The sequence below is a fragment of the Aquabacterium soli genome, assembly GCF_003933735.1.
Taxonomy (GTDB): Bacteria; Pseudomonadota; Gammaproteobacteria; order Burkholderiales; family Burkholderiaceae_C; genus Aquabacterium; species Aquabacterium soli.
The window spans coordinates 57672-105623 of record NZ_RSED01000019.1; the positions used below are offsets into that span (position 1 = coordinate 57672).

Consider the following 47952-nt stretch of genomic DNA (forward strand, 5'->3'; position numbering starts at 1 on the left):
CACCCTCCCTAGCCACCTCCTGAAGGAACCAACATGACTCGTGAAGTCGTCTTCGTGGGCGCCGCCCGTACCGCCATCGGCACATTTGGCGGCTCGCTCAAGGACGTCCCGCCCGCCGATCTGGGCGCATTGGTGATCAAGACCGCCCTGGAGCGCGCTGGCGTGCAGCCCAAGGACGTGGGCCATGTGGTGCTGGGCAACGTGATCCCCACCGTGCCGCAGGATGCTTACATCAGCCGCGTGGCGGCCCTGAACGCCGGCGTGCCGCAAGAAACTCCCGCCTTCAACGTGAACCGCCTGTGCGGCTCGGGCCTGCAGGCCGTGGTGTCGGCCGCCCAGTCCATCCTGCTGGGTGACTGCGACGTGGCCATCGGCGCCGGTGCCGAATCCATGAGCCGTGGCGCCTACCTGGTCACCAGCAACCGCTGGGGCGCGCGCATGGGTGACGTCAAGATGCTGGACTTCATGCTCGGCGCCCTGCACGACCCGCGCAAGCACATCCACATGGGCATCACCGCCGAGAACGTGGCCGCCCGCTACGACATCACGCGCGAACAGCAGGATGCCTACGCCGCGCAGAGCCAGCAGCGCGCCGCCGCCGCCATCGAAGCCGGCTACTTCAAGGAACAGATCGTCCCGGTTGAACTGCAGACCCGCAAGGGCACCACGCTGTTCGACACCGACGAGCACGTGAAGGGCGACACCACCGCCGAAGTGCTGGCCAAGATGAAGCCGGCCTTCAAGAAAGAAGAAGGCACCGTGACCGCCGGCAACGCGTCGGGTCTGAACGACGGCGCCGCCGCCGTGGTGATGGCCAGCGCCGACAAGGCCAAGGAACTGGGCCTCAAGCCGCTGGCCCGCCTCGTGTCCTATGGCCACGCCGGTGTCGAGCCCGAGTACATGGGCATCGGCCCCGTGCCTGCATCGAAGGCCGCCCTGGCCAAGGCCGGCCTGACCGTGGCCGATCTGGACGTGATCGAGTCCAACGAAGCCTTTGCGGCCCAGGCCTGCGCCGTGTCCAAGGAAATGGGCTTCCCCAACGAGAAGACCAACCCCAACGGTTCGGGCATCTCGCTGGGCCACCCGGTGGGCGCCACCGGCGCCATCCTCGTGACCAAGGCGCTGTACGAGCTGCAACGCGTGAACGGCCGCTATGCACTGATCACGATGTGCATTGGCGGCGGTCAGGGCATTGCGATGGTCATCGAACGCATCTGACCATTCCGCCTCCCTCCGGCTCGAAGGAGCCGACCGAGAAGCCCGGCTGAGGTCGGGCTTCTTGCTTTCTGCACCGAACTTATGCGATCAACTCGTAACGATATACAACATAGAAGGAATTAAGGAATAGCCCGGAGTTCTAGCTGACATGTGATGGCTAATATGCAATAGCTGTAAAAAGCAAAACAGCATTGGGCACAGCATTGCCCTGCAACATCAATCTTCACACCGGGAAAAAACATGCGTTATTCAAGCAGGCTTCTCACAGCCATCGGCAGCCTCGTCACCATCGCTCTTTCCAGCACCCAGGTCCATGCGTCCACCTTCGTTGCGGTGAACACCACGGCACCCAACGGCATCGTGTTCACAGGAGGAGACTTCACGCTGAACACCTCTGCAGGGCTGCTTGACTTCCTCAACGTCCAGAAGGTGTCTGTTCAAGGCGTTGATCCCTCTGTAGTGACCGAAGCGCTGACCCCACATCCTGGCGGCATCACGCGCACCGCACTTTCCTTGACCAGCGTCGTGGACGGCGTCTGGGTTGACAGTTCCAGCGGCGCCATCACTGGCCTGTCATCCATCGGGGGCGTGACGTGGAATGCGCCCTTTCAGAACAACCTGTCTCACGGCGGCGTACTGTCCATCACCAATCTGCAGATCGACTTCCAGAGCCAACGCGTGTATGCGTCGCTCACCGGTGATTTCCGAGGTGTGGGCACGGCCGAGGGACATGCACCTTATGACAGCGAAGTCACGACCACGCTCAACAACTTCCACCTCTGGAGTTTTGGAAGCGTTCAAGGCAATCTGGCTGGCGGCATCGTGCCCGCACCGCTGAGCGGCCCTTACGTCAGCGGCATCCCGCCCTTCAGCCTCGGCGGCCTGACGATCACACAGCAAGGCTACGAGCATGTGGTCAGCGCGTTGAGGCTGTATGGCGCCGGAACATCGACGCTGCAGGCTGTCACCAACTACGGCAGCATCACCACGGCAGTGCCAGAGCCCGCCTCCATGTCCTTGCTGCTCTCGGGCCTGCTTGGTGTCGCATTCGCCACTGCGCGAACTCGTCAAAGTCGTGCGCGCCGCCCTGAAAAGGGCTGACAGACCCGTATTGCATCCAAGGCATGCCAGCGTATTTACCCTTATTACCCCCTCAATCGCACGTTTAAAAATGCATTGGTTCCCGTTACATAAGTAACGGCGGTAATTAAGGGTCAACAGCAGGTAGTCAGCCTCAAAACGCACCTTTAGGATGCGTCAGCCCTGTCGTCAAAGATTGGGTATTCGTGAAGGAGTACGCGGACGCCTTCACAAATCAAAGCAGGAAATCCATAAAAGGTCCGCTGTTAGAGATAGTGGAGAAGACATGCAATACACACTGAAGACCCTGGCCGCCGCCGCAGCCCTGACCATCGCCACCGCTGCCAGCGCTCAAACCACCACTCCGGTGGGCGGTTCGCTGACCCTGAACGGTCAAGCGTACCAACTGGACGGCGGCACGGGCACCCTGTCGTTCTCGTCCAGCCTGATCACCGCCCTGAACGTGGGCAAGATCGCTGTGACCAAGGTCGGCGACGCCACCGTCACGGAAACGCTGACGCCTCGTCCTCCCTTCGGCAGCACCCGTACCGGTGTCAGCGCCGCTGCTCCGATCACCGCCGTGACAACCGGCGCCACTGGCGAAGTGCTGTCGGTGGACACCACCGGTGGCGCTCTCCAGACCGCCAACATCCTGGAAGGCGTTTCCCTGGGCGGCACGCTGTCCGTGGCGAACCTGTCCGTGGATCTGACCAACAAGAAGATCTTCGCGTCCATCACGGGTGACTTCCGCGGCGTCGCCACCGGCGAAGCTGCTCCTTATGGCAGCGAAGTGCTGACCACCAAGGACAACTTCCACCTGTGGAACTTCGCCAGCATCAGCGGCCCCACCACCCTGAACGGCGCTGGCACCTATGCCAACACCATCAGCGGCCTGACCATCACGGCTGACGGCTTCAAGCACTTCGTCAGCGCTCTGCGCCTGGTGGATCTGGGTGTGTCGACGCTCCAAGGCGTGACCGACTACGGCACGATCAGCTCCACGATCAACGTGTCGGCTGTGCCTGAGCCTTCGACCTACGCCATGGCCATCGCTGGTCTGGCCCTGGTTGGCGTGGCTGCCCGCCGCGCTCGCAAGGCCTGATAGGTCTCAGCGTTCAGAGAACCCGCCCCGGCGGGTTGGCATGAAACGCAAGAACCGCCCTGGTTTCGGCCAGGGCGGTTTTTTCATGTGTGCATTGCCAGAGTGCCAGCCGACGTGGCTTGCGGAGAGATGCCCTGCAGCAGCGCCATCCCCACCCGCCTTCAACATCACACCGTGCTGCTCGAAGGCGATTCTCCTTTGCGTCTGACCAACCGGTGCGTCCAGTCGATCAGATCATCCACGAAGGTGAACACCACAGGAATGACCAGCAGGCTCAGGAACGTTGATGTGATCAAGCCCCCGATCACCACGATGGCCATCGGTGCGCGGAAGCTCGGGTCCACGCCGATACCGAGAGCGATCGGCATCATGCCCGCACCCATTGCGATGGTGGTCATGATGATTGGGCGTGCGCGCTTGTGGCAGGCATCCAGGATGGCCTCCCAGCGCTCCAGCCCATATTCCTTGCGCGCGATGATCACGTAGTCCACCAGCAGGATCGAGTTCTTGGTCGCGATGCCCATCAGCATGATCAGGCCGATCATCGACGGCATTGACAAGGCCGTCTGCGTGACGAACAAGGCAGCCAGGGCGCCTGGCACCGACAGCACCAACGCCGCCAGGATGGTGACCGGCTGCACGAAGTCCTTGAACAGCAGCACCAGCACCACGTAGATGCACATCACGCCCGTGAGCATGGCCAGGCCGAAGCTGGAGAAAAGCTCGGCCATGGCCTCGGCATCGCCCACGGTGGTGCGGATGATGCCAGGCGGCAGGGTCTGCAGGCTGGGCAGGGCCAGCACGGCTTTTTCCACCTCACCCAAGGGCTGCTGGTTGAGCTCGATTTCGAAGTTGATGTTGCGCAGGCGGTCGTAGCGGTTGATCTGGGCCGCACCGCCATCCATGCTGATCGCGGCGACGTTCTCCAGGGGCACCGGTCCACGTGCGCCGGGCACCGGCAGACGCGAGATCAGGCTGAGGTCTCCGCGCGCCGCTTCGGGCAGGCGCACCATCACCGGTACCTGGCGCTGCGACAGGTTCATCTTGGCCAGGCCCTGGTCGTAATCCCCTGCCGTGGCAATGCGCAGGGTGTCCGCGATGGCCACCGTGCTCACGCCCAGATCGGCGGCCCGTGCACTGTCGGGCCGCACGATCAGCTCAGGCCTGGTCAGGCTGGCGTTCGAGGTGACACTGCCGATGCCCGGGATGCCACGCAACTCACGCTCCACCGTGCGGGCATACTGGCCCAGCGTGTCGCCATCTTCACCCGCCAGCACCAGCACATACTTCTCTGAAGAGCCACCGAAGCCCACGGTCACGCGCGCGCCCGGAAGCACCTCCAGCGATTTGCGCAATTGGTTCTCGAGATCCTGCTTGCTCAACCCTGATCGTTCGCCGCGGTGCGTGAGGTTGAGGGTGAGGGTCGCCTTGTTGACCTGCCCCGCGCCTTGCGGCGCAAAGGGGTCGCCGCCCGAACTGCCGCCGCCGATGGCCGTGTAGATCATCTTGACGTGCTCATTGCGCTGCACGATTTCGCGGGCGCGCTCGGCCACATCACGTGTCTGCTCGAAAGTGCTGCCTGGCGGCAGGGACACACTGACCTGCGTCTGCGACAGGTCATCCGGCGGGATGAAGCCTGTCGGCAGGAAACCCGACAGCATGATGGAGCCGACCGTGAACACGAGCACCGCCAGCATGGTCCAGCCACGGTGGTGCAGGCACCAGCGGGCCCAGCCCAGGTACATGCGCATCCAGCCCGGATCGGCGTGATCACCCTTGGGTGGGCGCAGCAGATAGGCCGCCATCATGGGCGTGAGCATCCGCGCCACCACCAGCGAGAAGAACACCGCGATGGCCGCCGTCCAGCCGAACTGCACGAAGAACTTGCCAGGCACCCCGCTCATGAAGGCCGTAGGCAGGAACACGGCGATCAAGGTGAAGGTGGTGGCGATCACGGCCAGGCCGATCTCGTCGGCGGCCTCGGTGGCCGCCTGCAAGGGCGTCTTGCCCATGCGCAGGTGGCGCATGATGTTCTCGATCTCGACGATGGCATCGTCCACCAGGATGCCGACCACCAGCGACAGCGACAGCAAGGTCACGATGTTGATCGTGAAGCCGAAGATGTACATCACGCCGAAGGCCGGGATCACCGACAAGGGCAAGGCCGCAGCCGCCACCACGGTGGCCCGCCAGTCACGCAGGAAGAACCACACCACGATCACGGCCAGCACGGCGCCCTCGTAGAGCAGGTGCATGGAGCCCTCGTAGTTCTCCTCCACCGGGTCGACGAAGTTGAAGGCCTCGGTGATGGTGATGTCGGGGTTGGCCGCCTTGAGCGCATCCAGCGCAACGTGCACGCTGTCGGCCACCTCGACCTCGCCGGAGCCCCGCGCCCGGGAAATCTCGAAGCCCACCACGGGCTGTCCGTTCAGATAGGCCGCCGAGCGTTGCTCCGCCACGGTGTCGGTGACGGTGGCGATCTGGTCCAGGCGCAGGCGCCGCCCGTCGCTGAGGGTGATCTCCATCGCAGCCAGTTCATCGGCCGAATGCACGGTGGCGATGGTGCGCACCGATTGCTCGGCCCCACCCACCTCGGCACGCCCGCCGGAAGCCTCCTGCTGAATCTGCTGCAGTTGGCGCGACACATCGGCCACGGTGGCATTGAGGGACAACAGGCGTGCGGGATCAACTTCGACCCGTACCTCGCGAGACACACCGCCCACGCGGGCCACGGCGCCCACGCCCTTGGCGGCCAGCAGGGCCCGCGTCACTTCGTTGTCGACGAACCAGGACAGGGCCTCGTCGTCCATGCGCTTGGACGACACGGTGTAGGTGAGGATGGGCAGGCCGGAGATGTTGACCTTGGAGACCACCGGATCCCGCAGGTCGGCCGGCAGGTCGGCGCGCACACGGGAGATGGCATCGCGCACATCGTCGACGGCCTCCTGCGTGGGCTTCTCAAGCCGGAACTCGACCGTGATCACCACCAGGCCGTCCTGCACCTGCGTGTAGATGTGCTTGACCGCCTGCAAGGTGGCGATGGAGTTCTCCATCTTGCGGGCTACATCGGTTTCGAGCTGCGAGGGAGAGGCACCGGGCAGCGAGGCCGTCACGTTGACCGTGGGCAGGTCGATGTCCGGGAAGTTCTGGATCTTCATGCGCTCGAAGCCCATCAGGCCCACCACCGTGAGCATGATGAAGAGCAGCACCGCCGGGATCGGGTTGCGGATGGACCATGCCGAGACGTTCATCATGGCTGGCCTTTCTGCGCCGGGTTCGGCTGGTCGGCGTTCGATGCGGCAGAGGCTGGTGCGACAGGCACCACGCGCACGGTGTCGCCATCGGCCAGGAAAACACCGCCCGAGGCCACCACCTCGGCCTGAGGCGACAGGCCGCGCGTGATCTCGACGCGGTCCTGCACACGGCGGCCCACGCCCACCTTGGCCTGGGTGAGCTTGTGGTCGCTGCCCACGATGAAGACATAGTTGAAGCCATCGCGCAGCAGCACGGCCGACTGCGGGAGTGTCAGGCCTTCGGCACTGCCCAGGTCCAGCTTGCCGGTGGCGAAGCTGCCGGCACGGGCCCCTGCGCGCGCGGCCGCCTGGACAGGCAGATCCACATACACCAGGCCGTTGCGGGTGCTGGCATCGACCGTGGGCGCCACCATGCGCACCGTGCCTTGCATTTCCTGGCCGCCGGCAGGCGTCAGGTGCACTGGCAGGCCGGGACGCACGCGCAGCAGGTCGGCCGCAGGCACCTCGGCACGCCACTCCAGGCGGTGCTGCCGGATCAGGCGGAACAGTTCCTGCCCAGCCTGCACCACGGTGCCCACCGTGGCAGGACGGGCCGAGATGACGCCGTCATCGCTCGCGATGATCTGGGTCTGCGACAGACGCAACTCGTTGGATTGCAAGCTCGCCTTGGCCGAGGCGACCTGGGCTGCTGCGGTTTTCTCTGCGGTGTAGGCGCGCTGGGCCTCCTGGGCGCTCATCGCTTCGCTGGGCTGCAGCAAACGCGCGCGATCGCCGTTGGCCTTGGCCTCGGCCAGGTTGGCCTCGGCCTGGGCCACGTTGGCGCGGGCTGCATTGACCTCGGCCTCGACGGCATCACGCTGCAGCACGGCCAGCACCTGGCCACGCTTGACCACATCGCCCACGTTGACGCGGACCTCCATCAGGCGCAGGCCGGACAGCTCCGGTCCGACCACCGTTTCCTGCCAGGCCGCGATGGAGCCCGTGGCCGTGACCGTGGCCGGCCATTGCGAGCGCTCGGGTTTGACGGTGGACACACTCAAGGCGGGCCTGGGCGACGAAGCGCCATGCGCGACCGGTTTGCCCGGCTCGGATGCCCCATCCTTGTCACGGTGGCTCAGCAGGTAGACAGCACCTGCAACGAGCACCAGTCCGATGGCGCCCCATGCCAGCGTGCTTTTCTTCACTTTCATCTCGATGTCCTCTTCCTCAGTCGTTCGTGTGATGCGGCCCCGGGGCCCGGTGCCTCCAGCCGCATGCGCCGTTCATGTTCAACCAATGCCTCGCCATACCCCACCAGCCGCTCGAGCACGCGGTCCATGGCGCGCGTGCCCTTGAGCAGCGTCGGTGCCAGCACCTGCATGAACTCGCGAGACATGCCGTAGTCCTGCACCATGGCCACCAATGCGAAGGCCAGCTGGTGCAATGCATCATCGGCCTTGACCGCCCCCGCATGCCGCGCCAGAAGGTCCACCAATCGCTGGTGATAGGGCTGGATATGGCTGACCATCACGTCCTTGTAGTCCGGCGTGGGCTCGACCATCTCGCGCAGGTGCAGCCGCATCAGCCAGGTGGACAGCTCGTCCTGGCCCCAGGGGCACAGCAGGGCCGCCATGAAGCGGCGCAGCGATTCGCGCAAGGGCAGGCCCGGCTCGTCGAACTGGTTGAAGTCCTCCCCAAGGTCTTCCAGCGGCTTGCACAGCACCGCCCGGTACAGCCCGGCCTTGTCTCCGAAATAGTAGTGGATGGAGGCGACGTTCAAGCCCGCAGCATGGCAAATTTCGCGGGTCGACGCCTTGGCAAAGCCCTTGTCCGAAAAAATGCGGGTAGCTTCCCACAACAGGCGGCCACGCGCACGGGCGCCGCGCTCGGATGCGGCATCCTCGTCGACCGGGGTGTCTGGCACCTTAAAATCAAGCGCTTGCTTAACTTTCATGCGCCGCATGGTAGCGCATGCGCATGCCCATGGCAGACAAACCCCTTTCAGCCTGCCACGCGTTAGGATCATGGCTTACTTCGCGTTACGAACGACCGACACGATGCAGTTGATTGCCTGGTCCCATGACACCCGAGACGGGTTCACGTTGCGCGGTTGGCACACGCCGCCCTCCGGCAAACCGCTGATCCACTTTCTGCACGGCAACGGATTCTGCGGCCGCACCTACGAGCCCATGCTCAAGGCCCTGAGCCCTCACTTCGACCTGTGGCTCAGCGACGCGCAGGGCCATGGTGACAGCGACGCCGGCGAACGCTTCGTGGGCTGGAACCGCTGCGCCGAACTGGCGGTAGACGCCTTCAAGCATCACCTGCCCCTGTTCGGCCATGTGCCCACCTACGGGTTAGGGCACAGCTTTGGTGGCGTGCTCACCTGCCTGGCGATGGCCGACCACCCTCGCCTGTTCAAGCGCACCGTGCTGCTGGATCCGGTGCTCTTCTCGGCCACGATGGCCCTGGGCCTCACACTGGCGGAAAGCACCGGGCTGGCCAAGCACACGCCTCTGGCCCGCGCCGCGCTGCGTCGAAGGGTGCACTGGCCTGACAGGGCTGCCGCCATGGACGGCTTGCGCGGACGGGGCACCTACAAGGGATGGCGTGAGGATGCCCTGCAGGCCTTTGCCGACCATGCGCTCAAAGACATGCCGGACGGCGGCGTGGAGCTCAAGTGCAGTCCGGCGCGCGAAGCGGCCATCTTCAGCTCCGCCCCCGTGGGGCTGTGGTCCTCTCTGCGCCGTGTGCACACGCCGACCCGGCTGATCCATGCACACCACACGTTTCCATTCGTGGTGTCGTCGGCGCAGCTGTGGTCGGAGAGCAACCGGGCGGTGTCGGTCCAGCAGGTCGAGGGCGGGCATTGCTTCATGCAGGAGCATCCGGAGGACGCAGCCGAACAGGTTCGCGCTTTCCTGCTGGCTGATTGAAATGTCCAGGCTTTGAGCCTGCGACGGGGTTGAGCGCTTTATCGTGACAGCGCGGGGCGGGGTCTAAGGCACTCTGGCCTTTGACAGGCTGGCGTCTACCCGGGAGGCTCGGCTCCGCCTTCTCTCCGTGCGGCTGATCGGCACACCGCCCCGTGCTCTGTTGGCGGAGGCCATCCTCGGCCGCGCCGGCACCGACTGAAGCCTTCCCAGCCCCCCGCCGCTTGAGGCCATAATCGACGGCAAACGGGGACACCCATGGTCCATTGGCCACGGACGGACGCCTTCATGGCGCCACGACGACACGCCGGCGCACGGCATCCATGCATGACCCCGCACCCTCGGTCACGCTTCACCAGGAGCGCCTCATGCCCCCTCGTTCCATCGTCGGCAAGCTGCTGCAGAAGAAGCGCGTGAAGGACAACGCACCAGCAACCGCCCCCGTTCAGACCCCGGCCTACGTGCCGCCCACCGATCAGGTGCGCAGCGCCACGCTGCTGACCCGGCTGCGCGACCTCAGCGTCAAGGCCACCGCACAACACCTGAGCCTGGATGGCCAGCTCGAAGCACGGCGCACGGCCATTGCCCGGGCCCTCAAGGCCGATGACTACGACAACGCGGATGCGCTTTTGGACACGCTGAGCGCCGACCTCGACAAGGAAAGAGCCCGGGCACAGGCCAAGGCCGATTTCGACGCGGCAGTGGGCGACCTGCTCAAACCCAAGGGTGCCGTGGCCACCGCCAAGGCCCTGCCCACCCCCAGCCTGACCCTGCGCAGCCTGCGCCAGGAGTTGCTTGCCAAGGAGAAGGCCGTCAACGACTTGCTGCTGCCAGCCACACTCGACCACGCCGAGGCCACGCGCAGGTTGCCCCCGCTGGCAGCCGCAGCCAAGGCCTTGACCGAAGCCAAGGCCGCCTGGGACAAGCTCAAGGCAACCTGGGACCTCAAGGCAGGGGACCTGCAGGACGCCAAGGCCACACTGGCCACAACCCACGCGCTGGGCTCGCCCCAGGGCGCGGCCCTGGATGCACGGATGAAGGCCCTGGACAAGGCGGTCGCGGACGGCGACCTGCAAAAGGCCATCGATGCCCTTCCCACCTTGCGCGCGGACATCCAGGCGGCCCACCAATCGGCCACGGACCGCAAGGCCTGCGAAGACGGCTACGCCAAGGTGGCAGCCCTGAACAAGGAGGCCAGCCGCGTGCCTCAACTGACCGATGAGCTCAAGAAGCTCGCGCACAAGCAGCAGGCCGCCTGGACCGCCTTCAGGCAGGACTACGCTTGCGGCCACTATGCCGAGGCCTTGCTCAAACTGCCTCTGGTGCAAAGCACATCGCAGGATGTGATCAAGGGCGTCATGGGCGCGGCATCGCAGGTCCGGCCGGAGATCAGCCAGGGCCAGCAGGCCAAGGCCGAGCGCCAGCTGGCACAGCACAGCGAGAAAGACCGCAAAGTGCTCCAGGCCCTGCTGGACACCGCCCCCACGCCCAAGCACAAGCAGAACCTGCAAAAGGCCATCGCCTGTGGGCACAGCGCCTCGGACGTCGCCGCCTTCAACGCGCGCATCGCGGGCAAGGATGAACAATGGCTGCAGGACAACCTGCGCCTGGCTGCCACTTCTGAGGGCCACGGTGTCCAGCAGCAATGGGTGATGTCCTGCCAGGCCACCACCGTGCAGGCGGCCCGGGCCGAGGTCGACCCCATCTACGCCCTGAGCCTGCGCGACGCCTCGCCGCAACTGCACGAACTGATTCCACAGGACACCACCCGCCTGGCCACCGAGCAGAAGCAGATGCTGGAGTCGCCCTTGGAGGAAGACATCGACGCCACCCACCAGCAAGGTGTGACCCAGCGCTTGGCATCGGAATCACCGACCGATGCCGCGGCTCTGCAGACCCTGATCGACAACGCCGCGTCGAACTGGGAGAAGAACCGCGTGATGGAGGTGATCGCACGCCCGCAGAAGTACACGGCCGCCCAGATCGACAATTACTACAAGACCCACGTGCAGGGCAAGAATGCCGGGGGCAAGGCCGTCCACAAGGCGGATCAGAACAGCGCGAACAACCCCGGAAAGGGCCGCTTCGCGGTCGACCTGCTCAACCGGGAACAGGCCTCCACGGGTGTCAGATATGTCAACAAGTCCACCGACTCGACCAACCGCGATGCCGCGGTGGACGACGTGGCCACCGCCCTGGAGCAGGGCAAGGCCGTGCCACTGATCGTGGGCCAGCAGGATGGTGAGACCGCCCACTATGTGCTGGCGGTCAGCGTCCACCCCGGCCCCCCGAAGACCTTCTTCATCCATGATCCGGCCTCCGGCACCACGGTGGCCCGCACCGAAGCGCAGATGAAGAACAACCAGCTGGACCTGCCCTCGGGCTGGAACCGCCTGAACCAGTACGACAAGCCCACCGATGCCTGACCGTCGCCCTGCCGCCGATCTTGCACGCTCATCACCGTCCTCACCGCCCACAGGAATCCGCCCATGACGAACGACATCACCCGCGAACAACTGCTGGCGCGCCAGCCGCAGGACTACCTTCGAGATGGCCTGAGCACCGCGGCGGGCACCCTGCGCCCCGAACTGTCGGGCATGCCCGCCTTTGCCGTGGCCACGCAGCTGGACGAGGCCATGGCATCCCCCCAGGAAGTGGCTCTCACGTTCGAGATGCTCAAGCAGGTGCTCGGTGTCTCCGAGGGCGGCGCAGGCCCGGCCGGTGAGCGCTTCCTCGCGGCCTCGCGCGAAGCGCTCGACCATGTGGCGCGCCTGCTGTCCAAGGTCAACAACATCGTGCTGGACGGCTGGCTGGAAGATTGCGCCCCTTTCGTCAAGACCGAGGCAGACATCCAGGCCTTCATCGCCCTGTTCCAGGCGGTGCTGCAGCAATACACCGCCTTGCAGGCCGTGAAACCCTCCGCCGAAGGGGCCTGAACGGACGCCAGGCCCCCGAAGGTGGCTGTGTGCCGCGTTTTGAGGCAGCCCAACCCCTCCCCAGGGGAAAAAGCACTTCCCCCACCCTTCTCCCCGCCTTCCGCACAAAGTTATCCACAGCATCGGTGGACAACTTGTGGCGATGCTTCGGCAAGCGTTTGCCGATCATTGAAGCGCACGCGCCACGGGTCAACGGCCAGGAACGTCACCAGGGCCAGGCTGCGGCAGGGTCAGCAGTGCCTCCAGGCCACCGCCGTCCCGGTTGCGCAGGCTCAGTCGTCCGCCCAGGGCCTGCGCCAGCCTCTGCGCGATGGCCAGGCCCAGTCCACTGCCGCCCGTGTCCGCGTTCCGCGAGGCCTCCAGTCGGACAAAGGGCTCGGTGATCCGGGCCAGTTGGCCCACCGGCACACCCGGTCCGCGGTCCCGCACGACGATCTGCACCACTGCGGCCCCCTGGGTCGCCACGGCCTGCGCCGACAGCTCGGCCGCGCCAGCGAACTTCAGCGCGTTGTCCACCAGGTTGCCCACGATGCGCTGCAGGGCCAGCGGACGTGTGGTCAGCACCAGCGTGGACGGAGCCTGCAGCATCACCGGCCGCCCCGCATCGGCGTAGTCGCAGACCAGGCCGTCCAGCAGCGCGTGCAGGTCCACCCGACAGGCGGGCTCGGCGCTGGCGTGCACACTTCGTGCGTAGGCCAGCCCCTCCTCCACCAGCCGCTGCATGCCCAGCAGATCGGCCTGGAACTTCTCGCGCAGTGACTCATCGATCAAGGCCTCGGTGCGCAGGCGCAGCCGGGTGATCGGCGTCTGCAGATCGTGGGAGATGGCTGCCAGCAATTGCAGGCGCTCGGCCATGTGCTCCCTGATCCGGGTCTGCATGGACTGGAATGCGGCATGGGCGCGGCGCACCTCGGCCGGCCCTGTCGCGTCAAATGGCGGCAGCACATCGGCCTGCGGGTCGGCGCCCAAGCGGTCGGCGGCCTGCGCCAGTTGGACCAGGGGGCGCGTGGCCAGGCGCACCGCCCAGGCCACGCAGGCGCCCAGCACCAACAGTTGCGCCAGCAGCAAGGCAGCATTGGCCGCGCTCACCCCTCGCATGGGCGCGGCCAGGTGCACGGTCAGCGGCGTGCCGTCTGCCAGCCGCATCCGGATCACCGCACCCCGATCACCTTCGGGCACCAGGCCCTGGACGCGGCCGTCCCCCAGACGCTGGCGCAGTTCCAGCGCCAGCGCCTGGGCCATGGCCGTGGGCTCGGTGCCAGGGGGCACCACGGCGGCTTCGTCGCGCAGGGCCAAACGGTAGTTCGGCCGCGACAGGGGTTCCAGCCACGCAGCGCGCTCGGCCGCGGGCAGGCGATCCAGCACGCCCACCGACGAGGCGAGATCGCGTGCCACATAGGCGTGCATCATCGTGTCGGCCAGCCCCTGGCGCTCGCGCATGATCGAGGCCAGCGACAGCGCATACGCCAGCACCAGCCCCCCGAGCAGGATCAGTGCGATGCGCCAGCCCAGCGTGCGGGGCCACCATCCGCGCCGTGCCTGGGCGCGGGCATCAGGCAGGTCTTCTTCAACGGCCGCGCTCATGCCGCACGCCCCCGGCCATCGACCTCGGCGCAGAACACATAGCCCTCACTGCGCACGGTCTTGATGTAGCGCGGCTCGCGTGACTCATCACGCAGACGGCGGCGCAGGCGGCTGATCAACAGGTCGACGGAGCGGTCCAATGGATCGGCATCTCGCCCCTGCGTCAGGTTGAGCAGTTGGTCGCGCGTGAGCACGCGCTGCGGATGATCGATCAGCACCATCAGCAGCCGGTACTCACCGCCCGTGAGCGGCACCACCGTGCCCTGGGCGTCCAGCAGGTGGCGCGCCGTGGTGTCCAGCCGCCAATCGCCGAAGGCCAGCTCCTTGGCACCCAGCGCCTGGCGCAGGTTGGGCGGCAGCATGCGCGTGCGGCGCAGCACAGCGCGGATGCGGGCCAGCAGCTCACGCGTGGCGAAGGGCTTGGCCAGGTAGTCGTCGGCGCCCATCTCCAGGCCCAGCACGCGGTCGGCCTCGTCGCCGCGCGCGGTGAGCATCAGCACGGGGATGTGGGCCTCGCCACGCGCACGCAGATCGCGGCACAGCGACAGGCCGTCCTCGCCGGGCAGCATCAGGTCCAGCACGACCAGGTCGATGCGGTGGTCGGCCAGCACCTGGCGCATCTCGCGGCCGTTCGCGGCAGTGCTCACGCGGTAGCCGCTGGATTCCAGGTAATCGCGCAGCAGGCCCAGCAAAGACCGGTCATCGTCGACCAGCAGCAGGTGATCAGGAATGTCCATGGACGCTACCTTAAGCGCTGCCGAAAGGTCTGCTAGGCCAATCACACGTGGCAAGCGAGGATTTTTGTATCGCAGTTTGTCTGTCGTGGCCGTGGACACACGGGCTTGCCGATCGAAGGCCGACGGGACAAACGCCCGATACGGGCCGGCTTTGCAATGGAGCCTTCTTCACCATCGACCAGGAGCACCCCATGACCATCCACCTTGCCCCATCCCCACATTGGGCGCCGCCACGGCGCGAGGTGCTGCGCGTGTGTGCCGCACTCTGTGTCACGGTGCTGATCGGTGGCACGGCCATCGCCCAGGCCGTGCCACCGCCCAGCAGCCCGGCGGGCCGATGGATCACCGCCAGCGGCAATGTGGAGGTGGACGTGGCCCGCTGCGGCCCAGCCTGGTGCGGCACCATCACCCGCGTGCTGAGTCAGCAGTCCATGAGCCGACCAGGCGAGGTGATGACCCCTGCCGACACCCGCCCCGCCTTGGGCATGACCATCCTGAAAGACTTTCTGCCGGAAGACGAGGCAGCGGAGGGCAGCCCCGTGGCCCGATGGCAGGGGCACATCTACAACCGCGAAAACGGCAAGACCTACCGATGCCTGATGTCGCTGGACGCCACGGGTGGCCTGGTGCTGCGCCCCTTTGTGGGCCTGCCGATCTTCGGCAAGACACAAGTGTGGCGACGCCTTGATGCCACCAGCGCGGCCACGCCCGTCACCTCTCGGGAGGGGCAGCCATGAGCCTCGACCTCGCACAAACCGCCCTGGCCGGTGGCGCGGGCTTCGCCACCGTGGCCAGCCCATGCGTGCTGCCGCTGCTGCCGGCCATCGTGGGCATTTCCACCCAGGGCGGTCGCCTGCGGCCGCTGGCCATCGTACTGGGCTTCGTGCTCAGCTTCGCGGGCGTGGCCTTGCTCTTCGGTGCCTCGGCCCAGGTGCTCGGCCTGTCGGCGCAGGCCCTGCGCGACGCGGCTGCCATCGCCCTGCTGATCACCGGCGTGCTGATGCTGTGGCCGCCACTGGCCGACCGCCTGATGGCCAGCTTGTCCCGTCCGTTGGGCTGGTTCACCGAGGGAGCTCAACGCCTGGGCGCACAAGATCGCGGAGGCCTGGGCGGCGGCGTGCTGCTGGGCGCTTCGCTGGGTGTGCTGTGGACACCCTGCGCAGGGCCGGTGCTGGCGTCGATCCTGGCCCTGGCTGCCGGGGCTGGCACACCCGCGCAATCCGCCCCTTTGCTGCTGGCCTATGCCGCTGGCGCAGGCCTGCCCATGCTGGCCCTGGCACATGGCGGGCGCTGGGCCACCACACGGCTGCGCCCGCTGGCGCGGCATGCCGGGCGACTGAGGCAGGCATTCGGCACGATGGTCGTGGCCACGGCGGCAGCCATGCTGGCGCAGGTGGACACCCAGGCCGCCGCCTGGCTGGCCCGCACGGTGAGCTCTGCCGCCACGTCAGCGGGCGAGGCCCTGGTGCCTGCGGCCCAAGCTGCCCCGGTGGACGTGGGCGAACACGCGCCCGAATTCACCGGCCTGGGCCCCTGGATCAACAGCCCACCACTGAGCCTGGCCCAACTGAAAGGCAAGGTGGTGCTGGTGGATTTCTGGACCTACGCCTGCGTCAACTGCATCCGCACCCTGCCGCACCTGCAGCAGTTGCACGAGCGCTACGCCAGGCAGGGCCTGGTGATCGTGGGAGTGCATTCACCGGAGTTTGCGTTCGAGCGCGACACCGACAACGTGCGCGCCGCCATCAAGCGCCACGGCCTGACCTACGCCGTGGCGCAGGACAACGGCTTCGCCACCTGGACCGCGTGGCGCAACCTCTACTGGCCCGCCCAGTACCTGGTAGGACCTGACGGGCGCGTGGTGATGCGGCACTTTGGCGAAGGCGGCGAGGCCGCGCTGGATGCTGCGATCCAGCGGTTGCTGGCACGTTGATACCAGCTCATGGCCTCGTCAGCAGCACTTCCCGGCGCCGCCACCGTAACGAGCCTCCAGCCGCTCCCGGAAGAAGGCCTCGTAGCTCATGGGCTCCTTGTCGGGGTGCGTGCGCTCCATGTGGTTGAGGTAGGTGTCGTAATCGGGCATGCCCACCATCAGGCGCAGGCTCTGGCCCAGGTAACGCCCCGCCTGCCCGAGCGAACCCATCCAGCGTTTTGCGCCGGTGGGTTCGCCCGGGTCGGCCGGCTTGGTCTGCCGGCCGTGCGAGAAACCTTCGCTCATGAAACGCTCCGGCCTCAGCCTGCGGCGCCGGAAGCCTGCAAGGCCTCGGCCGGCAGCCGCTGGTAAGGCGTCTCGCTGGAGGTGGCCTTGCTCTGGTTGCGCGCCTGCAGGCATGCCTTCACGCTGTAGATCAGCACCGTCAGCACCACGAACAGGAAGAGCATGCACAGGCCGGCATTCAAGCGGTTGTTGAAGATGATCTGCGACATGGCTTCAGGCGTCTTGGCCGGGGCCAGCAGCAGCCCTTCGGACAAGGCACGTGCATAGCGATCAGCACTGGCCAGGAAGCCCACCTTCACATCCGACGAGAACACCTTGAGCCAGCCTGCCGTCAGTGTGCAGGCCAACAGCCAGATGGTCGGCACGATGGCCACCCAGGCGTAGCGCTCGCGCTTCATCTTGAACAGCACCACGGTGCCCAGCATCAGCGCCACGGCGGCCAGCATCTGGTTGGCGATGCCGAACAGCGGCCACAGGGTGTTGATGCCACCCAGCGGATCGACCACGCCCTGGTACAGGAAATAGCCCCAGGTCGCCACGCACAGGCCGGTGGCCAGCAGGTTGGCCGGCAGGCTCTCGGTGCGCTTGAGCGCCGGCACGAAGGTGCCCATCAAGTCCTGCAGCATGAAGCGGCCCGCCCGGGTGCCCGCATCCACCGCTGTCAGGATGAACAGCGCCTCGAACAGGATGGCGAAGTGATACCAGAAGGCCATCATGCCGTCGCCGCTGATCACCTGGTGCAGGATCTGCGCCATGCCCACGGCCAGGGTGGGCGCGCCACCGGCACGGGCCAGGATGGTGTTCTCACCCACGTCCTTGGCGGTCTGGATCAGCACATCTGGCGTGATCACGAAGCCCCAGGTCGACAGCGTGGCGGCCACGGCCTCGGGCGTGGTGCCCACCAGTGCCGGAGGGCTGTTCATCGCGAAGTAGATGCCCGGGTTGATCACCGAGGCAGCCACCAGCGCCATCACGGCCACGAAGGATTCGGCCAGCATGCCGCCGTAGCCGATGAAACGGGCGTGGGTCTCGTTCTCGAGCATCTTGGGCGTGGTGCCCGACGAGATCAGCGCATGGAAGCCCGACACCGCGCCACAGGCGATGGTGATGAACAGGAAGGGGAACAGGCTGCCCGACCACACCGGGCCATTGCCCTGCGCGAACTGCGTGACGGCAGGCATCTTCAGTTCGGGTGCCACGATGAGGATGCCGATGGCCAGGGCGATGATGGTGCCGATCTTGAGAAAGGTAGACAGGTAATCGCGCGGGGCCAGCAGCAGCCACACGGGCAGCGTCGCGGCGATGAAGCCATAGGCGATCAGCATCCAGGTCAGGGCCTTGCCGTCGAAAGTGAAGGCGGCGTTCCAGACCGGGTTGTCATGCACCCACTGGCCACCCACGATGGCCAGCATCAGCAGCACGAAGCCGATGATGGAGACCTCGCCGATGCGGCCGGGCCGCAGGTAGCGCACATACACGCCCATGAACAAGGCCACGGGAATCGTGGCCCCCACGGTGAAGGTGCCCCACGGCGAGTGCGCCAGCGCCTTCACCACGATCAGGGCCAGCACCGCGAGGATGATGATCATGATCATGAAGGCGCCGAACAGGGCCACGATGCCTGGGAAGGTGCCCATCTCCTGCTTGACCAGGTCGCCCAGCGAGCGGCCATCACGGCGGCTGGAGATGAACAGCACGATGAAATCCTGCACCGCGCCGGCGAACACCACGCCGGCCAGCAGCCACAGCAGCCCCGGCAGGTAGCCCATCTGCGCCGCCAGCACCGGCCCCACCAGGGGCCCCGCCCCCGCGATGGCCGCGAAGTGGTGGCCGTACAGCACGTACTTGTTGGTGGGCACGTAGTCGAGCCCGTCGTTGTGCGTCCAGGCCGGCGTACGGCGTGTGGCGTCCAGCTGCAGCACGCGCGTGGCGATGAACAGGCTGTAGTAGCGGTAGGCGATCAGGTAGACGCACAAGGCGGCCACCACCACCCACAGGGCGCTGATCGTCTCACCGCGGCCCAGTGCCACGGTAGACAGGGCAAACGCACCCAGGATGGATATCAGCAGCCACACTCCGTGGCGCTTCAGTGTTGCAGTCATGGTCCTCGTCTCCTCTTGTGGGTGGGCCATGCAGGACGCACCGCTGGCCAGGGCTGCGGCAGTCTCGCCCAAGCACCCTCACGGCGCATCCGTCGTGCTGCGCAGGCTCTGCGCGTGGGAGCACGTACTCGATAACCCTTACAAGGGGGATCCCGTAGGCCCAGCAAGGCCTCAGTCGCGGGTGTGTTCCACCGCGTACTTGATCAGCTCGGCCTGCCCTTCGATGCCCAGCTTGCGCTTGATGCTCTGACGGTGGGTCTCGACCGTGCGCACGCTCACATCCAGATCACGGGCGATCTGCTTGCTGCTGTGGCCCTGCCCCAGGGCCTTGAGGATTTCGGCCTCGCGCGGGGTGAGCACGGGCTTGGGTTCGGGCCGGCTGAAGAGGCGCCCCGACACCGCCGGGCTCAGGTAGGTGCCGCCTGCGGCCACCGTGTCGATGGCGCTGACGATGTCACTGGCCGGCGCGTCCTTGAGCACATAGCCCCGCGCCCCGGCCTGCAGCGCGCGGTGCACGTATTCAGGGTTGTCGTACATGCTGAGCATCAGCACACGCAAGCCCGGGTACTGGGCCAGCAAGGATGCTGTCAGGTCGATGCCGTTGGTGTCCTTCATGCCCACGTCCATCAGCACCAGGTTGGGCGCCGTCTCTGGCGTGGCGGCCGCCATCCAGGCCCAGGCCTCTTCGGCGCTGCCTGCTTCGCCCACAGAGGCGATGGCCGGCAGCATGCCCAGTCGCAGCCGCAGGCCATCGCGTACCAGGGGATGGTCGTCCACGATCAGCAGGCGGATCGTCGCGGCAGGGGTCATGTCAGGTGTCCAGACGGTGGGCTTGGGATGGAGCGCAAGGCCTTGCGCGGCACCGTGGCCATCACCAGGGTGCCATGCACGGCATCTTCGAAGCCTGGCTGCATGGGGCCTACCCGTTGATCGGCATGCACCTCCAGCCGTCCACCGATCGCAGCCAGCCGCTCGCGCATGTTGCGCAGGCCGATGCCCGCCGTGGGGTGGGCGCTCACGGCATCCACATTGAATCCGCGGCCATTGTCGTTGATGCGCAGTTCGATGTGCCCGGGCTCGAACGCCAGGCTCAGGTCCACCTCGGTGGCCTGGGCGTGCTTGGCCACGTTGGTCAGCGCCTCTTGCGCCACGCGGAACAGCACGGTCTTGACTTCATCGGGCAGCTCGATCTCGGCGCCTTCCGTGTGCGCATCGATGCGCAGCTTGGCGTGCTGACCGAACTCCGAGGCCAGGTGCGCCAGTGCGGCGGGCAGGCCGAGGGTGTCCAGCAAGGTCGGCCGCAGGCTGTGGGACAGGTGGCGCACCTCGTGCAGGGCATCGTTCAGGCGCTTGAGCGCCTGTGCCAGGGTGCCGGGCGGTGTCTGGCCCCGGCTTTCCAGCTCGACCACCGCTGATTCGATCAGCAGCTTGCCGGCCACCAGGGTCTGGCTGGTGCCGTCGTGCAGCTCGCGCGCCAGGTGGGCCCGCTCTTCTTCCTGTGAGCGCACCACCTGCCGGGCCATCAAGCGCAGCTTGGCATCGGCCTGGCGGTGCTCGCGCAGGTTCAGCATCAGCCCGATGATGCTGATGCCCACCGTGCCGCCCGCCGCCAGGGCCATCAGCCAGCCCAGCGTGGTGCGGATGCTGTTGTTCATCTCCGTGTCCAGCTCGGTCAGCGTGGCCTGGATGTCGTCGAGGTACAGGCCCGTGCCCACCATCCAGCCCCAGGGCGGCAACAGCTCCACGTAGCCCAGCTTGGGCGCCATCTGTCCGCTCGAGGGCTTGCGCCACAGGTAATCCACATAGCCGCCACCGGCCCTGGCCTCGGCCAGCAACAGCCGGATGGTGTAGCGCCCTTGCGTGTCGGTCAGGTTCCAGAGGTTGCGGCCGATCAGCTCTGGCTGGCGTGAATGCATCAGCACCGTGCCTTGCTGGTCGTACACGAAGAAGTAACCATCGTGGCCGTAGTTCAGCGTCTCCAGCAAGTGCAGGGCCCGGCGCTTGAGCTCGGCCTCGGCCTCTGGTGTGCGCTGGGCTGGCGGCAGTGAGGTGGCCAGCGGCTGCAGATTGCCCACGGCCAGGTCCACATAGTTGCGCAGCTCGATGCGGCGCGACTTCATGTAGGCCTCTCGCACCAGCGTCTGCGTCTGGCGGGCCAGCGTGCGTTGCTGATCGAGCACCGACACGCCGATGGCCAGCAGGCTCAGCAGCAGCGGAAGCACGGCCAGCAGAACGATCTTGGCCTTGAGTTGCATAAGGTGAAAGGAAGAGTCCTGGGGCGCGCGGGTCGGACGATGCTACCCCAGCGTCGTGCAGACCCGACAGCGGCACGGCCAGACGGGCGACAAGAACACCCTCCTTTCGGCCCCCTATCCGTTCCATAGAAATTCTTGGGTTGCCCCTGCCAAGGCCAACTTTTAGACTTCGTTCGTTGCCCCTTGTTACCAGGAGAAGAACATGACGACCGAAGCCAAGTGCCCCTTTGCCGCAGGCACCAAAGCCCCCGCCCGCATCCGCAGCAACACCGACTGGTGGCCCAACCAGCTGAACCTGGCCATCCTGCACCAGCACTCCCCGCTCTCCAACCCCATGGAGAAGGATTTCGACTACGCCCAGGCTTTCAAGAGCCTGGACCTGGACGCCGTGGTCAAGGACCTGACCGCCCTGATGACCGACTCGCAACCCTGGTGGCCCGCCGACTACGGCCACTACGGTCCCCTCTTCATCCGCATGGCCTGGCACTCGGCCGGCACCTACCGTTTGGCCGATGGCCGTGGCGGCGGCGGATCTGGCACCCAACGCTTCGCCCCGCTCAACAGCTGGCCCGACAACGGCAACCTGGACAAGGCCCGCCGCCTGCTGTGGCCCATCAAGCAAAAGTACGGCCGCAAGCTGTCATGGGCCGACCTGATGATCCTGGCCGGCAATGTGGCCCTGGAATCCATGGGCTTCAAGACCTTCGGCTTTGCCGGTGGCCGCCCTGATGTGTGGGAGCCCCCCATCGACATCGACTGGGGCCCGGAGGCCGAGTGGCTGGCCACCAGCGACAAGCCCAACAGCCGCTATTCCGGCAACCGCGAGATGGCCAATCCGCTGGCGGCTGTGCAGATGGGCCTGATCTATGTGAACCCCGAAGGCCCGGACGGCAACCCCGACCCGGTGGCCTCGGGCCGCGATGTGCGCGACACCTTCGCCCGCATGGCGATGGACGACGAAGAGACGGTGGCCCTGGTGGCCGGCGGCCACACTTTCGGCAAGGCGCACGGCGCTGGCGATCCCAGCCTGGTGGGCGCAGAGCCCGAAGGCGGCCTCGTCGAAGACATGGGCCTGGGCTGGATCAACAAGTTCGGCGGCGGCCACGGCGTGCACACCACCACCAGCGGCATCGAAGGCGCGTGGAAGCCCAACCCCACCACCTGGGACAACGGCTACTTCGACACCCTGTTCGGCCACGAGTGGGAGCTGACCAAGAGCCCGGCTGGCGCCCACCAGTGGCGCGCCAAGGATGTGAAGCCCGAGGACATGATCCCCGACGCGCATGATCCGTCGATCAAGCATGCGCCCATGATGACCACGGCCGACCTGTCGCTGCGCTTCGACCCGATCTACGAGAAGATCTCGCGCCGCTTCCACCAGAACCCGGCCGAGTTCGCCGATGCCTTCGCACGCGCCTGGTTCAAGCTGACCCACCGCGACATGGGCCCGCGTGATCGCTACCTGGGCAAGCTGGTGCCGCAGGAAGTGCTGGTGTGGCAGGACCCGATCCCGGCCGTGAACCACCCCTTGGTCGACGACAAGGACATCGCTGCGCTGAAGGCGCAGGTGCTGGCCTCCGGCTTGAGCATCTCGCAGCTGGTGAGCACGGCCTGGGCCTCGGCATCGACCTTCCGCGGTGGCGATAAGCGCGGTGGCGCCAACGGAGCCCGCATCCGCCTGGCCCCGCAGAAGGATTGGGAAGTGAACCAGCCGGCCGAACTGGCCCAGGTGCTGGCCAAGCTGGAAGCTGTGCGCAAGGCCTTCAACGACGCGCAGACCGGTGGCAAGCAGATCTCGCTGGCCGACCTGATCGTGCTGGGCGGCAGCGCCGCGGTGGAAGCCGCTGCCAGGGCCGCAGGCCAGGACGTGACCGTGCCCTTCAGCCCTGGCCGCGCAGACGCTACGCAAGATCAGACCGATGTCGCATCCTTCGATGTGATGGAGCCCAAGGCCGATGGCTTCCGCAACTATGTGCGCCAGGGCCATGAAGCCGGGGTGGCCGAACGCCTGGTGGACAAGGCACAGCTGCTGACCCTGTCCGCACCCGAGATGACGGTGCTGGTGGGCGGCCTGCGCGTGCTGGGCGCCAACGCGGGCCACACGAAGCACGGCGTGTTCACGCAGCGCCCGGGCACCCTGAGCAATGACTTCTTCGTGAACCTGCTGGACATGGGCACGGTGTGGAAGCGCACCGAGGCAGACCAGAACGTGCTGGAAGGCAAGGACCGCGCAACGGGCGCCACCAAGTGGACAGCCACCGTGGCCGACCTGGTGTTCGGATCCAACTCGCAGCTTCGGGCACTGGCCGAGGTGTATGGATCCAGCGATGCACAGAGCGTGTTCGTGCGGGACTTCGTGGCCGCGTGGACCCGGGTGATGAACCTGGATCGGTTCGATCTGGCCTGATCAGCGCCCGAGGGCGGTTGATGTCTAATGGGGCCGGTCTTGTACCGGCACTCACTCAGGCATGAACCGCCTTTTCTTGTTTCTGCTGTTGATACTGCCTTGCCACTGGGCATGGGCTCACGAAGCACGTACCGACGCATTGTTCGAGCAATGGCGCACCGGCCGCGAGGCACAGGTTCAGGCTTTCGAGGCGTTCTTGCGTGGTGAGCAGTTGAGTGACGTGATCCCGCTGGCGCACCTGCTGCGCACGGCCAGTGATTGGCAGCGTTGCCGTGCCGATCCTTTCGAAGTGCCACCGCCATCGAACTGGCCTGACGTGGCCTCTACCTTGCGTCTGGTGGCAGAGCTCAAGCGGCGTCAACTGTTGCCGCCGTTCGAAGTGCATTCGGCTTACCGAAACCCGGCACTGAATGAATGCGCACACGGTGCAGAGCAAAGCGCCCACAAAACGCATTTCGCGCTGGACATCGTCACTGCAGGCGATCAATCAGCATGGCTGGCGAGTCTGTGCCAGTTCTGGCGCAACGAAGGCCAGCGCTGGCACATGGGCCTCAGCCGGTATTCATCCGGTCGCATCCACATCGACACCAAGCGCTATCGCACTTGGGGAAACATCGGCAAGGCGCCTTTGTGCGCGCAGTAGCCAAACCACCTTTGCGCCCCCCGGTGCTGACAGCCCTGCTCCCGCTTTCTACCAGGGAGGTATGGCGTTTGCCACAGGCGTTGAATCCACTTGCAGAACAGGAGCACGCCATGAGCCAGCCAACCCTCAAGCCTCTCAACCAGCAGGTCATCGTCATCACCGGCGCCTCCAGCGGCATCGGCCTGGCCACCGCGCTGGCTGCGGCGCAACAAGGCGCAAAGCTGGTGCTGGCCGCCCGCAGCCGGGCCACGCTCGACGAGATCGCCGCGGGCATCAACGCCGATGGCGGCGAGGCGATCACGGTGCAGGCCGACGTGGGGGACCGTGCGCAAGTGGAGGCCATTGCGACAGCCGCCATCGTGCGCTTCGGCCGCATCGACACCTGGGTCAACGATGCCGGCGTGTCCATCTATGGCCGCCTGGACGAGGTCAGCGACCAGGACAGTCAGCGCCTGTTCCAGACCAACTTCTGGGGGGTGGTGCATGGCTCGCTGGTCGCGCTGCCCTATCTGCGAGCCCACGGTGGTGCCCTGATCAACGTGGGGAGCGAGGCCTCGGATGCGGTGATCCCGCTGCAGGGCATGTATTCGGCCAGCAAGCATGCGGTAAAGGGATTCAACGATGCGCTACGTATCGAGTTGGAAGCCGATGAAGCCCCCGTGTCCGTGACGCTGATCCAGCCCACCGCGGTGGACACGCCCTACCCTGAGCATGCCGGCAATTACCTCAGCCAGGAGCCGATGCTGCCCTCGCCCATGATCGAACCCGAGAAGGTGGCCAGCGCCATCCTGGATGCGGCCACCAGCCCCACCCGCTCCGTGAAGGTGGGCGCCATGTCGGTGATCAACACGGCCCTGTCCAAGGTTCTGCCGGGCGTGGCCGACTCCATGGCCAAGATGCAGTTGGGCCGCCAGCAACGCAACGAGGTGCCGCATGCCCGAGACGGCTCGCTGTACGAAGCCAGTGAAACAGGACTGATCTACGGGCGGGGTCAGCAGAACAAGGCCGATCCGGATCGGGCTCGCCAGACCAACGTTCGGCGGCACGCTGTGGTGGATGGAGACTGAACGCTGCCCGCTGCGTGGACCTGACAGCAACGCGCCGGCATCGGCTGCCATGCATGTCGTCAACTGCGCAGCAACGCCTTCAGGCGAGTACGCTCTTCGTTGATCTCATCGGCCGTGCGCACACCCAGGCGTCGGAACACCGGCAAGGGCGGGCACCAGCCTTGAATGGCGTGCTGCAGCAGGAAGCCGGCGACGCCAGCCGGCAGGAATAACCACCTGCGGTCACCACCGGCAGCCAGCGCCGTCCCTGTCAGGATCAGGGAAGCCGCCCCGGTTTCAAGGCAGCGCTCCACATCCCATTCCTTGTCCAGGGCGTCCAGGCGTCGCTGTATCGCGGCCGGCCCCTGCTGCGCCAGCAGGATGACACGGGCCAGCGTCTCCGCATGGATGGCCCGGTCAACTTCCGGGGCGGTGTTGTCAGGAACTCGCCGTGCAGTAGGGGTGATGAGGGACATGCGAAACCTCTTTTCTGATGGGGTGTGGGGTGGTTCGCAGTGGCAATCCGTGGGCCCGCCTTTACTTGAACGTGGCCCACACGGGGGCATGGTCGCTGGGGTCGTCCATGCCTCGCACCTCGCGGTCCACGCCGGCGGCGACGAAGCGCTTTTTCAGGGCCTTGCTCAGCAGGATGTGATCGATGCGCAGGCCGGCGTTGCGCTGCCAGCGTTGACGGCGGTAATCCCAGAATGTGTAGACCGGGTCCTTTGGAGAGGTCGCCCGGAGTGCATCCACCCACCCCTGTTGAAGCAGGTGTGCGAAGGCGGCACGAGGCTCTGGCTGCAGCAGCGCGTTGTCCAGCCAGGACCTTGGAGAGTAGATGTCTGCATCCGTGGGCACGACGTTGAAGTCGCCCATGAGCGCCACGGGATGGTTGGATCGCAGCAACTCGGCCGCGTGCGCAATGAGCCGATCGAACCACGCAAGCTTGTAGTCGAACTTCGGGCCAGGGCATGGGTTGCCGTTGGGCAGGTAGAGCGAGGTGACAAGCACGCCATTGATGGCGGCTTCCACGTAGCGTGCCTGCGTGTCCTTCGCGTCCCCCGGCAAAGAGGTGCGAACGGGAATGGGGTCGGCACCTTTGGCCAGCAGCGCCACGCCGTTCCAGGTCTTCTGGCCGACCACCAGGCTGCCGTAGCCGGCGGCTTCAAGCTCGGTCCTGGGAAACTGCCCGTCCGTTGATTTCAGCTCCTGAAGCGCCACCGCATCGGGCTGTGTGGCCTCCAGCCACGCGAGCAGAAGCGGCAAACGCGTCCGGACGTTGTTGATGTTCCAGGTGGCGATCTTCATTGCCTGAGCCTAGCTGCAAGCGCTTGCAGCAGAGGATCTGTGGACTTTGCTGGCTCGACGGGCCAGGTATCCCGATTGCTGGAGGGCATGAAACCAAGACATGAACGGCTTTGAGGAGCACTCCATGGCCAACACACCAAAGCAAGCCAAGCCAGGCGACGAAGACATTGCGCGCGGTCCGAATGAGGAAGCCGTGACCACTGCCCAGGAGAACGTGACGGAGGGCTACGGTGCTTCAGGCAAGGCAGCCATCATCTCTGGCAAGCCCGATGGCGACAAGCAGCATGAGGCCAAGCACCGCCCCGGCTCGCAGGCAGTGAACCATGTCCCAGTCTGATGAAATGCGTGTCAGGGGGGACTGGATCCCGCGGTGTGCGGCTGAGTTGTCGGCGCTGATTCCATTCTTCGCCCCAGCGCTGTACAGCAATGTCAACCGCCATGAACTGTGGGCTTGGGCCAGGGGTCTGTGGGAAAGCTCCCCAGCTTTGTCACCAGAAGTGGCCGCACAGCGTGCGCTCGCGTCGCTGTCCTCGCCGTTTGAACGGCAGGTTCATGTCGGGCGTGGGGACCAGAGGCCCCGAAGTAGGATGTCCTGATCAGGGCTGATTCTGGGCAGGTCTGCGTCGCTCCAGTTCTTCGATGGCCTTCTTCTGCCCCTCCAGCACGCCGAGGTAGGCGCGCTGGAAGTGGTAGGCAATGTCCCCCAGGGAGGGCACCCCATCCTCTGCGGGCAGCCTCGCAAGAAGGGCAGCCGTGATGGTGGCTGCTGCCAGTGTGGTTTGCTCGGACATGTGTGGGAACCCAGTAAGACGCGGTTGATGGAACAACGCGATCGTGCCACGGCTTGGTGCAATGCCCTCAAGAACCGCTCCCTGCCTTGACCATGCAGCAGCAGGCGCTGTGAAGTGTTCCTAGAATGAAGCGCCATCAGCCCCCCCAACTGGAGCCTCGTCCATGAACGACCCGGAAATCCTGTCACGACTGGAATTGGTCGAGTTCGCCATCACCATCCTTCTGCGAACGAAAGACGGGTTGGCAGCAGATGTTGAGAAGCCGCTGCAGGATGTGGTTCAGGCTTGGCGACAAGGGCCCTTCCCTGATCTGCCGGAAGACCTAGGCGTTCTCGGGAAACTGCGGCAACTGCGGGACACGCAGAAGCAGATGGACGAAAACCAGGTTTCAGCAAACGGCCACAGCTCAGACCATTGACCGACGGATTAACAGTCCGGCGCTCCTCGAACATCCGCGACGAGCGCATGTCCTCATGAAGGAGGCAGGAGCTGCCGCACCACCTTGGAACAAACCATGGGGGCTCAAACACATAAAGACAGTAGCCGGCTCAAAGTACCTCTAAAATCAAGGACTTCTTATGGTAGGGCGTGTTGCAAGAGCCGGAATCGCCATTGCGCCCACTCAATGATTTGATATTCACTACGTCAATAAGAATGAAACGATTGGCTACCCTTGTCGAGGGCCTGGATGAGATCCTCAACGGTGGTTTGTTCGAGGGCGGGGTCTATATTTTCGAGGGGCCGCCGGGCGTCGGCAAGACAACGCTGGCCAACCAGATTGCCTACACGCTGGCACGGCGCGAAGTCCGCACCCTGTACGTCACCATGTTGGCAGAATCTCATGCGCGCATGCTCCAGCACATGGAGCAGCAGATCTTTTTTGATCAGCAGGAAGTCAATGCCAGGGTGTTCTATGTCAGCGGCTACCGGGAGCTTGATCAAGGCGGGCTGAAAGCCGTTGTCGAACTGCTGCGCGGCGAATTGCTGCGCCATCGGCCGTCCTTGCTGGTCATCGATGGGCTGGTCATCGACAGCCTTGAAGCGATGACCAACGATTCGGTTCGCCAGTTCGTTCATGAACTGCAAAGCCTGGTCAGCGCCATGTCGTGCACCTCTCTCATCCTGAGCAGTGGCACCGGCAATGCGCTGAGCGCAGAGCAGACGATGGTGGACGGCATCTTTTCATTCGAAGACCACGGCTTCCACTGGCGCGCTGAGCGACGCATGCAGGTCCGCAAATTCCGGGGCAGCCAGATCATCCGTGGCCAGCACACCTTCTGCATTTCGGCGCAAGGGCTTCAGTTCTTCCCTCGCCTGGAAAGCCTGCCATTGGAAGATGGCAACGTGAAGCTGGGAGACAGCGTTCTCTCCACCGGCCTGCCCGCGCTGGACGACGTTCTCCATGCCAAAGGCCTCTTTACCGGCAGTGCTTCGGTGGTCATAGGGCACACTGGCACAGGAAAGACCACACTCGCCCTTGCTTTCGCGTCTGCCGCCAACGCCAGCGCCCCCGGCCTGGTGCTGTCTTGTACGGAGCTGGGTGGCGATCTGCGGCGGCTTGGCGCAGAAATGGGCCTTGACATCGAGACGGCCATTGGCGCGGGCGCTTTGGCCCTCAAGAGCCTCGGTCACGAAGATGAATCGATGGATGAGATGGGTCACAAACTGCTGAGACTGGTTGACGAACTGAAGATTCGCCGCCTGGTGGTGGATGGTATGGCAGGGCTCGCCGAAACCTTGGCGTTTCCGGAGCGTGGCTATCGGTTCCTGGGCCGTCTGCTGATGGAATTGCGGCGGCGTGAGGTGACCTCCCTGTTCACGGTGGATCCTCACGCTCTGGCCATGGCAGCGGGAACACCGCTTGCTGAGGGTGTCACAGGCTGGTTTGACAACGTGTTCAGTTTCGAGCCGGAGTCTCCTCAAAAAAGGCGGGTTGATCAGCGTGTCCTCACGATCACCAAGGTTCGCGGCGGCAGCGCTGCTGAACCGTCTGTGGACATCTTCATTCGACCTCGAACAACGTGCTGATCCCCAAGCCGTCTACATGAAAGCAGTTTCCGATGAAACTTGTTCTGATCGTCGAAGACGAATATGGCAACGCCGAGATACTGCAACTTTTATTGGAAGCCGAAGGCTACAGGGTGACCGCTGCGTCCAACGGATTGCAGGCGCTGGATTTACTGCGCGATGGCGAAAAGCCTGCACTGATACTCTCTGACTTCATGATGCCCATCATGGATGGCGGCGAGTTTGGGACAGCCGTGAGGCAAGACGCTACCCTGCGTCATATCCCTTTTGTCTTCATGAGCGCCACCAGCGAAGATGTGGTGCGAAAGGCATTCCAGCATTACGACGCATTCATGGTCAAGCCAGTAGAGATTGATCCCTTGCTCGCCCTGGTGAAACGCTTGGTTGCAGAGGGACGGCCGCCCCTCGCCGACAGTGACCTGGCAGAAGAATCCATGCGGCAATTGCTGCAGGAGATGCGGGTGCCGCCAGGCAATTGAGCCGATTCGGACCTGGCCCTTCCCCCTCATCGTCCCTAGAAACAACAAAGCCCAGTCTTACGAACTGGGCTTTGTGTTTGTTCAGATGGTGCCGGAGAAAGGAATCGAACCCTCGACCTTCTCATTACGAATGAGCTGCTCTACCGACTGAGCTACACCGGCGTCCAAGCCAAAAATTCTATCACGGGTTCAGCTGGCTTCGCGGTGATAAGCCGTGACACGGTCCACTTCGTTCTTCGACCCCAGGATCACGCTGACGCGCTCATGCAACTGTGTGGGCTGCAACTCCATGATGCGCTGAGTGCCGTTGGTGGCGGCGCCACCGGCCTGTTCCACCAGGAAGCTCATCGGGTTGGCCTCGTACATCAGACGCAGCTTGCCCGGCTTGCCCGGCTCGCGCTTGTCCCAGGGGTACATGAAGACGCCACCGCGCGTGAGGATGCGGTGCACGTCGGCCACCATGGACGCGATCCAGCGCATGTTGAAATCCTTGCCGCGCGGGCCTTCCTTGCCGGCCAGGCATTCGTCGATATAACGCTTGACCGGGTCGGCCCAGTGGCGCATGTTCGACATGTTGATCGCGAATTCCTTCGTGTCCTCGGGGATCTTGACATCGCTGTCCGTCAGCACCCATGAGCCTTGCTCGCGGTCGAGCGTGAACATGACGACGCCCTTGCCCACGGTGAGCACCAGGGTGGTCTGCGGGCCATACACGCAGTAGCCAGCGGCCACCTGCTCGGTGCCCGGCTGCAGGAAGCTGTTGGTGTCCACGGCATGGCCGTCGGCGTGCTTGAGCACCGAGAAGATAGTGCCGATGCTCACGTTCACGTCGATGTTGCTCGATCCATCCAGCGGATCGAACATCAGCAGGTACTCGCCCTGCGGGTAGCGGTTGGGCACCACGTAGATCTCGTCCATCTCTTCAGAGGCCATGGCCGCCAGGTGGCCGCCCCATTCGTTGGCCTCGATCAGCACCTCGTTGGCGATGATGTCGAGCTTCTTCTGGACCTCGCCCTGCACGTTCTCGCTGCCGGCGGTGCCCAGCACATCGCCCAGGGCACCCTTGTTGACGCTGATGGCGATGCGCTTGCAGGCGCGGGCGACGATCTCGATCAGCAGGCGCAGTTGCGGCGCCAGTTGGGCTTGGCCGCGCTGCTGCTCGATCAGGTATTGGGTCAGGCTGACTTTGTGGGACATGGTGGATGGTTCCTGGGTTCTTCAGAGGTTCGTTCAATCCTGCAGCGCGCGCGTGACGATCTCACGCACGTCATCGGACAGATCGGGCTTGGCCATCACGCGGCCCAGGGCCTCGCGTGCGGCGGTACGGTAGGGCTCGGCCAGGCGGCGCCAGTGGTCCAGTGCACGGGCCAGGCGGGCGGCCAGTTGCGGGTTGATGCTGTCGATCTCGATCACGCGATCGGCCCAGAACACGTAGCCCGCAGCATCCGGCCGGTGGAAGGCGGCCGGGTTCATCTGGCACAGCGCCATCAGCAGGCTGCGGGCGCGGTTGGGCGTGCGCAGCGTGAAGTCGGGGTGCTGCATCAGGGCCTTGGCGCGTGCGAAGACCTTGCCGTCTTTTTCAGGGGCGGCGGCCTGCAGGGTGAACCACTTGTCGATCACCAGCGGCTCGTCACGGAACTGCTCGTGGAAGCGGCTCAGCGCATCAGGGGCCAGGTCGGCATGGCTGTTGACCAGGGCACCCAGGGCGCCCAGCCGGTCCGTCATGTTGTTGGCATCCTTGAAGCGCTGGAAGGCCTTGCCCGTCCAGATCGGATTGTGGCGCGTGGCACCGTCCAGGCACAGCATGGACAAGGCCAGGTTGGCCAGTGCACGGCGGCCGCTGCTGACCGGATCAGGTGAATAGGCGCCGCAGTCGTTGTGCTGCTCCCAGGCCCAGATCCAGTCTTCGTGCAGGGCCTTGGCCAACTGCAACTTCAGGCTTTCGCGGGCGGTGTGGATGCGCTGCGGATCGACGGTGTCGAGCTGCTCGGCCACGTAGGCCTCGCTCGGCAGCGTCAGCACCAGCTCTTTGAAGGCGGCGTCCAGCTCGGCGTTGCGCAGCACGCCGCGCAGGGCCTGGATGAAGCGAGGATCCAGCTCGGCCGGGCCGTGGCCGGACACGGCCTGCAGCAGGCGGCGCAGGGCCAGGCGCTGTGCGGCTTCCCACCGGTTGAACGGGTCCTTGTCGTGCGTGAGCAGCGTGAACAGGGCGTCGTCGCCCAGCTCGGCCTGCAGCACCACGGGGGCCGAGAAGCCACGCAGCAGCGAGGGCACCGGCTCCACCGGCACGTGCACGAAGGTGAAGGTCTGCTCGGGTTCGGACAGCACCAGCACGGTGTCGGTGCCAATGGGCAGGGCCTCGCCTTCGAGGTGCAGGTTCAGGTTGCGGCCGTCGTGCGCCACCAAGCCCATGGCCACGGGGATCACGAAGGGCAGCTTGGCCGGCTGGCCCGCGGTGGGCGCGCAGTTCTGGCTCAGGTGCAGGGTGTAGGTCTTGTGCTCGGCGCTGTAGCTGCCGCGGGCCTGCACGCGGGGCGTGCCGGCCTGGGTGTACCAGTGCTTGAACTGGTCCAGGCGCTTGGTGAGCTCGCTCTCTGGGTTGGCGTCGGCGATGGCCTGGGCGAAATCGTCGCAGGTCACGGCGTGGCCGTCATGGCGCTGGAAGTACAGCTTCATGCCTTCGGCAAAGCCAGCCTCACCGACCAGGGTGTGCATCATGCGCACCACCTCGGCACCCTTTTCATACACGGTGGCCGTGTAGAAATTGTCGATGGCCATGTAGCTGTCGGGGCGCACCGGGTGGGCCATGGGGCCCGCATCCTCGGGAAACTGCAGCTGGCGCAGGGTGCGCACGTCTTCGATGCGCTTGACGGCGCGCGCGCTGGCGCTGCCGGCCATGTCCTGGCTGAACTGCTGGTCGCGGAAGACGGTCAGGCCTTCTTTCAGCGACAGCTGGAACCAGTCGCGGCAGGTGACGCGGTTGCCCGTCCAGTTGTGGAAGTACTCGTGGGCGACCACGCTTTCCACGTTGCCGAAATCCACATCGGTGGCGGTGGCCGGGTTGGCCAGCACGAACTTGGTGTTGAAGATGTTCAACCCCTTGTTCTCCATCGCGCCCATGTTGAAGTCGCTCACGGCGACGATCATGAAGCGCTCCAGGTCCAGGCTCAGGCCGAAGCGGATCTCGTCCCACGAGATGGACGCCATCAGCGATTGCATGGCGTGCTCGGTCTTGTCCAGGTCACCTGCGCGCACGAAGATCTGCAGCAGGTGCTCCTTGCCCAGGCGGGTGCGCACGCGTTGCTCGCGGCTGACCAAGTCGGCGGCCACGAGCGCGAACAGGTAGCAGGGCTTGGGGTGCGGATCTTCCCAGACGGCGTAGTGGCGATCGGCGTCGATCGCACCCTGCTCCACCAGGTTGCCGTTGGACAGCAGCACCGGGTATTTGAGCTTGTCGGCCTTGAGCGTGACTTTGTAGACGGACATCACGTCCGGCCGGTCCAGGAAGTAGGTGATGCGGCGGAAACCCAGGGCCTCGCACTGCGTGAAGAAGCCGCCCCCCGAGGTGTACAGGCCCGACAGCTGCGTATTCTTGCCGGGCGCGCAGGTGGTGCGGATCTCGAGCGCGAACGGCTGATCGGGCAGGTTGTCGAGCACCAGTTGCTGGTTCTCGACACGGAAGGACACGGGCTCGCCATCGACCAGCACGCGCGTGAGGTTGATGTCCTCGCCATCCAGGCGCAGGGAGGCGCCGGGCTGGTCGGGGTTGCGTTCGACGGCCATCTTGTTGATGACCAGTGTCTTGGCGGGGTCCAGATCGAAGGTCAGGTCGACCGTGCGGATCCAGAAGGCCGGCGCGGTGTAGTCCTCGCGTCGGATCAGCGGAGCGGTACCTTCACGCATGGCGGTGCTTTCGTGATGGGTGAGGGTTCAAGGGCATCGACGTCAGACGCCCTGCTTGAGACTGGCTTCGATGAAGGCGTCGAGATCGCCGTCCAGCACCTTCTGGGTGGCGGAGATTTCGACGTTGGTGCGCAGATCCTTGATGCGGCTGTTGTCGAGCACGTAGCTGCGGATCTGGTGGCCCCAGCCCACGTCGGTCTTGGTGTCCTCGAGCTTTTGCTGCTCTTCCTGGCGCTTGCGCATCTCGTGGTCGTACAGGCGCGAGCGCAGGCGCTTCCAGGCCACATCGCGGTTGCTGTGCTGGCTGCGGCCATCCTGGCACTGTACGACGATGCCGGTCGGGATGTGCGTCAGGCGCACGGCCGAGTCGGTCTTGTTGATGTGCTGGCCGCCCGCGCCGCTGGCACGGAAGGTGTCCGTGCGCACATCGGCCGGGTTGATCTCGATCTCGATGGTGTCGTCGATCTCGGGATAGACGAACACGCTGGCGAAGCTGGTGTGGCGACCGCCCGACGAGTCGAACGGCGACTTGCGCACCAGGCGGTGCACACCGGTTTCGGTGCGCAACAGGCCGAAGGCGTATTCGCCCTCCACCTTGATGGTGGCGCTCTTGATGCCGGCGGTGTCGCCATCGGTGATGTCTTCCACCGTGGCCGTGAAACCCTTGCGCTCGGCGTAGCGGATGTACTGGCGCAGCAGCATGCTGGCCCAGTCGCAGGCCTCGGTGCCACCGGCGCCGGCCTGGATGTCCAGGAAGGCAGGCAACGGATCAGCCGGGTTGTTGAACATGCGGCGGAACTCAAGTTCGGCCACGCGGGACTCTTGCGCGGTCACGTCGTCGAAGATGGCTTTCAGGCCATCCAGATCTTCATCCGCCTTGGACATCTCGTACAGCTCGGCGTTGTCGGCCAGGCCCGATTCCAGCTCGGCGATCGTGAGCACGACGTTCTCAAGCGCTTTCTTTTCTTTGCCCAGTTCCTGGGCGCGCTTGGGGTCGTTCCAGACGGCGGGGTCTTCGAGTTCGGCGTTAACTTCGCTCAGGCGGCGGGATTTTTCATCCCAGTCAAAGATACCTCCGGAGCTCAGCGGTGCGCTGAGCCAGGTCGGCGATCTGGGTGCCCAGGGCGTTGATGTGTTCGATGTCCATGGTGGGTCTCTCGTGTCTTGTTCGGTTCAGCAACCGTTTATTTTCTCACGGGGACTGCAAAAAGTCGGCCACCAGGGTGGCCAAGGCCTCGGGCTGGTCGTGGTGGACCATGTGGCCGGCATCCGCAACGGTGCTCAGGCGCAGGTCGGGCACGGCCTTGGAGCGCTCCAGGAACTGGTTTCGGTCGTATTTTCCATTGAAGAGCAGGAAATACGGCGTCTGGTCGCCTTCTATGAACAGCACCGGTGCGGTGATGCGCCTGAAGAAGCCCAGCACCTCGGGCAGGCGGTAGAGCAAGGGCTGGGGGCGCTTGTGCGCCGGATCGGCGCTGATCACCCGGCGGTCGCCCTCCTCATGTGACCAGTGCTGGGCCAACCACAGGGCGAAATCAGCCCTCAGGCGCGGGTTGTTGCCCTTCAGGCGCTCTGCAACGGCTTCCAGGCTGTCGTAATCCTTCAGGCGGGCGGGCTGCTTGAGCTCATCGATCCATTTGGCGAAACGATCCGGCGCCTCCTCCGGTTCGGCCGATGGCATGCCGAAACCCTCCACGTTGACCAGGCGGCGGATGCGCTGCGGGCGCAGGCCGGCATACAGCATCACGGCGTTGCCCCCCATGCTGTGGCCCAGCAGATCGATGGGCTCCCCGGGCGACAGCTCGTCCAGGATGAAATCCAGGTCCGCCAGGTAGTCGGCGAACCAATAGCTGTCGGTGCCCGAGGCATCCGACTGGCCAAAGCCACGCCAGTCCAGCGCCACGATGGGCCGATCCTGCCAGCCCGGGCGGGTACGCAGGGCATCCACCGCGAACTGGAACGAAGCGCCCACGTCCATCCAGCCGTGCACCAGCACCAGCAACGGGGCTCCGGGCGTGGCGGCGGCCGGGTCGCCCCAGAACAGCAGGTGCTTGCGCAGACCACGGACCCACACGAACCTTGATCGGGCAACGTGCAACGGTGAATAAACGCTGGTTGTGCTCATGAAGATGTGAAGTAATGCTCAGCCGCACTCCCCGCGCGTGCAGGGTCGGCACGACATTGTTCGGCAACGGGAGACACCCCCCGTCATTTTTCACCTAAGCTGTCCGTCCACCTCGATCCCGCCATTATTTACGCTTCCCCCGTGACGCAGCAGCAGGCCCTGGCCGCCCCGCCCTCTTCGCCCCCCGTGCCCAAACCTGCCTCGCGCGGGCGATTTGCGCCCGTGGGCTTTGCCGTGGTGCTGGTGGTGGCGGTCAGCATCGGGCTGATGGCCTGGTCGCGCCACGGGTGGAGCCGCCTGCAATCGGGCGGTTATACCCTTCAGCAGCAAATTGCGCGCATCCAGCTCCACATGCTGGAACTGCACGCCCCGGACGGCATGCCCCAGGCCCGAGACCTGACGCCGCTGCAGGACGCCATCGCCGCCAGTGCCCATTTGGTGCACGAGGGTGGGGGCGATGACTGGTTGCCCGACGGGCCGCATGCCACGTCATTGGTGGATCAACTGCGCGTGCTGAACCAGCAACTGGCCGCGGTGCACGGCAACCTCAGGCAGGCGCCTCCCACCAACGCATCAGGGGCTGCACAGACCACCGCCACGCTCAGCGCCCTGCTCGCCCCCAGCCGCCAGACGCTGGCCCGCGTGCAGCAGCACCTGCCCCAGGCCCTCACCGAGGCTGCCGAACGCCAGCGCCGGCTGGACCACCTCAACATGGGCCTGGTCGGGCTGATGGGTGTGGGTGTGGTCTGGCTGCTGGCCCGAGGACACCGCCAGCGCAGGCGCACCTTGCGCGCGCTGGAAACGCGAGAAGCCGAGCTGCGCGCCTTCGCCAATGCCTTGCCCGACATTGCGTTCCTGCTGGACCGCGAGGGATGCTATCTGGAGGTGTTCGGCAACAACTCACCGCTGCTGGGGCGCCCGCGCGAGCAGTTGATCGGACGCCCGCTGAGCGACTTCTTCTCGCCCGACACCGCGCAGGTCTACCTGGGCGTGCTGCGACGCGCCCTGGACAGTGGCCAGACCCAGTCGCTGAGCTACCCCATACGCGTGATGGGGGGCATGCGCCACTTCGACAGCCGCTGCTCGCCCGTGGGCGACGGTGATCGGGCCGTGTGGATGATCTGGGACGTGACCGCCCGCCGCCGCGCCGAGCAGCGACTGGTGCACATGACCCGGCTGTACGACTTCCTCAGCCACGTCAACCAGGCCATCGTCCACTCCGACAGCGAAGGGCAGTTGCTGCAGCGGGCCTGCGAGACCGCCATCCGCCACGGCCATTTCAAGAAGGCCTGGGTGAACCTGCTGGACCTGGATGGCCAGGCGCTGGAATGCCATGCCCAGGCGGGCGAGGCCTTGCCTGACACGGTGACACTGGAGATGCGCCTGCCCACCGAGCGGGATGAAGCCTCTCCGCTTGAGAAGGCCTTGATGGACGGGCAGAGCTTCCACTGCGCCGACCTGAACCAACTGGGCGACGCAGCACCGGCCTGGGCCCGCGCCGCGTTGCAGGACAAGCTCAATGGCTGCGCCATCCTGCCGCTGCGCCGCCAGCAGGTGCTGGTGGGCTACCTGTTCCTCCTCGATCGCCAGCTCAACCCGCAGGACCAGGATGAGAAGGCCTTGCTGGACGATGTGGCACACGACCTGTCCTTTGCCCTGTCCAACCTGCACCGCGAGGTGATGCGCGAGCAGGCCGAAGAACGCATCCGCCTGCACGCCGCCGCGCTGGAAAGCTCGCGCGACGGCATGCTGGTGCTCAACCGAGACCGCGAGCTCGTCTCCATCAACTCGGCCTTCACCGACATCACCGGCTACACCGAAGAGGACGTGCTGGGCCGCACCGCCGAGTTCCTCTTCCCCGACAACCCGCAAGACGTGGTCAGCGAGGTGGAACACACCCTGCGGCACCACGGCAGCTGGGAAGGCGAAGCCTGGTGCCAGCGCAAGAACGGCGAGCTGTTCAGCACCAAGCTGTCGATCAGCGCCGTGCGCAACACCAAGGGCCTGCCCACGCATTTCGTGGCGGTGCTCACCGACATCACCCAGCTCAAGCAGAGCGAAGCGCGCCTGGCCCGCATGGCGCACTACGACCCGCTGACCGAACTGCCCAACCGCACCATGATCCACGAGCGGCTGGAGCACGCCATCAACCTGGCGCGCCGCCACCAGACCCTGGTGGGCATCGTCTTCGTCGACCTCGACAACTTCAAGACCGTCAACGACAGCCTGGGACACGCGGCCGGCGACACCCTGCTCAAGCTGGTGGCCCAGCGTCTGCGCCTGCGTGTGCGTCAGGAGGACACCCTGGGCCGGCTGGGCGGCGACGAGTTCATCCTGATCCTGGAGCACCTTCGCCACCCGCAACAGGCGGCCCATGTGGCCCAGGCCGTGATCGAGACCCTGTCCGACCCGTTCGAGCTGGGCGCCGAGGGCCAGGAGGTCTACGTGCGCGCCAGCATCGGCATCAGCCTGTTCCCCAACGACAGCGAGGACACGGGCGAGCTGGTGCGCAACGCCGATGCGGCCATGTACCAGGCCAAGCGCGTGGGCCGCAACACCTTCAAGTTCTACACCGAATCGCTCACTTCGCAGGCCACCAACCGGCTGAGCATGGAGACACGCCTGCGCCGCGCGGTGGAGCACCGCGAGTTCGTGCTGCACTACCAGCCCATGGTGCGCCTGACCGACCGCCGCGTGGTCAGCGTCGAGGCCCTGGTGCGCCTGCGGGTGCCCGACACCACCGACGAATGCCTGCCCTCCATCGGCCCGGACGAGTTCATCCCCGTGATGGAAGACACCGGCATGATCATGGCCCTGGGCGAGTGGGTGATGAACGAGGCCTGCCGGCAGGGCCGCGCCTGGATCGACGCCGGCCTGGACTTCGGCCGCCTGGCCGTGAACGTGTCGGCCAGCGAGATCCGGCGCGGCGGCGTGCTGGAGCGTGTCTCGCGCATCCTGCGCCAGACGGGCTTCCCGGCCAATCGGCTGGAGCTGGAGATCACCGAAAGCGGCCTGATGGAACACGGCGACGGTGCCGAGCAGTTCCTGCAGCAGCTGCACCAGCTGGGCGTATCACTGTCCATCGACGATTTCGGCACAGGCTATTCGTCGCTGGCGTATCTCAAGCGCTTCCCGGTGCACCAGCTCAAGATCGACCGCAGCTTCGTGCAGGACCTGCCCGACAACGACAACGATGCCCAGTTGGTCAGCACCATGATCTCGCTGGCCCACAACCTGAAGATGCGCGTGGTGGCCGAAGGCGTGGAGATGCCAGACCAGGAGGCCTTCCTGAGCGCGCGGGGCTGCGACATGGCCCAGGGCTACCTGTTCANTGCCAGACCAGGAGGCCTTCCTGAGCGCGCGGGGCTGCGACATGGCCCAGGGCTACCTGTTCAGCCGCCCGGTGTCCGCCGCCATGGTTGAAAAAATCCTGCCCCGGGCCGAACATGCCCCGAAAGAAGTAGCATCGGCGTGATCTGACTTTCCCCGTTGTCCGCCATGAGCTCTTCTTCGCCCGTCGACTCCCTCGCCACCCTGCTGTCGCGCCGCCAGGTGCAGAGCAGCACCGTCAGCTTCCAGGTGGGCGAAGACTGGCAGCAGGGCCGCACCCTGTTCGGCGGGCTGCTGTCCGCCCTGGCCGTGCAGGCCATGCGCGATGTGTGTGGCAGCGACTGGCCTTTGCGCGCCCTGCAGACCAGCTTCGTGGGCCCGGTGGCCGTTGGCAGCTTCGATGTCGAGGTGACGCTGCTGCGCCAGGGCAAGAACGTGCGCCAGGTGCAGGCCCACATCCGCCAGGCGGACGACAAGGGCAACACGCCCACCGCCGGCGTGCTGCTGGCCGTGTTCGGCACCGGCCGCGACAGCGCTCTGCCCGCCCTCACCGTCACGCAGGAGCCGGTGTCCAAGACAGTGGACGAATCCATCCAGCTGCCCTTCATCCCCGGCCTCACGCCAGCCTTCACGCAGCACATCGAGTTCCGCCTGGCCGATGGCGGCTTTCCGTTCACCGGCACCGACACCTGGCTGAGCCGCACCTATGTGCGACTGAAGGCCAGCGACGGCGTGGACAGTGAATTGCTGAGCGTGATCCTGGCCGATGCCGGCCCCACGCCCGCCCTGGCCCAGCTCAAGGGCTTCGCGCCCGCCAGCTCGGTGTCGTGGGCGCTGGAGCTGCGCCCCGTGCCCGATGCCCCCGTCGATGCCGTGTGGCGCATGGACAAGGATGCGCTGGCCACCGGCGAAGGCTACGTGAACGAGCGCACCCTGCTGTGGACGCCGGATGGCCGCCTGGCCGGCCTGGGCTACCAGGTGGTGGCCGTGTATGCCTGAGACGCCGCGCGGGGCTGCCTCGGCGAAGATTGCCGAGGTGATCACCGAGGTGGACACGCTGCGCCCGCAATCCAACTGGGAGCTGTTCACCGCGTTCACCTCGCTGGCCATGCAGGGTTTTGGCGGCGTGATCGCCGTGGCGCAGCATGAGCTGTGCGTGCGCCGGCGCTGGCTGACGGCGCAGGAGTTCCTGGAACTGCTGGGCAGTGCCCAGGTGCTGCCCGGCCCCAATGTGTGCAACCTCTCGTTGATGGTGGGCGACCGATTCTTCGGTTGGCGCGGCGCCTTCGCGGCTCTGGCTGGCATGATGCTGCTGCCCATGGTGGTGATGCTGGCCCTGGCTTGGCTGGTGGCCCTGACACCGCCCGCCACCGCCGCCCATGACGCCGTGCGCGGCGCGCTGTGGGGCATCACGGCCGTGGCCGGTGGCCAGATCATCGGCACCGTGCTCAAGCTGGCCGCGCCATTGCGCCAGCACCCGCTGGGCCTGCCGGCGGCGGCTGCGCTGGCCTTGGCCGCCTTCCTGATGATGACCTGGGTGCGCTGGCCACTGGTGTGGGTGCTGTTCGGCCTGGGCGTCGGCGCCTGCGCCTGGACCTACCTGGTGCTCAGGAAAGCCCGCACCGCCTCATGAGCGCCCCACTGTGGGCCTGGGCCCCCGACACCTGGTGGACCTTGTTCGTGCACTTCCTGTCGCTCTCGCTGATGGCCATCGGCGGGGCCATCACGCTGGTACCCGACATGCACCGCCGCCTGGTCGATGACCTGGGCCTGCTCAGTGACACCGACTTCACCTCGGCCATCGCACTGGCCCAGGCCGCGCCAGGGCCCAACGTGCTCTTCGTCGGCCTGATGGGCTGGTATGGCGGCGGGCTGGGTGGTGCTTTGGCCAGCATGCTGGGCATCATGCTGCCCTCTACTGCGGTGGCGCTGGGCTTCTCTCGCTGGGTGGCCACGCGCCGCGAGCAGATCGGCGTGCGCGCGTTTCAGATGGGCATGGCGCCCGTCACGGTGGGCCTGCTGCTGGCCACCGGGTGGTTGCTGCTGCCCAGCATCGAGCACCCGCGTGCCTTGCTGCTGGCGGCCGTGGTGGCCGTGCTGGTGTGGCGCACCCGCGTGCCGCTGATCTGGCTGGTGGGCGCGGGCGGCGTGCTCGGTGCCTTGGGCTGGGTGTGACCCTGTGCTGATGCGCCCCCTGAGGCGGGCATGGTCACGGTGGCGTGGCTATGATCGATCCATGAGCCAACACGCCACCATCTCCGTGACCCACCGCCAAGGCGAGTGCTTCGAAGCCACCGTCGAAGGTCAGCGCTGCGCGGCCGATTACCAGCGCCAGGGCGATGTGATCCGCATGACGCACACCAACGTGCCGCCCGCGCTCGAGGGCCGCGGCATCGCCGGGCAATTGGTGAATGCTGCGCTGACTTGGGCAGATGCCGAGAAGCTCAAGGTCGATCCGCAGTGCAGCTATGTGGCCCTGTACATGCGGCGCCACCCGGAGTGGCAGCACCTGCTGGCCTGAAGCCCCATCAGATCGACAAGGGCCTGCGCACCTGGGCCAGGATCAGCCGCGCCATGCGCTCGGCCGCACCGCGGTGCGCCTGGGCAAACGCCAGGCACTGCGCCACGCTGTCGTCATGGTTGGGCGACGCAGACCAGGCCAGGGCCACGGCCACGCCCTGCGGCCAGCCATCCACGCGCCGCGCTGCGCCAGCCGCTTCGCTCAGCTGCGCCGCCTCTGCGAAGTTGAAGGTCGACGGCCCCATCACGATGGGACAGCCACAGGCCGCCGCCTCGATCAGGTTCTGCCCACCCAGCGGGGCAAAACTGCCGCCCAGCAAGGCCACCCGCGCCGCGGCGAAATAGGCGGGCATCTCGCCCATCGAATCACCCAGCCACACATCGGCATCCAAGGCCTGTGCATCCGGCAGGCCGCCAGTCCACTGGCTGCGGCGTGACAAGCGCAAGCCCTGCGACAGCACCAGCGCCGCCACCTCGTCGAAGCGCTGCGGATGCCGCGGCACGATCCACAGGCGCGGCACCGCGGCCGCCACGTCTTTGGCCGAAGCCACCTGCCGCGCCACGGACAAGGCCTCTTGCCAGGTCTGCAGCAGGCCGGCCTCTTCACCTTCGCGCGTGCTGGCGGCCAGCACGATGGGCCGTGCCGGCTGCCCTGGCAATGCTGCCCCACGCCATCCTTGCCCCAGCAGCAGTTGCACGGGCGCCGGCGTCATGTCGAACTTGACGTTGCCGCACACCTGCAAGGTGGGCCGCTCGGCCCCGTCGATCATCACGCGCAGGCGCTGAGCATCGGACTCGGTCTGGGCCAGCACGGTTTGCAGGGATTGCACCGCCGGCCGCATCAGCCCGCTCAGGCGCAGCCCCTGGCGCAGGCTCTTGTCGCTCAGGCGCGCATTGGCCAGCACCATGGGCACGCCAAAGCGCGCGGTCTGGTGCTGCAGCACGGGCCAGACCTCGGTCTCCATCAGCACACCCAAGTCCGGCCGGTGCGCGCGCAGAAAACGCCGCACCGCACCAGGGGTGTCGTAGGGCAGCCAGGTCTGCAGATCACCTTGCTGTGGCCGCATCAAGGCCTTGCCCGCCTCACGCCCAGTGGCCGTGCTGTGCGTGAGCAGCAGTCGCATGGCTGGCGCCTGCTGGCGCAAGGCCTGCACCAGTGCCGACGCCGCGCGCGCTTCGCCCAGCGACACCGCATGCACCCAGACCAGTGGGCCGCCGCGGACATGGGATTGCTGCAAGGCGCGCCGATGGTCTGCGCCATAAAGGCCCAGGCGCTCCCACCAATGCAGGCGGTAATCAGGCTCTTCACGGCCGCGCGACCACACCCGCCACAGGTAGGCAGGCGTGCCCAGGCGCAGCACGCTGGCATAAGCGTTACGGGCCAGCCACGCGGCTGGCCCGCTCACAGGCGAGTGCCCTCGGGCGCCGCCTGGTGCAGAGGGGCTCAGTGCGCGGCCCCGCCCACCTGCGCGTCAGGCTTGACGGCATGGATGGCGGCCATGAACTGCTTCTGGATGCGCTCCAGCGCCTGCGGCGTGTGGCCTTCGAAGCGCAGCACCAGCACAGGCGTGGTGTTGGATGCCCGCACCAGGCCGAAACCGTCGTCATAGTCGGCACGCAGGCCGTCGATGGTCGTCAATTGGGCGCCTTCGAACTTGGCCGTCTGGCGCAGCTTCTCGATCACCTCGTGGTGCTCGCCTTCGGCGCAGGGCACGTTCAGTTCCGGCGTGCTGTGGCTGGTGGGCAGCGCGTTGAGCACGGCGCTCGGGTCAGCCGCCTTGGACAGGATCTCCAGCAGACGGGCCGCCGTGTAGGTGGCATCATCGAAGCCGTACCAGCGCTCGGCGAAGAAAATGTGGCCGCTCATCTCGCCGGCAAAGGGTGCGCCGGTTTCCTTCAGCTTGGCCTTGACCAGCGAGTGGCCGGTCTTGTACATCACGGGCTCACCACCGGCTTCGCGGATGGCGATGGCCAGTTGCTGGCTGCACTTCACGTCGAAGATGATCTTGCCGCCGGGCACGCGGCTCAGCACGTCACGGGCGAACAGCATGATCTGACGATCGGGGAAGATGTTGTTGCCTTCCTTGGTGACCACGCCCAGGCGATCGCCGTCGCCATCGAAGGCCAGACCCAGGTCGGCACCCTGCTCTTTCACGGCCTTGATCAGGTCCTGCAGGTTCTCGGGCTTGGAGGGATCCGGATGGTGGTTGGGAAAATCACCATCGACCTCGGAGAACAGTTCGGTCACCTCGCAGCCCAGGGCGCGCAGGATGCCAGGCGCCGAAGCACCGGGAATGCCATTGCCCGAATCAACCACGATCTTGAGCGGGCGTGCCAGCTTGGCATCGCCCACGATGCGCTGCGTGTACTCGGCCAGCACGTCGAGCTGGGCCAGGCTGCCCTCGCCCTGGGTGTAGTCCTCGGCCTCGATGCGTTTGCGCAGGCCCTGGATGTCATCGCCATAGATGGCACGGCCGGCCAGCACCATCTTGAAGCCGTTGTAGTCCTTCGGGTTGTGGCTGCCGGTGACCTGGATGCCGCTGTGGCAGCCCTGGTCACCGCGGGTGGCGGCCACGTAGTACAGCATGGGGGTGGTGACGGCGCCCAGATCGATCACGTTGATACCGGTGGAGCGCAGCCCCTTGATCAGCGCGGCGCTGAGCGACGGGCCGGACACGCGGCCATCGCGGCCGATGGCCACGGCCTTCTCGCCCAGCTTGAGCGCTTCCGTGCCGAAAGCGCGGCCCAGGTGCTCGGCCACGGGCTCGCTCAAGGTCTGCCCGACGATCCCTCGGATGTCGTAGGCCTTGAAGATGGAAGCTGCTACTTGCATGGTGATCCTTTGCTGAATGATTGATTTGGATTGGGTGGCATCGACGTGGACGCCTTGACCACCATTCTAGAGAGCCCTGCATGACGGGTTCGCAAAAGCCACACCAGCAAACACCGTGCGCACCGTCCGAAATTCCACGGGCAGTGTCCTGCATTCAGCAAGGCGCGCTGGCAACCGCTAGGATGACGCCCCAGCCCGCGAGCCCGCCATGCCTTTGCAAACGCCCCGCTACACCGCCCAAGCCACGATGGCATCGCCCCTGGGCGACATCCGGCTGGCCTGCACCGCCGCTGGCCTGGCAGGCGCGTGGTTCACGGACGGGCAGACAGATGACCCAGGCCCCTTCCCTGGCGTGCCTGTGGTCCCGCAGGACACCACCTTGCAGCAGGCCGCCGAGCAGTTCGACCGCTACTGGCAGGGCAAGCTCACCGCCTTCGATCTGCCGCTCGACCCGCAAGGCACGCCTTTCCAGGTCGCCGTCTGGCGGGCCTTGCTGGAGATCCCCTTCGGCGCCACGCTCAGCTATGGCGACATCGCTGCACGCATCGGCCAACCCAAGGCTTATCAGGCCGTGGGCATGGCGGTGGGCGCCAACCCGCTGATCGTGATCGTGCCCTGCCATCGCATCATCGGCCGGGATGCCCGTTTGACAGGGTTCAGCAGCGGCCTGCCCCGCAAGATCGACCTGCTCAGGCGCGAAGGGCTGACGATCTCCGGGGATGTGGTCGCTCAACCGGACCAGCTGCAAGCCACGCTGTTCGGCCGTGAAGAGGCTGCGCCATGACGCCGCGCGACCTGTTGTCCATGCTGGTGCTCGCCGCCCTGTGGGGCGGCTCCTTCCTGTTCCTGCGCATGGCCTCGCCGGTGGTGGGGCCGCTGGCCGTGGCCGCCTTCCGTGTGGCGGGCGCCTTGCTGCTGTTGTGGCCACTGGTGTTGTGGCACAGGCAGGCACGCCAGATGGCCCGCCACACGCCGATGCTGCTGCTGTCTGGACTGCTGGCCTGCGTGCTGCCTTTCCTGGGTTTTGGCCAGGCCGCTCGAGAGTTGCCCGCTGGCCTGTTGTCCATCCTCAACGCCACGGCCCCCCTGTGGGGAGCCTTGGTCGGCTGGTTGTGGACACGTGAACGGCTGGGGCCTGCCGCGCTGGCTGGCCTGGCGATGGGACTGGCAGGCGTGGTTCTGCTGGCCGCAGACCGCACGCACGTGGACAGCGCCGTCGCCCACGGCGCCGTGGCCTTGGCCCTGGGCAGCACGCTGTCCTACGCGATTGCCATCCACCACACCAAGCACTACCTGAGCAGCCTGCCGCCCCTGAGCGTGAGCACCGGCTGCCTGAGCGCAGCGGCACTGATGCTGTTGTTGCCTGCGTGGCTGAGCGGCCCGCAGGCCGTGGCCTCGCTGCCCGTGCGCCCTGAGACCTGGTCCGAGGTGCCGCACATCACCTGGGCAGCCCTGCTGGGCCTCGCCGTGCTGTGCACCGGCGTGGCCTACCTGATGTTCTACCGACTGCTGGAGCGCGTGGGTCCCACCCGCGCCATGACGGTCACCTTCCTCATCCCCGTGTTCGGCATGCTGTGGGGCTGGCTCTTCCTGGATGAAGAGATCACCTGGAGCATGCTGGGCGGCACCGCCGTGATTCTGCTGGGCACCTTGCTGTCCAACGGCGTGCTGTCCACCCGACTGTTCATCAAGGAGCGCACTGCATGACCGCCGCCACCCCCGCTTACTGGTACTGGGAAGACATCGAAGAAGGCCTGGTGCTGGAGTTCGGCCCCAAGAAGGTCGACCGCGACGAGGTGATCCGCTTCGCCACCGATTTCGATCCGCAACCCTTTCACCTGAGCGAAGAAGCCGGCAAGGCCTCGCTGTTCGGCGGGCTGGCCGCCAGCGGCTGGCACACGGCCGGCATGGTGATGCGCCTGATGTGCGATGGCTTTTTGCTCAAGTCCAGCAGCCTGGGATCGCCCGGCCTGGATTCGCTCAAGTGGCTGCGCCCCGTGATGGTGGGCGACGAAATTCGCGCCCGCATGACCGTGCTGGGGCGCCGCCCAATGAAGAGCAAGCCCCACGTGGGCCTGGTGCAGACACGTTGGGAGGCCGTGAACCAGCGCGACGAGGTGGTGATGACCATCGAGAACTGGGCGATGTTCGGGCGCAGGGAGCCCGGCACCACCGAGCCGGCCGCGCCCGCGGCCTGACAGGCGCCGGGCAGGTCTCAGTCCACGGCGGCAAAAACCTCGCGCGCCGCAGCCAGGCCGTTCAAGGCTGCCGGGAACCCCGCATAGACGGCCATCTGCATGATCACCTCGACGATCTCTTCACGCGTGACGCCGACGTTCAATGCCGCCTGCAGGTGCACCTTGAGTTGAGGAGCGGCGTTGCCCATGGCGGTGAGGGCCGCCACCACGGCGATCTCCCGGCTGCGCAGATCCAGCCCTGGCCGGGAATAGATGTCACCGAACGGGAACTCGATGAGGTAGCGGGCAAAGTCCGGGGCGATGTCGGCCAGGCTGGAGACAACGTGCTCACCGGCCTGGCCGTCGATTTCGCGCAGCTTGGCGAGGCCGCGCTCATAGCGTTGTGGTTGGGCTTGCGGGTTCATCAGGGCTTCTTCCTTCGCTTGAGGTGGGCGCGCAGCGAGGGGAGGCCTCCAGTTCCCGGTAGTACCCGATCTTGGCCTGCAGGGCCTGGGCGGCATTTTGCAGGGTGGTGATCGAGGCTAGCACTTCTGCCAGATGCTGCTCGAGCATCTGGCGACGCACCGGGGCCGTGGCATTCCCTTCGCTGCGCAAGCGCGCGAAAGCCTGCATCTGCCCGATGGGCATGCCGGTTTCGCGCAGGCGCAGCAGGAATCCGATCCAGTCCAGATCCGACGCCGCATACCGGCGCTGGCCACCCGGCGCCCGCACCACTGGGGCGATCAAGCCGATGCGTTCGTAATAGCGCAAGGTGTGAGCGCTGAGGCCTGTTCGCGCAGCAACATCAGAAATGGTCAGGAGGGATGCCATGGAAGCCATTCTGGAAGTTTGAGCGCACTCTAAGTCAAGAGGGCAAGCACAGAATGCCCGGCGGCCGAAAAGCAAAAAGCCCTGACACTTGCGTATCAGGGCTCTGCATTTTTGGCGGAGTGGACGGGACTCG

43 protein-coding genes and 1 tRNA gene are annotated in these 47952 nt (G+C 65.9%); 23 read left to right on the forward strand and 21 right to left on the reverse strand.

What is annotated here, in order from left to right:
- Positions 1–33 precede the first annotated feature (33 nt).
- The 3 genes from EIP75_RS19195 (at position 34) to EIP75_RS19205 (ending at position 3400) form a co-directional block, all read left to right on the forward strand.
- Positions 34–1218, forward strand: coding sequence for an acetyl-CoA C-acyltransferase family protein (locus EIP75_RS19195; RefSeq protein ID WP_125244903.1), 1185 nt, complete (start codon positions 34–36; stop codon positions 1216–1218).
- A 240-nt stretch (positions 1219–1458) separates the two neighbouring features.
- Positions 1459–2319 (forward strand): PEP-CTERM sorting domain-containing protein, encoded by an 861-nt coding sequence (locus EIP75_RS19200; RefSeq protein ID WP_125244904.1) that lies wholly within the window; start codon positions 1459–1461, stop codon positions 2317–2319.
- 265 nt (positions 2320–2584) lie between these two features.
- Positions 2585–3400, forward strand: a complete 816-nt coding sequence (locus EIP75_RS19205) for a PEP-CTERM sorting domain-containing protein (protein ID WP_199758654.1) — start codon at positions 2585–2587, stop codon at positions 3398–3400.
- A 167-nt stretch (positions 3401–3567) separates the two neighbouring features.
- On the opposite strand, the gene EIP75_RS19210 is transcribed toward EIP75_RS19205, so the two are convergent.
- Genes EIP75_RS19210 through EIP75_RS19220 form a run of 3 tightly spaced genes read right to left on the reverse strand, consistent with a single transcriptional unit; the run spans position 3568 to position 8587 of the window.
- Positions 3568–6651: an efflux RND transporter permease subunit gene (locus tag EIP75_RS19210; protein WP_125244949.1), complete on the reverse strand. Its 3084-nt coding sequence runs from the start codon at positions 6649–6651 to the stop codon at positions 3568–3570.
- Positions 6651–7844, reverse strand: a complete 1194-nt coding sequence (locus EIP75_RS19215) for an efflux RND transporter periplasmic adaptor subunit (protein ID WP_125244906.1) — start codon at positions 7842–7844, stop codon at positions 6651–6653. The genes EIP75_RS19210 and EIP75_RS19215 overlap by 1 nt, the downstream gene beginning before the upstream one ends.
- Positions 7841–8587 carry a CerR family C-terminal domain-containing protein gene (locus EIP75_RS19220; protein WP_158622916.1) on the reverse strand — a complete coding sequence of 249 codons (747 nt, stop codon included), beginning with the start codon at positions 8585–8587 and terminating at the stop codon, positions 7841–7843. Before EIP75_RS19220 ends, EIP75_RS19215 begins: the two co-directional genes overlap by 4 nt.
- Positions 8588–8690: 103 nt before the next feature.
- Between EIP75_RS19220 and EIP75_RS19225 the strand changes: the two genes are divergently transcribed.
- From EIP75_RS19225 to EIP75_RS19235, 3 genes are all read left to right on the forward strand, one after another.
- On the forward strand, positions 8691–9569 hold the full coding sequence (locus EIP75_RS19225) for an alpha/beta fold hydrolase (protein WP_125244908.1): 879 nt from the start codon (positions 8691–8693) through the stop codon (positions 9567–9569).
- Positions 9570–9934: 365 nt separating this feature from the next.
- Entirely contained in the window at positions 9935–11992 is a 2058-nt protein-coding gene (locus EIP75_RS19230; protein ID WP_125244909.1) for a hypothetical protein, read from the forward strand.
- 63 nt (positions 11993–12055) lie between these two features.
- Positions 12056–12502, forward strand: a complete 447-nt coding sequence (locus EIP75_RS19235; protein ID WP_125244910.1) for a hypothetical protein — start codon at positions 12056–12058, stop codon at positions 12500–12502.
- Between the two features lie 189 nt (positions 12503–12691).
- Here the strand turns inward: EIP75_RS19235 and EIP75_RS19240 are convergent, their stop codons facing one another.
- Positions 12692–14086, reverse strand: coding sequence for an ATP-binding protein (locus EIP75_RS19240; protein WP_125244911.1), 1395 nt, complete (start codon positions 14084–14086; stop codon positions 12692–12694).
- Positions 14083–14823, reverse strand: coding sequence for a response regulator (locus EIP75_RS19245; RefSeq protein WP_125244912.1), 741 nt, complete (start codon positions 14821–14823; stop codon positions 14083–14085). The genes EIP75_RS19240 and EIP75_RS19245 overlap by 4 nt, the downstream gene beginning before the upstream one ends.
- Positions 14824–15014: 191 nt before the next feature.
- Here EIP75_RS19245 and EIP75_RS19250 point away from each other — a divergent pair, with 191 nt between their 5' ends.
- Together EIP75_RS19250 and EIP75_RS19255 are read left to right on the forward strand one after the other, a co-directional pair.
- Positions 15015–15560 carry a DUF2147 domain-containing protein gene (locus EIP75_RS19250; protein WP_125244913.1) on the forward strand — a complete coding sequence of 182 codons (546 nt, stop codon included), beginning with the start codon at positions 15015–15017 and terminating at the stop codon, positions 15558–15560.
- On the forward strand, positions 15557–16756 hold the full coding sequence (locus EIP75_RS19255) for a cytochrome c biogenesis protein DipZ (protein WP_125244914.1): 1200 nt from the start codon (positions 15557–15559) through the stop codon (positions 16754–16756). The genes EIP75_RS19250 and EIP75_RS19255 overlap by 4 nt, the downstream gene beginning before the upstream one ends.
- A gap of 18 nt (positions 16757–16774) precedes the next feature.
- Here EIP75_RS19255 and EIP75_RS19260 read toward each other — a convergent pair whose 3' ends face one another.
- The 4 genes from EIP75_RS19260 to EIP75_RS19275 all read right to left on the reverse strand — a co-directional run bounded on the left by EIP75_RS19260 (position 16775) and on the right by EIP75_RS19275 (position 21398).
- Positions 16775–16966, reverse strand: coding sequence for a YbdD/YjiX family protein (locus EIP75_RS19260; RefSeq protein ID WP_125244950.1), 192 nt, complete (start codon positions 16964–16966; stop codon positions 16775–16777).
- 89 nt (positions 16967–17055) lie between these two features.
- Positions 17056–19143 (reverse strand): carbon starvation CstA family protein, encoded by a 2088-nt coding sequence (locus EIP75_RS19265; protein WP_125244915.1) that lies wholly within the window; start codon positions 19141–19143, stop codon positions 17056–17058.
- Positions 19144–19314: 171 nt separating this feature from the next.
- Positions 19315–19953 (reverse strand): response regulator, encoded by a 639-nt coding sequence (locus tag EIP75_RS19270; protein ID WP_125244916.1) that lies wholly within the window; start codon positions 19951–19953, stop codon positions 19315–19317.
- A complete protein-coding gene (locus tag EIP75_RS19275) occupies positions 19950–21398 on the reverse strand; it encodes a cache domain-containing protein (RefSeq protein ID WP_125244917.1) in 1449 nt (482 codons plus the stop codon). Before EIP75_RS19275 ends, EIP75_RS19270 begins: the two co-directional genes overlap by 4 nt.
- A gap of 202 nt (positions 21399–21600) precedes the next feature.
- Here EIP75_RS19275 and katG point away from each other — a divergent pair, with 202 nt between their 5' ends.
- The 3 genes from katG (at position 21601) to EIP75_RS19290 (ending at position 25515) form a co-directional block, all read left to right on the forward strand.
- On the forward strand, positions 21601–23805 hold the full coding sequence (gene katG, locus EIP75_RS19280; protein WP_125244918.1) for a catalase/peroxidase HPI: 2205 nt from the start codon (positions 21601–21603) through the stop codon (positions 23803–23805).
- 61 nt (positions 23806–23866) lie between these two features.
- Entirely contained in the window at positions 23867–24448 is a 582-nt protein-coding gene (locus EIP75_RS19285) for a D-Ala-D-Ala carboxypeptidase family metallohydrolase (protein ID WP_125244919.1), read from the forward strand.
- A gap of 110 nt (positions 24449–24558) precedes the next feature.
- Positions 24559–25515 (forward strand): SDR family oxidoreductase, encoded by a 957-nt coding sequence (locus EIP75_RS19290; RefSeq protein ID WP_125244920.1) that lies wholly within the window; start codon positions 24559–24561, stop codon positions 25513–25515.
- Positions 25516–25574: 59 nt separating this feature from the next.
- Here EIP75_RS19290 and EIP75_RS19295 read toward each other — a convergent pair whose 3' ends face one another.
- Positions 25575–25970 carry a YgaP family membrane protein gene (locus EIP75_RS19295; RefSeq protein WP_125244921.1) on the reverse strand — a complete coding sequence of 132 codons (396 nt, stop codon included), beginning with the start codon at positions 25968–25970 and terminating at the stop codon, positions 25575–25577.
- 61 nt (positions 25971–26031) lie between these two features.
- Complete coding sequence (gene xth / locus EIP75_RS19300; protein WP_125244922.1) at positions 26032–26802, reverse strand: exodeoxyribonuclease III; 771 nt, start codon at positions 26800–26802, stop codon at positions 26032–26034.
- 124 nt (positions 26803–26926) lie between these two features.
- Here xth and EIP75_RS19305 point away from each other — a divergent pair, with 124 nt between their 5' ends.
- Entirely contained in the window at positions 26927–27139 is a 213-nt protein-coding gene (locus EIP75_RS19305) for a hypothetical protein (protein WP_125244923.1), read from the forward strand.
- 259 nt (positions 27140–27398) lie between these two features.
- Here EIP75_RS19305 and EIP75_RS19310 read toward each other — a convergent pair whose 3' ends face one another.
- The gene (locus EIP75_RS19310; RefSeq protein WP_125244924.1) at positions 27399–27593 is read right to left on the reverse strand and encodes a hypothetical protein; all 195 of its coding nucleotides are present in this window, start codon (positions 27591–27593) and stop codon (positions 27399–27401) included.
- A 163-nt stretch (positions 27594–27756) separates the two neighbouring features.
- Between EIP75_RS19310 and EIP75_RS19315 the strand changes: the two genes are divergently transcribed.
- The 3 genes from EIP75_RS19315 (at position 27757) to EIP75_RS19325 (ending at position 30100) form a co-directional block, all read left to right on the forward strand.
- The gene (locus tag EIP75_RS19315; protein ID WP_125244925.1) at positions 27757–28011 is read left to right on the forward strand and encodes a hypothetical protein; all 255 of its coding nucleotides are present in this window, start codon (positions 27757–27759) and stop codon (positions 28009–28011) included.
- Positions 28012–28247: 236 nt separating this feature from the next.
- Entirely contained in the window at positions 28248–29621 is a 1374-nt protein-coding gene (locus EIP75_RS19320; RefSeq protein ID WP_125244926.1) for an RAD55 family ATPase, read from the forward strand.
- Positions 29622–29653: 32 nt separating this feature from the next.
- The gene (locus EIP75_RS19325) at positions 29654–30100 is read left to right on the forward strand and encodes a response regulator (protein WP_125244927.1); all 447 of its coding nucleotides are present in this window, start codon (positions 29654–29656) and stop codon (positions 30098–30100) included.
- An 86-nt stretch (positions 30101–30186) separates the two neighbouring features.
- Here the strand turns inward: EIP75_RS19325 and EIP75_RS19330 are convergent.
- From EIP75_RS19330 to EIP75_RS19350, 5 genes are all read right to left on the reverse strand, one after another.
- Positions 30187–30262 (reverse strand) — tRNA-Thr (locus tag EIP75_RS19330).
- A 27-nt stretch (positions 30263–30289) separates the two neighbouring features.
- A complete protein-coding gene (locus EIP75_RS19335) occupies positions 30290–31297 on the reverse strand; it encodes a class 1 fructose-bisphosphatase (RefSeq protein ID WP_125244928.1) in 1008 nt (335 codons plus the stop codon).
- Positions 31298–31330: 33 nt separating this feature from the next.
- Entirely contained in the window at positions 31331–34003 is a 2673-nt protein-coding gene (pepN, locus tag EIP75_RS19340) for an aminopeptidase N (RefSeq protein ID WP_125244929.1), read from the reverse strand.
- A gap of 42 nt (positions 34004–34045) precedes the next feature.
- Positions 34046–35150 (reverse strand): peptide chain release factor 2 gene (gene prfB / locus EIP75_RS19345; RefSeq protein WP_125244930.1). Its coding sequence is split into 2 segments (ribosomal slippage): positions 34046–35068 and positions 35070–35150, totalling 1104 coding nucleotides; the frame shifts between segments, so codons are not numbered across the junction.
- 45 nt (positions 35151–35195) lie between these two features.
- Positions 35196–36128, reverse strand: a complete 933-nt coding sequence (locus EIP75_RS19350) for an alpha/beta fold hydrolase (RefSeq protein WP_125244931.1) — start codon at positions 36126–36128, stop codon at positions 35196–35198.
- Positions 36129–36857: 729 nt separating this feature from the next.
- Here EIP75_RS19350 and EIP75_RS19355 point away from each other — a divergent pair.
- From EIP75_RS19355 to EIP75_RS19375, 5 genes are all read left to right on the forward strand, one after another.
- A complete protein-coding gene (locus EIP75_RS19355; protein WP_476561146.1) occupies positions 36858–39551 on the forward strand; it encodes a bifunctional diguanylate cyclase/phosphodiesterase in 2694 nt (897 codons plus the stop codon).
- A gap of 75 nt (positions 39552–39626) precedes the next feature.
- Positions 39627–40457 (forward strand): acyl-CoA thioesterase, encoded by an 831-nt coding sequence (locus EIP75_RS19360; RefSeq protein WP_125244933.1) that lies wholly within the window; start codon positions 39627–39629, stop codon positions 40455–40457.
- Entirely contained in the window at positions 40450–41091 is a 642-nt protein-coding gene (locus EIP75_RS19365) for a chromate transporter (RefSeq protein ID WP_125244934.1), read from the forward strand. Before EIP75_RS19360 ends, EIP75_RS19365 begins: the two co-directional genes overlap by 8 nt.
- The gene (locus EIP75_RS19370) at positions 41088–41633 is read left to right on the forward strand and encodes a chromate transporter (RefSeq protein ID WP_125244935.1); all 546 of its coding nucleotides are present in this window, start codon (positions 41088–41090) and stop codon (positions 41631–41633) included. Before EIP75_RS19365 ends, EIP75_RS19370 begins: the two co-directional genes overlap by 4 nt.
- 61 nt (positions 41634–41694) lie before the next feature.
- Positions 41695–41979, forward strand: coding sequence for a GNAT family N-acetyltransferase (locus tag EIP75_RS19375; RefSeq protein ID WP_125244936.1), 285 nt, complete (start codon positions 41695–41697; stop codon positions 41977–41979).
- Between the two features lie 7 nt (positions 41980–41986).
- Here the strand turns inward: EIP75_RS19375 and EIP75_RS19380 are convergent, their stop codons facing one another.
- Positions 41987–43384: a 3-deoxy-D-manno-octulosonic acid transferase gene (locus EIP75_RS19380; RefSeq protein ID WP_125244937.1), complete on the reverse strand. Its 1398-nt coding sequence runs from the start codon at positions 43382–43384 to the stop codon at positions 41987–41989.
- A 38-nt stretch (positions 43385–43422) separates the two neighbouring features.
- The gene (locus EIP75_RS19385; protein ID WP_125244938.1) at positions 43423–44811 is read right to left on the reverse strand and encodes a phosphomannomutase/phosphoglucomutase; all 1389 of its coding nucleotides are present in this window, start codon (positions 44809–44811) and stop codon (positions 43423–43425) included.
- A 208-nt stretch (positions 44812–45019) separates the two neighbouring features.
- Between EIP75_RS19385 and EIP75_RS19390 the strand changes: the two genes are divergently transcribed.
- Genes EIP75_RS19390 through EIP75_RS19400 form a run of 3 tightly spaced genes read left to right on the forward strand, consistent with a single transcriptional unit; the run spans position 45020 to position 47009 of the window.
- The gene (locus EIP75_RS19390) at positions 45020–45595 is read left to right on the forward strand and encodes a methylated-DNA--[protein]-cysteine S-methyltransferase (protein WP_125244939.1); all 576 of its coding nucleotides are present in this window, start codon (positions 45020–45022) and stop codon (positions 45593–45595) included.
- The gene (locus EIP75_RS19395) at positions 45592–46518 is read left to right on the forward strand and encodes a DMT family transporter (protein WP_125244940.1); all 927 of its coding nucleotides are present in this window, start codon (positions 45592–45594) and stop codon (positions 46516–46518) included. The genes EIP75_RS19390 and EIP75_RS19395 overlap by 4 nt, the downstream gene beginning before the upstream one ends.
- Complete coding sequence (locus EIP75_RS19400; protein WP_125244941.1) at positions 46515–47009, forward strand: MaoC family dehydratase; 495 nt, start codon at positions 46515–46517, stop codon at positions 47007–47009. Before EIP75_RS19395 ends, EIP75_RS19400 begins: the two co-directional genes overlap by 4 nt.
- A gap of 17 nt (positions 47010–47026) precedes the next feature.
- Here EIP75_RS19400 and EIP75_RS19405 read toward each other — a convergent pair whose 3' ends face one another.
- Positions 47027–47413 (reverse strand): carboxymuconolactone decarboxylase family protein, encoded by a 387-nt coding sequence (locus EIP75_RS19405; RefSeq protein ID WP_125244942.1) that lies wholly within the window; start codon positions 47411–47413, stop codon positions 47027–47029.
- Entirely contained in the window at positions 47382–47819 is a 438-nt protein-coding gene (locus EIP75_RS19410; RefSeq protein WP_125244943.1) for a MerR family transcriptional regulator, read from the reverse strand. Before EIP75_RS19410 ends, EIP75_RS19405 begins: the two co-directional genes overlap by 32 nt.
- Between the last annotated feature and the right edge of the window lie 133 nt (positions 47820–47952).

Bases quoted from the DNA above. Each gene is read 5' to 3' on its own strand.
- EIP75_RS19195 (WP_125244903.1), top strand. From the start codon at position 34: ATGACTCGTGAAGTCGTCTTCGTGGGCGCCGCCCGTACCGCCATCGGC.
- EIP75_RS19200 (WP_125244904.1), top strand. From the start codon at position 1,459: ATGCGTTATTCAAGCAGGCTTCTCACAGCCATCGGCAGCCTCGTCACC.
- EIP75_RS19205 (WP_199758654.1), top strand. From the start codon at position 2,585: ATGCAATACACACTGAAGACCCTGGCCGCCGCCGCAGCCCTGACCATC.
- EIP75_RS19210 (WP_125244949.1), bottom strand. From the start codon at position 6,651: ATGAACGTCTCGGCATGGTCCATCCGCAACCCGATCCCGGCGGTGCTG.
- EIP75_RS19215 (WP_125244906.1), bottom strand. From the start codon at position 7,844: ATGAAAGTGAAGAAAAGCACGCTGGCATGGGGCGCCATCGGACTGGTG.
- EIP75_RS19220 (WP_158622916.1), bottom strand. From the start codon at position 8,587: ATGAAAGTTAAGCAAGCGCTTGATTTTAAGGTGCCAGACACCCCGGTC.
- EIP75_RS19225 (WP_125244908.1), top strand. From the start codon at position 8,691: ATGCAGTTGATTGCCTGGTCCCATGACACCCGAGACGGGTTCACGTTG.
- EIP75_RS19230 (WP_125244909.1), top strand. From the start codon at position 9,935: ATGCCCCCTCGTTCCATCGTCGGCAAGCTGCTGCAGAAGAAGCGCGTG.
- EIP75_RS19235 (WP_125244910.1), top strand. From the start codon at position 12,056: ATGACGAACGACATCACCCGCGAACAACTGCTGGCGCGCCAGCCGCAG.
- EIP75_RS19240 (WP_125244911.1), bottom strand. From the start codon at position 14,086: ATGAGCGCGGCCGTTGAAGAAGACCTGCCTGATGCCCGCGCCCAGGCA.
- EIP75_RS19245 (WP_125244912.1), bottom strand. From the start codon at position 14,823: ATGGACATTCCTGATCACCTGCTGCTGGTCGACGATGACCGGTCTTTG.
- EIP75_RS19250 (WP_125244913.1), top strand. From the start codon at position 15,015: ATGACCATCCACCTTGCCCCATCCCCACATTGGGCGCCGCCACGGCGC.
- EIP75_RS19255 (WP_125244914.1), top strand. From the start codon at position 15,557: ATGAGCCTCGACCTCGCACAAACCGCCCTGGCCGGTGGCGCGGGCTTC.
- EIP75_RS19260 (WP_125244950.1), bottom strand. From the start codon at position 16,966: ATGGGTTCGCTCGGGCAGGCGGGGCGTTACCTGGGCCAGAGCCTGCGC.
- EIP75_RS19265 (WP_125244915.1), bottom strand. From the start codon at position 19,143: ATGACTGCAACACTGAAGCGCCACGGAGTGTGGCTGCTGATATCCATC.
- EIP75_RS19270 (WP_125244916.1), bottom strand. From the start codon at position 19,953: ATGACCCCTGCCGCGACGATCCGCCTGCTGATCGTGGACGACCATCCC.
- EIP75_RS19275 (WP_125244917.1), bottom strand. From the start codon at position 21,398: ATGCAACTCAAGGCCAAGATCGTTCTGCTGGCCGTGCTTCCGCTGCTG.
- katG (WP_125244918.1), top strand. From the start codon at position 21,601: ATGACGACCGAAGCCAAGTGCCCCTTTGCCGCAGGCACCAAAGCCCCC.
- EIP75_RS19285 (WP_125244919.1), top strand. From the start codon at position 23,867: ATGAACCGCCTTTTCTTGTTTCTGCTGTTGATACTGCCTTGCCACTGG.
- EIP75_RS19290 (WP_125244920.1), top strand. From the start codon at position 24,559: ATGAGCCAGCCAACCCTCAAGCCTCTCAACCAGCAGGTCATCGTCATC.
- EIP75_RS19295 (WP_125244921.1), bottom strand. From the start codon at position 25,970: ATGTCCCTCATCACCCCTACTGCACGGCGAGTTCCTGACAACACCGCC.
- xth (WP_125244922.1), bottom strand. From the start codon at position 26,802: ATGAAGATCGCCACCTGGAACATCAACAACGTCCGGACGCGTTTGCCG.
- EIP75_RS19305 (WP_125244923.1), top strand. From the start codon at position 26,927: ATGGCCAACACACCAAAGCAAGCCAAGCCAGGCGACGAAGACATTGCG.
- EIP75_RS19310 (WP_125244924.1), bottom strand. From the start codon at position 27,593: ATGTCCGAGCAAACCACACTGGCAGCAGCCACCATCACGGCTGCCCTT.
- EIP75_RS19315 (WP_125244925.1), top strand. From the start codon at position 27,757: ATGAACGACCCGGAAATCCTGTCACGACTGGAATTGGTCGAGTTCGCC.
- EIP75_RS19320 (WP_125244926.1), top strand. From the start codon at position 28,248: ATGAAACGATTGGCTACCCTTGTCGAGGGCCTGGATGAGATCCTCAAC.
- EIP75_RS19325 (WP_125244927.1), top strand. From the start codon at position 29,654: ATGAAACTTGTTCTGATCGTCGAAGACGAATATGGCAACGCCGAGATA.
- EIP75_RS19335 (WP_125244928.1), bottom strand. From the start codon at position 31,297: ATGTCCCACAAAGTCAGCCTGACCCAATACCTGATCGAGCAGCAGCGC.
- pepN (WP_125244929.1), bottom strand. From the start codon at position 34,003: ATGCGTGAAGGTACCGCTCCGCTGATCCGACGCGAGGACTACACCGCG.
- EIP75_RS19350 (WP_125244931.1), bottom strand. From the start codon at position 36,128: ATGAGCACAACCAGCGTTTATTCACCGTTGCACGTTGCCCGATCAAGG.
- EIP75_RS19360 (WP_125244933.1), top strand. From the start codon at position 39,627: ATGAGCTCTTCTTCGCCCGTCGACTCCCTCGCCACCCTGCTGTCGCGC.
- EIP75_RS19365 (WP_125244934.1), top strand. From the start codon at position 40,450: ATGCCTGAGACGCCGCGCGGGGCTGCCTCGGCGAAGATTGCCGAGGTG.
- EIP75_RS19370 (WP_125244935.1), top strand. From the start codon at position 41,088: ATGAGCGCCCCACTGTGGGCCTGGGCCCCCGACACCTGGTGGACCTTG.
- EIP75_RS19375 (WP_125244936.1), top strand. From the start codon at position 41,695: ATGAGCCAACACGCCACCATCTCCGTGACCCACCGCCAAGGCGAGTGC.
- EIP75_RS19385 (WP_125244938.1), bottom strand. From the start codon at position 44,811: ATGCAAGTAGCAGCTTCCATCTTCAAGGCCTACGACATCCGAGGGATC.
- EIP75_RS19390 (WP_125244939.1), top strand. From the start codon at position 45,020: ATGCCTTTGCAAACGCCCCGCTACACCGCCCAAGCCACGATGGCATCG.
- EIP75_RS19395 (WP_125244940.1), top strand. From the start codon at position 45,592: ATGACGCCGCGCGACCTGTTGTCCATGCTGGTGCTCGCCGCCCTGTGG.
- EIP75_RS19400 (WP_125244941.1), top strand. From the start codon at position 46,515: ATGACCGCCGCCACCCCCGCTTACTGGTACTGGGAAGACATCGAAGAA.
- EIP75_RS19405 (WP_125244942.1), bottom strand. From the start codon at position 47,413: ATGAACCCGCAAGCCCAACCACAACGCTATGAGCGCGGCCTCGCCAAG.
- EIP75_RS19410 (WP_125244943.1), bottom strand. From the start codon at position 47,819: ATGGCATCCCTCCTGACCATTTCTGATGTTGCTGCGCGAACAGGCCTC.